This is a genomic window from uncultured Paracoccus sp. (genome assembly GCF_947487305.1).
Classification (GTDB): Bacteria; Pseudomonadota; Alphaproteobacteria; order Rhodobacterales; family Rhodobacteraceae; genus Paracoccus.
In genome coordinates, this window is sequence record NZ_CANKWH010000020.1 from 1 (window position 1) to 51383 (window position 51383).

Annotated in this window: 53 protein-coding genes and 2 tRNA genes; 31 read left to right on the plus strand and 24 right to left on the minus strand. The window is 65.6% G+C overall.

The window, feature by feature from the left end:
- Positions 1-466 precede the first annotated feature (466 nt).
- A tRNA-Ser gene (locus tag Q1A36_RS17895) sits at positions 467-556 on the minus strand.
- 133 nt (positions 557-689) lie between these two features.
- Here Q1A36_RS17895 and Q1A36_RS17900 point away from each other — a divergent pair.
- Positions 690-2081, plus strand: coding sequence for a GSCFA domain-containing protein (locus Q1A36_RS17900; protein ID WP_299846957.1), 1392 nt, complete (start codon positions 690-692; stop codon positions 2079-2081).
- Positions 2082-2112: 31 nt separating this feature from the next.
- Here the strand turns inward: Q1A36_RS17900 and Q1A36_RS17905 are convergent, their stop codons facing one another.
- The gene (locus Q1A36_RS17905) at positions 2113-2622 is read right to left on the minus strand and encodes a hypothetical protein (RefSeq protein ID WP_299846959.1); all 510 of its coding nucleotides are present in this window, start codon (positions 2620-2622) and stop codon (positions 2113-2115) included.
- Between the two features lie 140 nt (positions 2623-2762).
- Between Q1A36_RS17905 and Q1A36_RS17910 the strand changes: the two genes are divergently transcribed.
- The gene (locus tag Q1A36_RS17910) at positions 2763-3173 is read left to right on the plus strand and encodes a SufE family protein (protein ID WP_299846960.1); all 411 of its coding nucleotides are present in this window, start codon (positions 2763-2765) and stop codon (positions 3171-3173) included.
- On the opposite strand, the gene mnmA is transcribed toward Q1A36_RS17910, so the two are convergent.
- Positions 3145-4317: a tRNA 2-thiouridine(34) synthase MnmA gene (mnmA, locus tag Q1A36_RS17915; RefSeq protein ID WP_299846962.1), complete on the minus strand. Its 1173-nt coding sequence runs from the start codon at positions 4315-4317 to the stop codon at positions 3145-3147. The two genes, Q1A36_RS17910 and mnmA, sit on opposite strands and share 29 nt — an antisense overlap.
- 167 nt (positions 4318-4484) lie before the next feature.
- On the opposite strand from mnmA, the gene Q1A36_RS17920 reads away from it, so the two are divergent.
- From Q1A36_RS17920 to recG, 4 genes are all read left to right on the plus strand, one after another.
- Positions 4485-4760 carry a DUF1153 domain-containing protein gene (locus Q1A36_RS17920; RefSeq protein ID WP_299846964.1) on the plus strand — a complete coding sequence of 92 codons (276 nt, stop codon included), beginning with the start codon at positions 4485-4487 and terminating at the stop codon, positions 4758-4760.
- 97 nt (positions 4761-4857) lie between these two features.
- A complete protein-coding gene (gene ctrA, locus Q1A36_RS17925) occupies positions 4858-5568 on the plus strand; it encodes a response regulator transcription factor CtrA (protein WP_299846966.1) in 711 nt (236 codons plus the stop codon).
- A gap of 427 nt (positions 5569-5995) precedes the next feature.
- The gene (gene ligA, locus Q1A36_RS17930; protein ID WP_299846968.1) at positions 5996-8269 is read left to right on the plus strand and encodes an NAD-dependent DNA ligase LigA; all 2274 of its coding nucleotides are present in this window, start codon (positions 5996-5998) and stop codon (positions 8267-8269) included.
- Positions 8245-10362: an ATP-dependent DNA helicase RecG gene (recG, locus tag Q1A36_RS17935; protein ID WP_299846970.1), complete on the plus strand. Its 2118-nt coding sequence runs from the start codon at positions 8245-8247 to the stop codon at positions 10360-10362. The genes ligA and recG overlap by 25 nt, the downstream gene beginning before the upstream one ends.
- Positions 10363-10693: 331 nt before the next feature.
- Here the strand turns inward: recG and Q1A36_RS17940 are convergent, their stop codons facing one another.
- Positions 10694-11131, minus strand: a complete 438-nt coding sequence (locus Q1A36_RS17940; RefSeq protein WP_299846972.1) for an iron-sulfur cluster assembly scaffold protein — start codon at positions 11129-11131, stop codon at positions 10694-10696.
- Between the two features lie 66 nt (positions 11132-11197).
- Between Q1A36_RS17940 and hisI the strand changes: the two genes are divergently transcribed.
- Positions 11198-11557, plus strand: a complete 360-nt coding sequence (gene hisI, locus Q1A36_RS17945) for a phosphoribosyl-AMP cyclohydrolase (protein ID WP_299846974.1) — start codon at positions 11198-11200, stop codon at positions 11555-11557.
- An 8-nt stretch (positions 11558-11565) separates the two neighbouring features.
- Here hisI and gluQRS read toward each other — a convergent pair whose 3' ends face one another.
- The 3 genes from gluQRS to Q1A36_RS17960 form a co-directional block, all read right to left on the minus strand.
- On the minus strand, positions 11566-12411 hold the full coding sequence (gene gluQRS / locus Q1A36_RS17950; RefSeq protein ID WP_299846976.1) for a tRNA glutamyl-Q(34) synthetase GluQRS: 846 nt from the start codon (positions 12409-12411) through the stop codon (positions 11566-11568).
- Positions 12393-13730, minus strand: coding sequence for a methylenetetrahydrofolate--tRNA-(uracil(54)-C(5))-methyltransferase (FADH(2)-oxidizing) TrmFO (trmFO, locus tag Q1A36_RS17955; RefSeq protein WP_299846978.1), 1338 nt, complete (start codon positions 13728-13730; stop codon positions 12393-12395). The genes gluQRS and trmFO overlap by 19 nt, the downstream gene beginning before the upstream one ends.
- 139 nt (positions 13731-13869) lie before the next feature.
- Entirely contained in the window at positions 13870-14502 is a 633-nt protein-coding gene (locus Q1A36_RS17960) for a 50S ribosomal protein L25/general stress protein Ctc (RefSeq protein ID WP_299846980.1), read from the minus strand.
- A 100-nt stretch (positions 14503-14602) separates the two neighbouring features.
- On the opposite strand from Q1A36_RS17960, the gene Q1A36_RS17965 reads away from it, so the two are divergent.
- A complete protein-coding gene (locus Q1A36_RS17965) occupies positions 14603-15769 on the plus strand; it encodes an MFS transporter (protein ID WP_299846982.1) in 1167 nt (388 codons plus the stop codon).
- Here the strand turns inward: Q1A36_RS17965 and Q1A36_RS17970 are convergent.
- The 3 genes from Q1A36_RS17970 to Q1A36_RS17980 are packed head-to-tail and all read right to left on the minus strand — an operon-like array spanning position 15760 to position 17732.
- Positions 15760-16200: a thioesterase family protein gene (locus Q1A36_RS17970; protein ID WP_299846984.1), complete on the minus strand. Its 441-nt coding sequence runs from the start codon at positions 16198-16200 to the stop codon at positions 15760-15762. The genes Q1A36_RS17965 and Q1A36_RS17970 overlap by 10 nt on opposite strands.
- Positions 16200-17363, minus strand: coding sequence for an alpha-hydroxy acid oxidase (locus Q1A36_RS17975; RefSeq protein ID WP_299846986.1), 1164 nt, complete (start codon positions 17361-17363; stop codon positions 16200-16202). The genes Q1A36_RS17970 and Q1A36_RS17975 overlap by 1 nt, the downstream gene beginning before the upstream one ends.
- A 12-nt stretch (positions 17364-17375) precedes the next feature.
- A complete protein-coding gene (locus Q1A36_RS17980) occupies positions 17376-17732 on the minus strand; it encodes a hypothetical protein (protein ID WP_299846988.1) in 357 nt (118 codons plus the stop codon).
- Between the two features lie 62 nt (positions 17733-17794).
- Between Q1A36_RS17980 and Q1A36_RS17985 the strand changes: the two genes are divergently transcribed.
- From Q1A36_RS17985 to Q1A36_RS18015, 7 genes are all read left to right on the plus strand, one after another.
- Positions 17795-18379 carry a TetR/AcrR family transcriptional regulator gene (locus tag Q1A36_RS17985; RefSeq protein WP_299846989.1) on the plus strand — a complete coding sequence of 195 codons (585 nt, stop codon included), beginning with the start codon at positions 17795-17797 and terminating at the stop codon, positions 18377-18379.
- A 167-nt stretch (positions 18380-18546) separates the two neighbouring features.
- Positions 18547-19464, plus strand: coding sequence for a sugar kinase (locus tag Q1A36_RS17990; RefSeq protein ID WP_299846991.1), 918 nt, complete (start codon positions 18547-18549; stop codon positions 19462-19464).
- Between the two features lie 109 nt (positions 19465-19573).
- On the plus strand, positions 19574-21499 hold the full coding sequence (gene dnaG, locus Q1A36_RS17995; protein WP_299846993.1) for a DNA primase: 1926 nt from the start codon (positions 19574-19576) through the stop codon (positions 21497-21499).
- A 177-nt stretch (positions 21500-21676) separates the two neighbouring features.
- Entirely contained in the window at positions 21677-23656 is a 1980-nt protein-coding gene (gene rpoD, locus Q1A36_RS18000) for an RNA polymerase sigma factor RpoD (protein WP_299846995.1), read from the plus strand.
- The gene (locus tag Q1A36_RS18005; RefSeq protein WP_299846997.1) at positions 23646-24071 is read left to right on the plus strand and encodes a BLUF domain-containing protein; all 426 of its coding nucleotides are present in this window, start codon (positions 23646-23648) and stop codon (positions 24069-24071) included. The genes rpoD and Q1A36_RS18005 overlap by 11 nt, the downstream gene beginning before the upstream one ends.
- Positions 24072-24216: 145 nt before the next feature.
- A complete protein-coding gene (gene rmuC, locus Q1A36_RS18010; protein ID WP_299846999.1) occupies positions 24217-25764 on the plus strand; it encodes a DNA recombination protein RmuC in 1548 nt (515 codons plus the stop codon).
- A complete protein-coding gene (locus Q1A36_RS18015; protein ID WP_299847001.1) occupies positions 25761-26192 on the plus strand; it encodes a secondary thiamine-phosphate synthase enzyme YjbQ in 432 nt (143 codons plus the stop codon). The genes rmuC and Q1A36_RS18015 overlap by 4 nt, the downstream gene beginning before the upstream one ends.
- On the opposite strand, the gene Q1A36_RS18020 is transcribed toward Q1A36_RS18015, so the two are convergent.
- Entirely contained in the window at positions 26189-26392 is a 204-nt protein-coding gene (locus Q1A36_RS18020; protein WP_299847003.1) for a dodecin family protein, read from the minus strand. The genes Q1A36_RS18015 and Q1A36_RS18020 overlap by 4 nt on opposite strands.
- Positions 26393-26572: 180 nt before the next feature.
- Between Q1A36_RS18020 and nrdR the strand changes: the two genes are divergently transcribed.
- Entirely contained in the window at positions 26573-27034 is a 462-nt protein-coding gene (gene nrdR, locus Q1A36_RS18025) for a transcriptional regulator NrdR (protein ID WP_299847005.1), read from the plus strand.
- Positions 27031-28035, plus strand: a complete 1005-nt coding sequence (gene ribD / locus Q1A36_RS18030) for a bifunctional diaminohydroxyphosphoribosylaminopyrimidine deaminase/5-amino-6-(5-phosphoribosylamino)uracil reductase RibD (RefSeq protein ID WP_366141606.1) — start codon at positions 27031-27033, stop codon at positions 28033-28035. Before nrdR ends, ribD begins: the two co-directional genes overlap by 4 nt.
- Here the strand turns inward: ribD and Q1A36_RS18035 are convergent.
- From Q1A36_RS18035 to Q1A36_RS18045, 3 genes are all read right to left on the minus strand, one after another.
- Positions 28032-30026 (minus strand): capsular polysaccharide biosynthesis protein, encoded by a 1995-nt coding sequence (locus Q1A36_RS18035; RefSeq protein ID WP_299847006.1) that lies wholly within the window; start codon positions 30024-30026, stop codon positions 28032-28034. The genes ribD and Q1A36_RS18035 overlap by 4 nt on opposite strands.
- A gap of 7 nt (positions 30027-30033) precedes the next feature.
- Positions 30034-31122 (minus strand): polysaccharide biosynthesis/export family protein, encoded by a 1089-nt coding sequence (locus Q1A36_RS18040; RefSeq protein ID WP_366141607.1) that lies wholly within the window; start codon positions 31120-31122, stop codon positions 30034-30036.
- 144 nt (positions 31123-31266) lie between these two features.
- A complete protein-coding gene (locus tag Q1A36_RS18045; protein WP_299847010.1) occupies positions 31267-32598 on the minus strand; it encodes a capsule biosynthesis protein CapA in 1332 nt (443 codons plus the stop codon).
- Between the two features lie 238 nt (positions 32599-32836).
- Between Q1A36_RS18045 and Q1A36_RS18050 the strand changes: the two genes are divergently transcribed.
- From Q1A36_RS18050 to Q1A36_RS18080, 7 genes are all read left to right on the plus strand, one after another.
- On the plus strand, positions 32837-33430 hold the full coding sequence (locus Q1A36_RS18050) for a riboflavin synthase (RefSeq protein ID WP_299847012.1): 594 nt from the start codon (positions 32837-32839) through the stop codon (positions 33428-33430).
- Positions 33431-33435: 5 nt separating this feature from the next.
- The gene (locus Q1A36_RS18055; RefSeq protein WP_299847014.1) at positions 33436-34008 is read left to right on the plus strand and encodes a hypothetical protein; all 573 of its coding nucleotides are present in this window, start codon (positions 33436-33438) and stop codon (positions 34006-34008) included.
- A gap of 69 nt (positions 34009-34077) precedes the next feature.
- Complete coding sequence (ribB, locus tag Q1A36_RS18060) at positions 34078-35196, plus strand: 3,4-dihydroxy-2-butanone-4-phosphate synthase (protein ID WP_299847016.1); 1119 nt, start codon at positions 34078-34080, stop codon at positions 35194-35196.
- Between the two features lie 5 nt (positions 35197-35201).
- Positions 35202-35750 (plus strand): 6,7-dimethyl-8-ribityllumazine synthase, encoded by a 549-nt coding sequence (locus tag Q1A36_RS18065; protein WP_101751565.1) that lies wholly within the window; start codon positions 35202-35204, stop codon positions 35748-35750.
- On the plus strand, positions 35747-36220 hold the full coding sequence (nusB, locus tag Q1A36_RS18070; protein WP_299847018.1) for a transcription antitermination factor NusB: 474 nt from the start codon (positions 35747-35749) through the stop codon (positions 36218-36220). Before Q1A36_RS18065 ends, nusB begins: the two co-directional genes overlap by 4 nt.
- 514 nt (positions 36221-36734) lie before the next feature.
- Positions 36735-37637, plus strand: coding sequence for a DUF481 domain-containing protein (locus Q1A36_RS18075; RefSeq protein ID WP_299847020.1), 903 nt, complete (start codon positions 36735-36737; stop codon positions 37635-37637).
- Between the two features lie 399 nt (positions 37638-38036).
- Positions 38037-38492 carry an MmcB family DNA repair protein gene (locus Q1A36_RS18080; RefSeq protein ID WP_299847023.1) on the plus strand — a complete coding sequence of 152 codons (456 nt, stop codon included), beginning with the start codon at positions 38037-38039 and terminating at the stop codon, positions 38490-38492.
- A gap of 11 nt (positions 38493-38503) precedes the next feature.
- Here Q1A36_RS18080 and Q1A36_RS18085 read toward each other — a convergent pair whose 3' ends face one another.
- Positions 38504-38734, minus strand: coding sequence for a DUF6324 family protein (locus tag Q1A36_RS18085; protein WP_299847057.1), 231 nt, complete (start codon positions 38732-38734; stop codon positions 38504-38506).
- 103 nt (positions 38735-38837) lie between these two features.
- Between Q1A36_RS18085 and Q1A36_RS18090 the strand changes: the two genes are divergently transcribed.
- The 3 genes from Q1A36_RS18090 (at position 38838) to Q1A36_RS18100 (ending at position 40228) form a co-directional block, all read left to right on the plus strand.
- Positions 38838-38914, plus strand: a tRNA-His gene (locus Q1A36_RS18090).
- Between the two features lie 175 nt (positions 38915-39089).
- The gene (locus tag Q1A36_RS18095; protein ID WP_299847025.1) at positions 39090-39491 is read left to right on the plus strand and encodes a DUF883 domain-containing protein; all 402 of its coding nucleotides are present in this window, start codon (positions 39090-39092) and stop codon (positions 39489-39491) included.
- A 47-nt stretch (positions 39492-39538) separates the two neighbouring features.
- Positions 39539-40228, plus strand: coding sequence for a phage holin family protein (locus Q1A36_RS18100; RefSeq protein ID WP_299847027.1), 690 nt, complete (start codon positions 39539-39541; stop codon positions 40226-40228).
- Positions 40229-40275: 47 nt separating this feature from the next.
- On the opposite strand, the gene Q1A36_RS18105 is transcribed toward Q1A36_RS18100, so the two are convergent.
- The 5 genes from Q1A36_RS18105 to Q1A36_RS18125 all read right to left on the minus strand — a co-directional run bounded on the left by Q1A36_RS18105 (position 40276) and on the right by Q1A36_RS18125 (position 44521).
- A complete protein-coding gene (locus Q1A36_RS18105; protein WP_299847029.1) occupies positions 40276-40665 on the minus strand; it encodes a DUF1850 domain-containing protein in 390 nt (129 codons plus the stop codon).
- Positions 40662-42758 carry a TRAP transporter permease gene (locus Q1A36_RS18110; RefSeq protein WP_299847031.1) on the minus strand — a complete coding sequence of 699 codons (2097 nt, stop codon included), beginning with the start codon at positions 42756-42758 and terminating at the stop codon, positions 40662-40664. Before Q1A36_RS18110 ends, Q1A36_RS18105 begins: the two co-directional genes overlap by 4 nt.
- 59 nt (positions 42759-42817) lie before the next feature.
- Positions 42818-43774, minus strand: a complete 957-nt coding sequence (locus Q1A36_RS18115; RefSeq protein WP_299847033.1) for a TAXI family TRAP transporter solute-binding subunit — start codon at positions 43772-43774, stop codon at positions 42818-42820.
- Between the two features lie 128 nt (positions 43775-43902).
- A complete protein-coding gene (grxD, locus tag Q1A36_RS18120) occupies positions 43903-44265 on the minus strand; it encodes a Grx4 family monothiol glutaredoxin (protein WP_299847035.1) in 363 nt (120 codons plus the stop codon).
- Positions 44266-44278: 13 nt separating this feature from the next.
- Positions 44279-44521 carry a BolA family transcriptional regulator gene (locus tag Q1A36_RS18125; RefSeq protein ID WP_299847037.1) on the minus strand — a complete coding sequence of 81 codons (243 nt, stop codon included), beginning with the start codon at positions 44519-44521 and terminating at the stop codon, positions 44279-44281.
- Between the two features lie 576 nt (positions 44522-45097).
- Between Q1A36_RS18125 and Q1A36_RS18130 the strand changes: the two genes are divergently transcribed.
- The 3 genes from Q1A36_RS18130 (at position 45098) to Q1A36_RS18140 (ending at position 46836) form a co-directional block, all read left to right on the plus strand.
- A complete protein-coding gene (locus Q1A36_RS18130) occupies positions 45098-45652 on the plus strand; it encodes a thioredoxin family protein (protein ID WP_299847039.1) in 555 nt (184 codons plus the stop codon).
- Positions 45649-46329 carry a phosphoglycolate phosphatase gene (gene gph / locus Q1A36_RS18135; protein WP_299847041.1) on the plus strand — a complete coding sequence of 227 codons (681 nt, stop codon included), beginning with the start codon at positions 45649-45651 and terminating at the stop codon, positions 46327-46329. Before Q1A36_RS18130 ends, gph begins: the two co-directional genes overlap by 4 nt.
- Before the next feature lie 78 nt (positions 46330-46407).
- A complete protein-coding gene (locus tag Q1A36_RS18140; RefSeq protein WP_299847043.1) occupies positions 46408-46836 on the plus strand; it encodes a TIGR01244 family sulfur transferase in 429 nt (142 codons plus the stop codon).
- 43 nt (positions 46837-46879) lie between these two features.
- Here the strand turns inward: Q1A36_RS18140 and Q1A36_RS18145 are convergent, their stop codons facing one another.
- Together Q1A36_RS18145 and Q1A36_RS18150 are read right to left on the minus strand one after the other, a co-directional pair.
- Positions 46880-47224 (minus strand): ArsC/Spx/MgsR family protein, encoded by a 345-nt coding sequence (locus Q1A36_RS18145; RefSeq protein WP_299847045.1) that lies wholly within the window; start codon positions 47222-47224, stop codon positions 46880-46882.
- 155 nt (positions 47225-47379) lie between these two features.
- Entirely contained in the window at positions 47380-48684 is a 1305-nt protein-coding gene (locus tag Q1A36_RS18150; protein WP_299847047.1) for a DUF3422 domain-containing protein, read from the minus strand.
- Positions 48685-48822: 138 nt separating this feature from the next.
- On the opposite strand from Q1A36_RS18150, the gene Q1A36_RS18155 reads away from it, so the two are divergent.
- On the plus strand, positions 48823-49338 hold the full coding sequence (locus Q1A36_RS18155; RefSeq protein ID WP_299847049.1) for a L,D-transpeptidase family protein: 516 nt from the start codon (positions 48823-48825) through the stop codon (positions 49336-49338).
- 39 nt (positions 49339-49377) lie between these two features.
- On the opposite strand, the gene Q1A36_RS18160 is transcribed toward Q1A36_RS18155, so the two are convergent.
- Both Q1A36_RS18160 and Q1A36_RS18165 read right to left on the minus strand, forming a co-directional pair.
- Positions 49378-50823: an NCS1 family nucleobase:cation symporter-1 gene (locus Q1A36_RS18160; protein ID WP_299847051.1), complete on the minus strand. Its 1446-nt coding sequence runs from the start codon at positions 50821-50823 to the stop codon at positions 49378-49380.
- A gap of 242 nt (positions 50824-51065) precedes the next feature.
- On the minus strand, positions 51066-51383 hold a 318-nt coding region (locus Q1A36_RS18165), incomplete at its 5' end, for an NAD(P)(+) transhydrogenase (Re/Si-specific) subunit beta (RefSeq protein ID WP_299847053.1).

Below are 51383 nucleotides of genomic sequence, written 5' to 3' on the forward strand. Positions count from 1 at the left end.
CCAGGTTGGTGTCAGCAACCAGACCCTACCGGAACAACGCAGGTGACAACCTCAGCCAGAACCTACACCACGCCCAGCGACAGCATCTGGCTTCTTTATTCCTGCACGATCAATGGCGGCGTCCGGAGCGGTCTCAAGAACGTTCGGGGCGCATGGATCTGACCACCCTGTGACAGTCGACGTCCCACAGGACGTGGGCACTAAGGATACGCTCACCTGAGACAAGCGGAGTGGTGAACGGATGGTCCTCGCGCAAGCGTCACCCGCAAGATGCGAACCATGCTAGACAACGCAGGCTGTTAACCCCCGGACCATCGTGCCCCTTAACGCCTCGCACCAGACAAACTATAGTCCACACGCGGCGCCCGAAATCCGGCCCCGCCCGGCGGAATGCTACCCCAAATGCTACCTCGCCGGCCCGAATGTCAGAAAAACGCAACAATACCATAAGGATGAAAAGGGGTAATGGCGGAGGAGGTGGGATTCGAACCCACGGTGGACTTTCACCCACGTCGGTTTTCAAGACCGGTGCATTAAACCACTCTGCCACTCCTCCGGTTCGGGCGGATTAGCGCGTGATGGCGGCGGTGGCAATGGGCTCATGGGGCACGTTAACCAGCCTCTCGGCTTGCGCCCCCCCGCGAAAGCTGGTGAAAGTCACGGGGTCAGACGTCGTGCAGGTTGAGAAGATGGAACGCAAACACATTCTTGATGTTTCCGCCAACGAGGCCTTCGGGCTGGCGCGGCGCAATCGGCTCAGGCGTTATCCCTCGCCCGACCAGGGCGCGGAACGGCTGTATCCGCTGGCCTGGCCGCAGGCGAAGCCCAGTTTCCAGATCCTGCCCACCGATACCGTCTTCACCATCGGATCGTGCTTTGCCCGCAATGTCGAAGCGGCGCTGATCGAGAACGGGATGACCGTGCTCAGCCGCGATTTCGACCTGGGCGAGGTTGGCGAAAGCGTCGGCGAGGCGGCGAACTTCTTCAACAAGTACTCGATCCACTCGATCTACAACGAGCTGAAATGGGCGCTGGAGCGGGAGACGTTCCCCGGCGAGCAAGTGCTGTACCCCAGTGCCGGGGGCGCGCCCTATTTCGATGCGCAGCTGGGCCAGTCGCGGCTGGATTACCCGCTGGACCAGGTGCTGGCCTTCCGCCACCTCTACCTGGACGCGATGGCGCAGGTGAAGGATGCAGATGTCATCATCATCACGCTTGGCTATGTCGAGACCTGGTTTGACAACGAGCTTGGCATCTACCTGAACGTCATCCCGCCGATCGAGGTGCTACGCGCCCAGCCCGAGCGGTTCAACTTCCGCGTGCTGGGCTATGCCGAGATCCTCGAGACCCTGCACGAGCTTTACGCGCTCCTGAAAAAGCACCGCGAGAAGCCGCTGAAGATGCTGATGACGGTCTCGCCGGTGCCGCTCTTGGCGACGTTCCGCGACGTGGATGTGCTGGTCGCCAATGCCTATTCCAAATCGGTGCAGCGCGCGGTGCTGGAACAGTTCGTGACCGAGGTGCCCGAGGTCGATTACTTCCCCTCCTACGAATTCGTCACGCTGTCGAACCCGACCATCGCCTGGTCGCGGAACGACTACCGCCACGTGAATTCGGACCTTGTGGCCCGAATTATGTCGAGCGTGATCTCGACCTATTTCCCGCCCGCGCACCAGCCGCAGGCCAAGGTCGAGGCCGAGTCCAGCGGGGCAGGGGCGGCGGCCCCGGCTGCGGCCGAGGGGCTGACCCCGGCGGCGATCATGTCGACGGCCAAGCTGATGCTGAAACTCGAGGAATGGGACAAGATGGCGGCACTGTTTGCCGAGAACGCGGCGGTGACCGACACCCATCCCGACCTGCTGTTGCAGAAGGCCGCCATGCATCGGTCGCAGCGCCAGGTTCCCGAGGAATATGCCGTGCTGGAACAGGTCCATGCGCTGGCGCCCGACCGGCCCTGGCCGCTGGAGCGGATGATCCGGCTTTTGCGTCCGCTGCGCCGCCAGGAGCTGCAGGACGAGCTGATGGCGCGACACGCCGCGCGTTTCCCCGACCGCGCCGAATTCCGCGACCAGGTCGCCTGAGCCACGCGCCCCTGCGAAGGGGCGTCCCGGGTTACTTGCGCAGGGTGACGGTGTTGGTCGCGCCGGTGATCTGCACCTGCTCGATTCCAGCCAGCACGTTTGACGACAGCGTCAGCGCGACATTGATCGCATCCGTCTCGGGCCGTGCCGCCATCTGCGATTCCGGGCTGCCCGGGCGCGGCGGCAGGGCGACGAAGCGCAGCCGCAGCGTGCCATCGGGGTCGGGCGTGATCCGGCCCGAGGGGCTTGGTGCCTCGGTCACAAGTGCAGCATTCCAGTAGCCCTTGGTCGGGCCGATGCCGGTGGCGATCAGCAGCCGGCCCTCGTTCAGCACCTCCCAACGGACGCCGGTGATGGCGGGAATGCCGGGGCGGGCATCGGCATTGACGGTGGCATAGCCGCCTTCCGGCTCCAGCGTCGATGCGGTAGTGTCGCCCCCGCCCATCCAGCCAAGCGGGTTCCAGCCGCTGTCGCTGAACCGGCCGCCGCAGCCGGCCAGAACCAGCGACGCCAGCAGCAAGGGCAAAGTCACTCGTTTCATCTCACCATCCCTCGTCTCTGGCCCCGTGTGCGCCGGGTGTTCGGACAGATTGATAGGCGAAAGCGGGGGCTTGCGAAAGCCTCTTTGACCTTGCGGGGCGGGCGGGTTAACCCCACCTAGCCCCTGAAAGGATTTGCTGCATGGCCACTGCCGCCTTTGAAGAGATCGCCGAGACCTTCGATTTTCTCGATGACTGGGAAGATCGTTACCGCCACGTGATCGAGCTTGGCCGCGCCATGCCGCCGATGGATGAGGCGCTCTGCGTGCCGGCCACCAAGGTCGAGGGTTGCGCCAGCCAGGTCTGGATCATGCCGCGGGTCGAGAACGGCGTCTTCGACTTCCAGGGCGAAAGCGATGCGATGATCGTGCGCGGACTGATCGCCATCCTGCACGCGCTTTATTCCGGTGTGCCTGTGGGGCAGGTGGGCCAGATCGACGCGCAGGCCGAACTGGCCCGACTGGGGCTGGACGAGCATCTGTCCTCGCAGCGGTCGAACGGGCTGCGCGCCATGGTCGAACGGATCAGGCTGCTTTCCGCCGCTGAACAGTGATCCAGCCGCCGCCCAGCACCCGGCTGTCGCCCGAGGCGTAGAATACGCAGGCCTGACCGGGGCTGACGCCTTCCTCGGGGTCCAGCAATTCGATCTCGGCCTTGCGCCCGCCAAGGGGGCGCAGGATAGCCGGCCGCGGCGGCCGGGTCGAGCGGATGCGGACATCGCAATGGATCTCGCCCTCGAAGGCCTCGTCGCCCAGCCAGTTCACCTCGCCAACCGGCACGAATTTCGTCGCCAGCTCGGATTTGGGACCGACGATCACCCGGCGCGTCTCGGGTTCCAGCCGCAGCACGTAAAGTGGATCGCCCAGCCCCCCGATGCCCAGGCCCCGGCGCTGGCCGATGGTGTAGTGGATGACGCCGCGATGCTGGCCCAGCACATTGCCCGCCAGATCGACGATCTCGCCCGGATCGGCCGCGCCCGGGCGCAGTTTTTCGATGACCGCAGCATAGTCGCCGTTCGGCACGAAGCAGATATCCTGCGAATCGGGCTTGTCCGCGACAGCAAGGCCGAACTCGGCGGCCAGCGCGCGCGTCTCGGCCTTGCTTTCCAGATGACCCAAGGGAAAACGCAGGAAATCCAGCTGCTCCTGCGTGGTCGAGAACAGGAAATAGCTTTGATCGCGGTTCGGATCGGCGGCCATGTGCAGCTCGGCCTTGGCCGCGCCGTCCTTGCGCTGGATGTAATGGCCGGTCGCCATGCAATCGGCATCCAGCTCCCGCGCGGTTTCCAGAAGGTCACGGAACTTCACCCGCTCGTTGCAGCGGATGCAGGGTACCGGGGTCGCGCCGGACAGGTAGGCATCGGCGAATTCGTCGATCACCGATTCGCGGAATTTGTTCTCGTAATCCAGAACGTAATGCGGAAAGCCCATGCGCTCGGCCACACGCCTTGCGTCATGGATATCCTGACCTGCGCAGCAGGCGCCCTTCTTGGCCAGCGCCGCGCCGTGGTCATAGAGCTGTAACGTCACGCCGACCACGTCATAGCCCTCGCGCGCCAGTTTCGCCGCCACGACCGAGCTGTCGACGCCGCCCGACATGGCCACCACAACCCTAGTCTGGCTTGGCGGTTTGGCAAAGCCGAGGCTGTTCAATGGGGTCTCGGTCGCCGTCTCGGGCGCGTGAACTGCAGTGCTCATGGGTGTCCTGTTCGGGCCTGCCGCGGCAAAGAGCCACGGGGAATCGCTCGAAATATAGGAATATAGGTCTCAATCTCAAGCTCCTGCGGCCTGATTTTCAAGAGTTGCTAACCTCACATTAAGTCTATCGGTGCAAGGTCCGGGTCACGACAACCGAGAAAGACCGAATGTTCATCCGCAAGACTTCGCGCCCGCGCACCGTTACCCTGAAGGACGGCAGCATCCTGTCCATCGCCGATCTGCCCGCCGACCAGACCCGCTGGGTCGCCAGCCGCAAGGCCGCCGTGGTGAATGCCGTCGCTGCCGGACTGCTGAGTCGTGAGGAGGTAATCCAACGCTATCAGCTCAGCGAGGAAGAGTTCGACAGTTGGGTCCTGGCCGTGGAACGTTACGGCAAATCGGGCCTGAAGGTCACTTCATTGCAGAAGTTCAGACACTCATAGGTTGAGGATCGGCCTCAATTCCAGCTAGTAACGGTATATTAACGATTGCTCTGCATAGTCGGTATCCGCACCAAAGCTGAATTGGGACTGATCAAGAATGCGAATCCTACTTGTCGAGGACGAGCCGAGCACCGCGCGCGCGATCGAGCTGATGCTGACTGCCGCCAACTACAATGTCTTCCTCACCGATATGGGCGAAGAGGGCGTCGACCTGGCGAAACTCTATGACTATGACCTGATCCTGCTGGACCTGGACCTGCCCGACATGAACGGGATGGAGGTGCTGCGTCATATCCGCCTGTCGCGCATCGACACGCCGATCCTGATCCTGACCGGTTCGGACGATACCGAAAGCAAGCTGCGCGGCTTCGGCTTCGGCGCGGATGACTACATGACCAAGCCCTTCGTCCGGGAAGAACTGGTTGCCCGCATCCAGGCCATCATCCGCCGTTCCAAGGGTCACAGCCAGGCGGTGATCCAGACCGGCGATCTGGTGGTGAACCTCGATTCCCGTTCGGTCGCGGTGAACGGCAAGCCGGTGAACCTGACCGGCAAGGAATACCAGATCCTCGAACTGCTGAGCTTGCGCAAGGGAACGACCCTAACCAAGGAGATGTTCCTGAACCATCTCTATGGCGGGCTGGACGAGCCCGAACTGAAGATCATCGATGTCTTCATCTGCAAGCTGCGCAAGAAGCTGTCGGATGCCCTGGGCGGCGAAAACTACATCGAGACCGTCTGGGGTCGCGGCTATGTCCTGCGCGATCCGGCCCCGGGCAATGAAGAGCGGCTGGCCGTCGGGCTCTAGTCGCAGCCGACTCCCCCTCTGAGGGGACCGCCACCACCGAGGGCCGCGGCAACGCGGCCATCCTCCGACCCGGCCCTGTTTCCTTTCGGCATCCTTGCCAAAGTCATTCTGACCACCACTCACAGCCAAAGCTGATCGCGGTGCCCGGGCCGGTCCATCTGCCCGGACCCGGCTGGACAATCCGTCCCGCCCGCCGCTATCACCCATGCATCCGGTCCTTTCCTTGCTCCGGGGAAAGCGATGCCGGATGCATGTGTGTTTGCAGCGCGACAGGCTTTTCTCCGCGCGGCAGACCAGTGAAGACGCGGCCGGTGAAGACGGGGCTGGCGAAGATGGAGCCGGTGATGAAAGGGCCGTGGCTCTTGCGGCGCGCAGCGCTGTCGGTCAGCTTGGCGCGAGAAGCATGGTGACGGGGACTGCGAGACAGATGACCGATCCGAAAACTGCCCAAGCCGGCGAGAATGCCGAGATCGAATCGCTCGATTCCGACAGCGCCCGGGCCGAGATGGCCGCGCTGACGGCGGCCTTGCGGCAGGCCAACGAGGATTACCACGGCAAGGATGCGCCAACCCTCAGTGATGCCGATTACGACGCCCGCAAGCGCCGTCTGGCCGCGCTGGAGGCCGCCTTTCCCGATCTCGTGGTGGAGAACAGCCCGACGGGGCAGGTGGGGGCGGCGCCGTCGGCAGGCTTTGGCAAGATCACCCATGCCCGGCGGATGATGTCGCTGGAAAACGCCTTTGCAGCGGACGAGATCGACGATTTCGTTGCCCGTATCCGCAGCTTCCTCAGCCTTCCCGCCAACACGCCGCTGGCCTTCACCGCCGAGCCCAAGATCGATGGCTTGTCGCTGTCCCTGCGCTACGAGGATGGCCGGCTGGTGCAGGCGGCGACGCGCGGCGACGGCAGCGTCGGCGAGAACGTCACCGCCAATGCCCGCACCATCGACGATATTCCCGAAGTGCTGACCGGCAACCCACCCGCGATCCTCGAGATCCGGGGCGAGGTCTACATGTCGCACGAGGATTTCGCCCGGCTGAACGCCAGCGAGTCGGGCCGCACCTTCGCCAATCCACGCAATGCCGCCGCCGGCTCGCTGCGCCAGCTGGACCCCGCGATCACCGCCGCCCGCCCGCTGCGCTTCTTTGCCTATAGCTGGGGCGAGATGTCCGCGCCGCTGGCCGAGACCCAGATGGGCGCGGTGGAACGCATGGCCGAGATGGGTTTTCAGACCAACCCGCTGACCCGGCTCTGCGCCAGCGCCGCCGAGATGGTCGCCACCTGGCGCGAGATCGAACAGCAGCGCGCGACCTTGGGCTATGACATCGACGGCGTGGTCTACAAGGTCAACGATCTGGGCTATCAGGAGCGGCTGGGGTTCCGATCGACCACGCCGCGTTGGGCCATCGCGCATAAATTTCCCGCCGAGACCGCCTGGACGCGGCTCAACGGCATCGACATTCAGGTCGGCCGCACCGGGGCGCTGTCGCCGGTGGCGCGGCTGGAACCAGTGACGGTGGGCGGCGTGGTGGTGTCGAACGCGACGCTGCATAACGAGGATTACATCGCCGGGCGCGACAGCACCGGCGCGCCGATCCGCGAGGGCCGCGACATTCGTGCCGGTGACTGGGTCATGGTCTATCGCGCCGGCGACGTGATCCCCAAGATCGCCGATGTCGACCTGTCGCGCCGCCCGGCGGACAGCCAGCCCTATCACTTCCCCGAAACCTGCCCGGAATGCGGCTCGGACGCGCTGCGCGAGCCGGGCGATTCCGTGCGGCGTTGCAGCGGCGGCTTGATCTGTCCGGCGCAGGCGGTTGAAAAGCTGAAGCATTTCGTCAGCCGCGCCGCTTTCGACATCGAGGGGCTGGGCGCCAAGCAGGTCGAGATGTTCTTTGCCGATGACCAGCTGCCGATCCGCCAGCCAGCGGAGATTTTTACGCTGGCAGATCGTGACGCGAAGAACCTCACCAAGCTGAAGAACCGCGATGGCTTCGGCGAACGCTCGGCGCAAAAGCTCTTCGAGGCGATCGAGGAAAAGCGGCGCATCCCCCTGGCACGGCTCATCTTCGCGCTTGGCATTCGACACGTGGGCGAGGTTGCCGCCGCCACGCTGGCCCGGCATTTCGGCACTTGGGAGACGCTAAGTGCCGCGCTGACCGCTGCAGCACCCGCCGCGCATCGTCACGTTCAGGCCGACGAGGCGGTGACTGCCGAACGCGCGCTCGCCGCCGATCAGGGCCGCCGCGCCCGGCTGAAGGAGACGCGCGATCTGGTCTGGGCAACTGATCCGCCGCTGCCCGAGGGCGCGCGGGCGGCCTGGGAGGATCTGGTCAGCATCGACGGCATCGGCGAGGTCGTGGCCGGCTCACTGGTCACAACCTTCGACCAGCCACGCGAGCGCGAGGTGATCGATGCGCTGGCGAAGGAACTGACCGTGCTGCCCGCCGAAGCCGCCAGTTCCGAGGCCACCGAGATCAGCGGCAAGACGCTGGTCTTTACCGGCACGCTGGAAAAGATGACACGGGCCGAGGCCAAGGCGCGGGCCGAGGCCATGGGGGCCAAGGTGGCGGGTTCTGTCAGCGCAAAGACCGATCTGCTGATCGCCGGGCCGGGTGCGGGATCGAAGGCCACCAAGGCCGCCGCGCTTGGCGTCACCGTCATCGACGAGGATGAATGGCTGCGGATCGCGGGGCGATGACCCCGCCCAAGGGCCGCCCGCCGGTACTGTTCCCGCTGTTTGCCGCCGCCGACACCCTGCCCGGGGTCGGCCCCAAGGCGGCAACGGCGCTGGCGCAGCTGGGCATCGAACGCCCGCGCGATCTGATCCTGACCTTGCCCTCCAGCGGCGTGCGGCGGCGGCGGCTGGAACATCTCTCCGAGGCGCGGGCGCCCGAAACCATCACCGTCGCCGTGACCGTAACCCGCCACAACCCGCCAAGCGGGCGCGGGCGGCCCTGGCGGGTGGTTTGCAGCGACGGGCCGAATGACCTGACGCTGGTCTTCTTCCACCCCCGCCGCGACTGGATCGAGGGGCAATTGCCGGTCGGCCAGCGGCGCATCGTCAGCGGCAAGGTCGAGCTGTTCGACGGGATGCTGCAGATGGTCCATCCCGACCACATCCTGCGCGAGACCGAGGCGCTGCCCTCGGAATTCGAGCCGGTCTATCCTCTGAGCGCCGGACTGACGCAGCGGGTCATGGCCAAGGCCGCCGAGGCCGCGCTTGACCGTGCGCCCGACCTGCCGGACTGGATCGATCCCGAACTGGCGAAATCGCGGAACTGGCCCGGCTGGCACGAGGCCCTGGCGCAGGCGCATGACCCGCACTCACCAGCCGATCTGTCGCCCACTGCCCCGGCGCGCGAGCGGCTGGCCTATGACGAATTCTTCGCCCATCAGATGACGCTGGCTTTGCTCCGCCGCGACCGACGGCGGCAGCGCGGGCGCGAGACGGTGGGCGACGGGAAATTGCGCGACAAGGTTCTGGCGCAACTGCCCTGGCCACCGACCGGGGCGCAGGCCCGCGCCGTGGCCGAGATCGCCGGCGATATGGGAAGCCCGCAGCGGATGAACCGGCTGCTGCAAGGCGATGTCGGCGCGGGCAAGACGCTGGTCGCGATTCTGTCGGCGCTGATCGCGGTTGAGGCGGGCGGGCAGGCGGTGCTGATGGCCCCGACCGAAATCCTCGCCCGCCAGCACGCAAGGGCGCTGGAACCGCTGGCCCGCGCGGCGGGCGTGCGGCTGGCGGCGCTGACCGGGCGCGACAGGGGCGATTTGCGCGCGCAACTGCTCGAGGATCTGCGCGAGGGGCGCATCGACATTCTGGTGGGCACCCATGCGGTGTTCCAGAAGGATGTGGATTTCCACGACCTGCGCCTTGCCATCATCGACGAACAGCACCGCTTCGGCGTGGCGCAGCGGTTGGAACTGTCGGCCAAGGGCGAGATTCCGCCCGATGTGCTGGTGATGACCGCAACGCCGATCCCGCGCTCGCTGGCGATGACGCAATTCGGCGATCTGGACATCTCGGTGCTGGACGAGAAACCGCCGGGGCGTCAGCCGATCACCACGGTGATGATCTCGGACCAGCGGCTCTCTGAAGTGGTCGACCGGCTGCGCGCGGCCTTGGAGAAAGGCGCGCGGGCCTATTGGGTTTGTCCCTTGGTCGAGGAAAGCGAACTGGTCGATCTGACCGCCGCCGATGCCCGGTTTCAGGCGCTGCGCGCGGTCTTCGGCGACGAGGTGCGGCTGGTTCATGGCCAGATGCCGCCCGATCAGCGCGATGCCGCCATGGCTGATTTTTCGGCCGGACGGGCGCGGATTCTGGTGGCGACCACGGTGATCGAGGTCGGCGTAGACGTGCCCGAAGCGACGATCATGGTGATCGAGCGGGCCGAGAATTTCGGGCTGGCGCAGCTGCACCAGTTGCGCGGGCGAGTCGGTCGGGGGCAGGGCGCCTCGACCTGCGTCCTGATGTATCACCCGCCCTTGACCGAAAGCGGCCAGCAGCGGCTGGAGATCCTGCGCGAGACCGAGGACGGCTTCCGCATCGCCGAGGCCGATCTTGAGATGCGCGGTGCGGGCGACATGATCGGCACGGCGCAATCCGGCCTGCCGCGGTTCCGCATTGCCGACCTGGAACACCAGGCAGGGCTGATGGCCGTGGCGCGGCAGGATGCCCGCGCCTTCCTGGAACGCGACCCGCAGATGGAAACCCCGCGCGGGCAGGCGATCCGCACGCTTTTGTGGCTGATGGAACAGGATAAGGCGGTGCGGCTGATCGGGGTCGGCTGAGCCGTTCCGGTCCCCCGCTCTCGGATGTTCTCAGAAAGTTCTTTACTTCACTCCGACGATATGAGAACAAACAAGCAACACCACAGGAGGACGCACCATGACCCGTGAAATGTTCAGTGATGTGATCGGTCTCGCCGCGCTGTCGGTAACTGCCCTTGTTGTCCTGTGGCTTCCTGCCATCTTGCAGGGCTGACCCCGTTCCCCGATTTTCTGCCCCGCGTTGCTTGCAGCAGATGTGCTCGCCTGTGCATCTCCTCGGTTCCCCACCCGCACGCGCAACTTGACCGGCCCTGGCAGGGGCCGGTTTTTTCTTGTTGCGGGTTCAGGAAAGTCAGGCGGCGGCTTCGTCCATCGCCGCCAACGTCGCATCCCATGCCAGCAGGATCGAGGCATGGCGATTGGGATAGTCGCGGGCGGGCAGCAGCGCCTCGAGCTCGGCAAAGGGGCCATCGGGCGGGGTGCCGGCCTGTTTCAGCATCGCACAAAGCGCCTCGCGCGTGCTTGCGATCTCGTCGCGGCTGCGGCCGATGACGGCACTGCCCAGAACCGAGGCCGAGGCCTGACCCAAGGCGCAGGCCCGCACCTCCTGCGCGAAATGGGCGATGCGTCCATCCGTCACCGTCACATCCACCGTCACCGAGGACCCGCATTGCGGCGATCGGCGCATGGCGCTGCCCTGCGGCGCGGTCAGCCGCCCGGCATGGGGCATGGCAGCAGTCAGCGCCAGGATCCGGCGCGAATAAAGCTGCATCAGGTCGCTGTCGGACATGGAACCCCGGTGGAAGATCGTCGGCTTTCCTCCTAGATAGGGAGCCGGTCCGTGAAAGGAAAGCCGATGTTCGACGCCGAAAGCCTGAAGTACGACGCCAACGGGCTGATTCCCGCCATCGCGCAATCGCCCGAAGGCGAGGTGCTGATGCTGGCCTGGATGAATGCCGAGGCCGTGCGGCGCACGCTCGCGACCGGCAAGGTGACCTACTGGTCGCGCTCGCGGCAGGATTACTGGGTTAAGGGTGAGACCAGCGGCCACCACCAGCGGCTGATCGAGATGCGGGTGGATTGCGACCGCGACACGCTGCTGGTCATCGTCGATCAGGTCGGGCCGGCCTGCCACACCAACCGGCGCAGCTGCTTCTATCGCGCGGTGCGGGATGGCGACGAGGTCGAGATCATGTCGCCGATGGCGGGGGCTTAGAGCGGGACTCAGAGGCCGAGCAGCCGGCGAATGTCCTCTGGGCTCGCGCCATCTTCCCGATAGTGTCGGATGGCTCGAGCGTCGTCGCGCTTGGCCAGCCGCTTGCCGGCATCGTCGCGGATCAGGCGGTGGTGGTGGTAGAGGGGCGTCGGCAGCCCCAGCAGCTTCTGCAAGAGGACGTGGATCCATGTGGAATCGAACAGGTCCTTGCCGCGCGTGACCAGCGTGATCCCCCGCGCCGCATCATCCACCACCACGGCCAGATGATAGGATGTTCCCATGCCGCGCCGGGACAGGATCACATCGCCGATGCCGTCCAGAAACTGCGCGCGGGTCAGCACGTGATCCTCGCCGGGCAGGATTTCGCGGTCGCGGAAAGCGAGCCGGTCGACCCCCAGCGCCTCGAAGGCGCGCGCGACGTCGAGGCGGATCACGTCCTCCTCGGCGGCATCGGACATGGGGCGATGGCGGCAAGTGCCGGGATAGATCAGCCCGTCGGGGCCGGCGGGCAGCGCGCCTTCCTGCGGGGCCGACAGCGCCGCGCGAATGTCACCACGCCGGCAGCGGCAGGGATAGGTGAGCCGCGAAAGTTGGATCAGCGCGTCCTGATAGGCGGCCATCCGGTCGGACTGGCGCATCACCGGCTGTTGCCAGTCGAGGCCCAGCCAGCGCAAGTCATCGTAAATCGCCGTTTCGAACTCTGCCTTGCAGCGCTCGCGGTCGATATCCTCGATGCGCAGCAGGAACTGCCCCGGCCCAGCCTCGCGCTGCGCCACCAGCGCCGCATAGGCATGGCCGAGATGCAGCAGACCCGTGGGCGAGGGGGCGAAGCGGGTTATTGCGCCGCCAGCCATGCGCGGAAATCGTCCTTGGCGCGGCTCGTATAGGCCGGATAGCGGTCCTTGCGCCCCTTGCGGCCGCCCCGCATCTCGTCGAGCGGCGGAAAGAGGCCGAAATTCACGTTCATAGGCTGGAAGGTCTTGGCCTCGGCGCCGCCGGTGATGTGATGGATCAGCGCCCCCATCGCGGTATTGCCCGAGGGGGGCGCCAGATCCCCGCCCTTGGCCTCGGCGGCGGCCATGCGACCGGCCAGAAGCCCCATCGCCGCGCTTTCGACATAGCCCTCGACCCCCGTCACCTGCCCGGCAAAGCGCAGGTTCGGACGGGCGCGCAGGCGCATCCGGTCGTCGAGCAGCGTCGGCGAATTCAGGAAGGAATTGCGGTGGATGCCGCCGAGCCGGGCAAAGCTCGCGTTCTGCAGGCCCGGGATCATCCGGAACACCTCGGTCTGCGCGCCGTATTTCATCTTGGTCTGAAATCCGACGATATTATAGAGCGTCCCCAAGGCATTATCCCGGCGAAGCTGGACGACGGCATAGGCCTTTTCCGCGGGATTATGGGCATTGGTCAGCCCGACCGGCTTCATCGGCCCGTGGCGCAGGGTTTCGCGCCCGCGCTCGGCCATCACCTCGATCGGCAGGCAGCCATCGAAATAGCCCGCCGTCTCGCCCTCGCGGAACTCGGTCTTGTCGGCGGCCAGAAGCGCGTCGATGAAGGCCTCGTATTCGGGCTTGGTCATCGGGCAGTTGATATAGGCGCGCTGTTCGGCCTCGGTCTCGCCCTTGTCGTAACGGCTCTGTTCCCAGGCCACCGACATGTCGATGGTCTCGGCATGGACGATGGGGGCGATGGCGTCGAAAAAGGCCAGCGCCTCGGTCCCGGTCAGCCCGCGGATCGAGCCTGCCAGCGCGTCCGAGGTCAGCGGGCCGGTGGCGACGATCCAGTTGCCGTCCTCGGGCAGGTCGCGGATCTCGCCCGGCACGATCTCGACCAGCGGCTCGGCCCTCAGCGCCTCGGTCACTGCGGCGGAAAAGGCGTCGCGGTCGACGGCCAGCGCCCCGCCGGCGGGCAGGCGGTGGCGGTCGGCCATGCTCATGATCAGCCCACCCGCCGCGCGCATTTCCCAATGCAGTTGGCCGACGGCATTCATCTCGTCATCATCGGATCGAAAGCTGTTCGAGCAGACCATTTCGGCGCAATCGCCGGTCTTGTGGGCAAAGGTTTCCACCTGAGGGCGCATCTCGTGCAGCACCACGGGAACGCCGGCGCGGGCGATCTGCCAGGCGGCTTCCGAGCCGGCCAGTCCGGCGCCGATGATGTGAACGGGGTCCATGGGGCATCCTTCGATCTGCTTGCGGGTCAGGTAGCAATGCGGGTCACGCATCGCAAGCCTGCCGAAAATCAAAACGGGCGGTCCCGTGATGGGCCGCCCGTTTCCGTCCGACGGTCTCCGCAGAAGCTGCGGGAACCGATTATTCGGCGGTTGCCTCGGCTTCGTCCGAAGCCTCTTCCTCGTCATCGCCGCCCGAGCGCAGCGCCGAAGGCGCGGCGATGTTGGCGATGGCAAAGTTGCGGTCGATGGTCGGCTTCGAGCCGGCCGGCAGGGTGATGTCGTTGACATGGATGCCGTCGCCGACTTCCAGGCCACTCAGGTCGACGGTCACGTGATCGGGAATGTCTCCCGCGGTCACGATCAGTTCGATCTCGTTGCGAACCGTCACCAGCGTGCCGCCCTTGCGCAGGCCGGGGCACTTGTCCTGGTTGATGAATTCGACCGGAATGAACAGGTTCACCTTCGAGGTGCGACGCAGGCGCATGAAGTCGATATGCGTCGGCAGGTCCTTCACCACGTCCTTCTGGACGCCGCGGCAGATGACGCGAACGTCGTCCTGACCGTCGACCTTCAGGTTCCACAGCGTGGACATGAAGCGACCGGCGCGCAGCTTGGTCAGAAGCGTGTTGAAGTCGAATTGAACGGCGACCGGGTCCTTGTGGTCACCATAGACGATACCGGGCACCTTGCCGTTACGGCGAGCTTGACGGGCGGCCCCCTTGCCTGACCCCGTGCGTGCCTCGGCCACCAGATCAGGGATCTCTTTGGCCATTGCTTTATTCCTTACATTGACGTTATCGCGGCCGTCCTCCAAGGGTGCACGACCGAAGCCGGGCCTATAGCGCGGCGGCGTCTGTTTGAAAAGGTTGAAAATGGGCTTTCTGGGTGATCTTCGCGATTCGCGCGCGCCGGCCGCAGGTCTGGTCGCCATTGGCTTGTTCTGGGGTGCTTTCGCAGGCTGGCTGCCCGATATCAAGAGCCGCGCCGGGGTGTCCGATGCCGAGTTCGGCGCGCTGATGATGCTGTCGGCGGTGGGCGGGATGACGGCCATGTCGCTGGCCCCGCGCCTGCGCAACCATTTCGGCCACGGGCTGCTGCCGGCCAGCGGGCTGGCGGTGGCGGTGGTGGCCCTTTTCCCCGCATGGATCGCCTCGCGGTGGGAGCTGGGGCTGGTGCTGCTGCTTCTGGGCATGACCATGTCCTTCTGCGACATCCTCTCGAACATCCGCATCTCGGAGATTGAGGCGCGGGTCGGGCATTCGCTGATGAACCTGAACCATGCGCTGTTCTCCTTCGCGCTGGCCCTGTCGGCCGGGTTGATGGGAGTGGCGCGGCAACTGGGCGTCAGCCACACTGTCACGGTCATCGTGGTCGCGCTGGCGATCCTTGCGCTGGTGCCGCTGATGCGCCGCCGCCGGCCGCGTCAGGCCGATCACGAGGATGACGGGGCCAAGGGCGGCATCGCCGCGCCCTGGCTGATCGTGCTGCCCGGTGCCGCGATCCTGTGGCTGTGCTTCCTCGCCGAGAACGGCACCGAAAGCTGGGCCGCCATCCATATCGAGCGCACGCTGGAGGCCGAGGGCGGGCTGGGGGCCTTCGGGCCGGCCATGTTCGCCCTGTCCATGGGCATCGCGCGGATGGCCGGGCAATGGCTGGCGGTGGTGCTGGGCGAAGTGCGGCTGATCGCGGTCTCGGTCATCTTCGCCACCATCGGCGCGCTGCTTCTGGCCTTCGCGCCGGGGCTGGGGCTGGCACTGGTCGGCGCCGCTGCGCTGGGGCTGGGCGTCGCCGTCGTCGTTCCGACCGCCAACAGCCTGATCGGGCGCACCGTGCCCCACAGCCAGCGCGCCAGCGCCATCGCGCGCGCCTGGATGATCGGCTTTACCGGCTTCTTCATCGGCCCGCCGGTCATGGGTCTGGTCAGCGAGAACCTTGGCCTGCGCGTGGCCTTCGGCCTGATCGCCCTGCTGGTCGCAGCGATCCTGCCCTGTCTCTGGCTTCTGGCGCAGCGCCTGCGCCGGGTCGAAGCTCAGGCCTGAGGAACTGTCAGCCCGTTCAGCCGCACGACCGCCGCATCGGTCAGCGGCTGCGGGCGGCGGGTCTCCTCGTTCATCTGCACCAGCACGGTCGTTGCATCGGCGACGCAACGGCCATGCTGGAACAGCGCCTGCCGCAATGTCATCGAACTGCGCCCGACCGACAGCACGCCGGTTCCGATATCGACATTGCCGGGCCAAGTGACCTCGGCCAGGTAGTCAAGCTCCAGCCGAGCGATGACGAAGACCGAACCGGGCGCGTTCAGCGGTGTCTCGCCCGCCAGCAGGAAATCGACCCGGCCGGTTTCCAGCATGGTGCTGAACACGGCATTGTTCACGTGACCAAGACGGTCAGTATCAGAATAACGCAGCTTTTCAAAGGACTGCAGCGGAAAATCGGACAGGGCGGGAGGCTCGCGCCGTTCCGCCGCCATCAGCTGTAGGTCCCGCTGAAGCCCTGCGGCAGCAGGACATCATCGCGGCCGATGTTCTTCACATCCCGCTCGCCACACAGCGCCATGGTGATGTCCAGCTCCTTGTGGATCACCTCCAGCGCCTTGGTCACGCCGGCCTCGCCCATGGCGCCAAGCCCGTGGATGAAGGCCCGCCCGATCCAGGTCGCATGCGCCCCGAGTGCCAAGGCCTTCAGCACGTCCTGACCCGAGCGGATGCCGCTGTCCATGTGGATCTCGATCTTGTCGCCCACCGCCTCGACGATCTCGGGCAGCATGCGGATCGAGGACAGCGCCCCGTCCAGCTGCCGCCCGCCATGGTTCGAAACAACGATCGCATCGGCCCCGAAATCGGCAGCGATGCGGGCATCCTCGGCATCGAGAATCCCTTTCAGGATCAGCTTGCCGCCCCACATGTCGCGGATCTTGGCAACCTTGTCCCAGTCAAGCTGCGGATCGAACTGCTCGGACGTCCAGCTGGACAGGCTCGACATGTCGCCCACGCCCTTGGCATGGCCAACGATATTGCCAAAGCTGCGCCGCTTGGTGCCCAGCATCCCAAGACCCCAGCGCCAGCGGGTCGCCAGATCCATCATCACCGGCAGCGTCATCTTGGGCGGGGCGGAGAGGCCGTTCTTCAGGTCCTTGTGGCGCTGGCCGAGGATCTGAAGATCCAGCGTCAGGACCAGCGCACTGCAATTGGCCTGCTTGGCCCGCGCGATCATGTTGGCCAGAAAATCCTGATCCTTCATGACGTAAAGCTGGAACATGAAGGGTTTGGTGGTGTTCGCCGCCACATCCTCGATCGAGCAGATCGACATGGTCGAGAGGCAGAAGGGGACGCCGAATCTCTCGGCTGCCTTGGCCGCGAGGATCTCGCCATCGGCATGCTGCATCCCGGTCATCCCAACCGGCGCAAGACCCACGGGCATCTTCACCGGCAAGCCGACCATGGTGCTTTCGGTGGTGCGGTTGGTCATGTCCACCGCCACCTTCTGACGCAGGCGGATATCGGCGAAATCCGTGGTGTTCTCGCGGAAGGTCTGCTCGGTATAGCTGCCCGATTCCGCGTAATCGTAGAACATCCGGGGCGTGCGGGCGCGGTGCAGGCGCTTGAGGTCCTCGATACAGGTGATCACGGGCATGGAAATCGATCCTTAACGGGCGGGTTGTGGGCAATCGGGCGCGGTGCTGCCGGCGGGGCAGGCTGCGTCGCCTTCAGTGGTCTGGTTGCGCAACGCCTCGGCCCTGCGGCGCAGATCGGCGGCGCGGGCGCTCAGCGCCGCGTCATCCACCGGGTCGGGAATGGCATCCGCCGCATTGCGGGTGGCGGCACCCTGTCCCTCGACCGCATCGCGCACCGGCGCATCGCTGGTCGCGGCGGGTCCGGCATGGTCGGGCAAGGTGGGTTCGGCCAGGATCTGCTGGGTCGGCAACAGGCGCGGATAGCCCTCCGATCCATCGGTACAACCGGCCAGAAGGCCAAGCGAGATCATGGTAAGGGCGCGCAACATGGCGGCACCTTACGCTGGCCGTCGGGGGTTCACAACGGGGCCGCGCCGCAGCATTAAGGGGCATGGCACGTACACAAGGTTCCCGCGCAGAGATTACCGGACCGCTGATCCGCGAGGCGGCGCTGCGTCTGTTCGCGCGGCACGGCTATGCTGCGGTCTCGATGCGACAAATCGCCCGCGAGGTCGGCGTGCAGGCTGGCGCGCTTTACGCCTATACGCCCGACAAGCAGGCGCTGCTCTACGACCTGATGCAGTCGCATATGGCGCGGCTGCTGGACAGTTGGCGGGACGATCCCGCCGCCCCGCCGCTGGCGCGGCTGGAGCGCTTCGTGCGCTTCCACATCGCCGACAGCCTCGATCACAGCGATGCGGTTTTCCTGTCCTATATGGAACTGCGCAACCTGACCGAAGAAAACTATCGTAAAGTCAGCACGATGCGGCGTAAATATGAGGCTCTGCTTGAGCTGATCCTGCGCGACGGGCAGGCCTCGGGCGCGATGCGGGTCGAGGACAGCCGGCTCAGCGCCATGGCGCTGATCGGGATGCTGACGGCGGTGACGAACTGGTACCGCGCCGGTGGCCGGCTGGACCGCGAGCGGATCGGCGATGTCTATTGGGGACTGGCCAAGGGGTCGGTGGGGGCCTGAACGCGCTGTGCAACGGCAGCGCGCGGGGCTGTTGCATCCGTGCCGAGTTTGGGCGCAAACAATCCAGCAAATGCTGCGATTTGGGGCTGTGATCTGCGTGCACAGCCTGTACACAGCAGCGGCACAATCCGTCCACCGGGCGGAGGCGAATGAGGGGGACTGAAGGAATGGGCGTCGATATCCTGTGTCTGGGCGAGCCGATGATGGAGTTCAACCAGCAGCCCGATGGCAGCTATCGTGCCGGCCATGGCGGCGATACCGCGAACTGCGCCGTGGCCGCGGCGCGGCAGGGCGCGCGAGCGGGGATGCTGACGCATCTGGGCAAGGACAGCTTTGGCGATTCGTTCCTGCGGCTCTGGGAGACCGAGGGCGTCGATACCTCGACCGTGCGGCAGGTGGCCGAGGCCCATACCGGCATCTATTTCGTCACCCATGGCCCGGCGGGGCATGAATTCAGCTATCTGCGCGCCGGTTCGGCGGCCAGCCGGATGCGGCCTGCCGATCTGCCGCAGGACGCGCTGACTGGGGCGAAAATCCTGCATGTCTCGGGCATCAGTCAGGCGATCTCGACCAGCGCGGCGGATGCGGTCTTTGCGGCCATGGCGGCGGTGAAGGCGGCGGGCGGCATGGTCTCCTATGACAGCAACCTGCGGCTGAAGCTTTGGCCGCTGACGCGGGCGCGGGCGGTGATCCATGCCGGCATGGCGGAATGCGATATTGCGCTGCCCGGCATGGACGATGCCGAGCAACTGACCGGGCTCAGCGATCCCGATGCCATCGCCGATTTCTATCTCGGTCTCGGGGCGAAGATCGTGGCGCTGACGCTGGGGGCGCAGGGCTCGCTGGTTGCCACGCCGGACCGGCGCGAGCGGGTGGCCGGGCGCAAGGTCAAGGCGGTGGATGCAACCGGGGCCGGCGATACCTATGACGGCGCCTTCCTTGCCCGGATCGCGGCGGGGGATGATCCCTTCGCAGCCGCGCGCTATGCCAATGCGGCGGCGGCGCTGGCCACGCAGAATTACGGCGCCATCGAGCCGATGCCCCGGCGTGAGGCGGTCGAGGCGTTTCTGGCCAGCGCCGACTGAGCCGCAGCCAGCGGCTTCGCAGACCCTGCAGCGGGGGCGGAGAGATCCGCCGCCGCGTGCCCGATTTGCCCCCCTTGTCTGCACCCCTTCGCGTCCCGATAATTAGGCCATGAGTCTGCCTCCCGGTTTTCTAGACGAGCTGCGCAACCGCGTGCCGATCTCCCGTGTCATCGGGCGGCGCGTGGTTTGGGATCAGCGCAAGTCCAATCAGGCGCGCGGCGACTGGTGGGCGCCGTGCCCCTTCCATCAGGAGAAATCCGCCAGCTTCCATTGCGATGACCAGAAGGGGTTCTATTATTGCTTCGGCTGCCAGGCCAAAGGCGATGCGCTGACCTTCCTGCGCGAGCTTGACGGGCTCGACTTCATGGATGCGGTCAAGGTGCTGGCGAACGAGGCCGGGCTGGCCGTGCCCGAGGCCGATCCACGCGCCCGTGAACGCACCGATCACCGCACGAAGCTGTTCGAAGTGACCGAAGCGGCGAATCGCTGGTACCGGATGCAGTTGCAGACCGCACAGGCCGCCGAGGCGCGGGACTACCTGGCGCGGCGCGGGCTGGATGCAGCAGCGATCGAGCGCTTCGAGATCGGCTTTGCGCCCGACCAGCGGACCGCGCTGACCGCGCATCTGCGCGAGAAGGGCATCCCCGAGGCGCTGATCGTCGAATCCGGCATGTCGATCCAGCCCGAGGGCGGGCGCCCACCCTATGACCGCTTCCGGGGGCGCATCATGTTCCCGATCCGCGACATGCGCGACAAGCTGGTGGGCTTTGGCGGGCGGGCGCTGGCGGCGGATGCGCAGGCCAAATACCTCAACAGCACCCAGAACCCGTTGTTCGACAAGGGCCGCAACCTCTATAACGGCGGGCCGGCGCGCTCGGCCGTTGCGAAGGGCGCGCCGCTGTTGGTGGCCGAGGGCTATATGGACGTGATCGCGCTGGACCGCGCGGGTTTTCACGGCGCGGTGGCGCCGCTTGGCACGGCGATCACCGAGGACCAGTTGCAGATGCTGTGGCGGATCACGCCCGAGCCGGTCATCATGCTGGACGGCGACAAGGCCGGGCAGGCTGCGGCCATGCGGCTGATCGATCTGGCGCTGCCGATGACCGGGCCGGGGCAGGCGCTGCGCTTTGCCGTGCTGCCGCCGGGGCAGGATCCTGACGATCTGATCCGGGCGCAGGGACCGGGGGCGATGACCGAGGTTCTGGCGCAGGCCCGGCCACTGGTCGATCTCTTGTGGCAGCGCGAGACCGAGGGCAAGGTCTTCGACAGCCCGGAACGGCGGGCGGCGCTGGATCAGGCGCTGCGTCAGGCCATCGCCCGGATCGCCGACGAATCGACCCGCGCCCATTACGCCGCCGTCATCCGCGACAAGCGGTCCGAGCTTTTCGGGGCCGCCCGCGCCGCCAAGGGCGACCGGGCCGGGCAGGGCGGCCGCAAGGGCGGTGGCTGGCAGGGCGACCGCAAGGGCCGTTCGGGCTCGGAGCCGGCGCTTGCCCAGACCCGCGCCTCGGTCTTTGTCAGCCGCGATGCCGGCGAGGCCATTCTGGAGGGCGAGATCCTCCTGCGCTGCGGCATGGCCCCGGCGCTGGTCGAGCGGATCGAGGCGCGGCTGGAGCGGATGATGCCCGCCGATCCCGACCGCGCCGCGCTGCTGCATGACCTTCTGGCCGGCAGCCGCAGCGAGGCCGGGGCTCGCGCCCTTGACAGCCTCAGGGCCGACGCCCATCTGGGCCTGATCCCGGCGATGGTTGACCCCGAGGATCTGGAGAAATCCGAGGCGATCCTGAACCATACGCTGGATCGGCTGGATGCAAGGCGGGCGGCGCGGACCGAACTGGTGCGGGCCGAGGCCGAGATCACCGGCGAGGCCGATGAGGGCCTGACCTGGCGGGTCACGCAGATTACCCGTGCGAGGCAGCGCGCCGAGCACCCCGAAATGGAGGATAGCTCGGATCTGGGCGAGGATCGTGACGAGTTGTCGGCACAGCTTAACGCCTTCGTCGCCGCCGAGATCTGGCGCAAGGGCCGCAAATAGGCCGGACCCGCCACCGCGATTGCCGATTCGCCCGCTGATTCGGCGGTATGATTCGGGATCAACGAATCATTAACCCTTGCGCCCTTTGATTCGGGTGTTTCGGGCCTTATATACACCAATTGACCGACTCGTGATTCGCCGAGCACGAATCACTGCGCCTCGAGAAGGAGCCCCTGGATGGCCGCCAAGGACGACGACGACCAGAAGAACGACAAGGACGACAACGCCCATACGCTGGACATGAGCCAGGCGGCGGTGAAGAAGATGATCGCCGATGCGCGGGAGCGCGGCTTCATCACCTATGATCAGCTGAACACCGTGCTGCCGCCCGAGCAGGTCAGTTCCGAGCAGATCGAGGATGTCATGTCGATGCTGTCCGAGATGGGCATCAACGTGATCGAGGACGAGGACGAGGCCGAGGAGGCCGAGGCTTCCGGCGGCGAGGTGGCGACTACCAGCACCACCGGGCGCGAGGTCGCGCTGGCCAGCGCCTCGACCGAGAAGCTGGACCGCACCGATGACCCGGTGCGCATGTATCTGCGCGAGATGGGCTCGGTCGAACTTCTGAGCCGCGAGGGCGAGATCGCCATCGCCAAGCGCATCGAGGCCGGCCGCAACACCATGATCGCGGGCCTCTGCGAAAGCCCGCTGACCTTCAAGGCCATCACCATGTGGCGGCAGGAACTTCTGGACGAAGACATCCTGCTGCGCGACGTGATCGACCTCGAGACCACCTTCGGCCAGTCGCTGGACGGCGAGGCCGAGGGCGAGGAGGACGAGGAAGAGCTGACCGAACAGCCCGCCGCCGAGAAGGAATCCGAGCAGGAGCTGGATGCCGATGGGCGCCCGCTGGCCTCGGACGAGGATGACGAGGATGACGGTGCCAACCTGTCGCTGGCGGCGATGGAGGCAGCGCTGAAGCCCAAGGTTCTGGAAACCCTCGGCGCAATTGCCCGCGACTACGAGCAGCTGGCCAATATGCAGGACCAGCGCATGTCCTCGACCCTGAACGAGGACAAGAGCTTCTCGTCCGTGGACGAGAGTGCCTACCAGAAACTGCGCGGCGAGATCGTGTTGCTGGTGAACGAGTTGCACCTGCACAACAACCGCATCGAGGCGCTGGTCGATCAGCTTTACGGCATCAACCGCCGCATCGTGACCATCGACTCGGGCATGGTGAAGCTGGCCGATGCCGCGCGGATCAACCGGCGCGAGTTCATCGACGCCTATCGCGGTTCGGAACTGGACCCGGCCTGGGTCGACCGGATGATGGGCCAGTCGGGCCGTGGCTGGCAGGCGCTGTTCGACCGCTCGCGCGATCAGGTGGAACGGCTGCGCGGCGACATGGCCGAGGTCGGCCAATATGTCGGCGTCGACATCGAGGAATTCCGCCGCATCGTGAACCAGGTCCAGCGCGGCGAGAAAGAGGCGCGTCAGGCCAAGAAGGAAATGGTCGAGGCGAACCTGCGTCTGGTCATCTCGATCGCCAAAAAATACACGAACCGTGGACTGCAATTCCTTGATCTCATTCAGGAAGGCAATATCGGCCTTATGAAGGCGGTGGACAAGTTCGAGTATCGCCGGGGCTACAAGTTCTCAACCTATGCGACCTGGTGGATCCGGCAGGCGATCACCCGCTCGATCGCCGATCAGGCCCGCACCATCCGCATCCCGGTCCACATGATCGAGACGATCAACAAGCTGGTCCGCACTGGCCGGCAGATGCTGCACGAGATCGGCCGCGAGCCGACGCCGGAAGAACTGGCCGAAAAGCTGCAGATGCCGCTGGAAAAGGTTCGCAAGGTGATGAAGATCGCCAAGGAGCCGATCAGCCTCGAGACGCCCATCGGCGACGAGGAAGACAGCCAGCTTGGCGATTTCATCGAGGACAAGAACGCCGTCCTGCCGCTGGATTCGGCCATCCAGGAGAACCTGAAGGAAACCACCACCCGGGTTCTGGCCAGCCTCACCCCGCGCGAGGAGCGGGTTCTGCGGATGCGGTTCGGCATCGGCATGAATACCGATCACACGCTGGAAGAGGTCGGGCAGCAGTTCAGCGTCACCCGCGAACGCATCCGGCAGATCGAGGCCAAGGCCTTGAGAAAGCTGAAACATCCCTCGCGCAGCAGAAAGCTGAGATCCTTCCTTGACCAGTGACACCGGACCCGAAGACGGGCTGACGCATTTTCTCTATCGCAGCAATGCCCGGCCCGGCTTCACCACCGAGGATCTGCGGACCATCGTGGCCGAGGCCCGCAGCCGTAACAGCAGTTGCGGCGTCACGGGGTGTCTTCATTACGAGGATGGGCTGTTCTTTCAATGGCTTGAAGGTCCGAAGATCGCGCTGGACATGATCATCGCGTTGATCCGCAAGGATCCCCGCCACGAGGACATGACCGATCTCTCCTATGGCCCGCTGACGGTCCGGCGCTTTGCCGACTGGTCGATGCGCGCGACCGACCGGCATCGCGCCTCGCTGCTCGACTGGTTCGCCTCGAACCAGGTCTCGACCATCGACCGAATTGCCTATGCGGGCAGCGTCTCGGCCTTCCTGGTGGCGATCAGCGTCTGATCCCGGAGGGGTGAAGCGATCAGGCCCGGTCGCGCAGGCGGCCGGGCTTTTTTGTGGGTTTCGTTAATCGTGACCGCAACATCTGGTTGCGCTGCGGGCGAGAAACAGGCACAAAAAGAGAACAAGACAGATGGCAGGAGAGCAGATGCCCCAGGAATGGCGCGCACGGATGGCGATGTGGCTGGCCGACACTGCCCTGCTGCAGCTGTGGCTGGCGGTGGCTGTGGTTGCATTGGCGCTGCTGCTGCTCGTCCATGTCCTGTCGCGGCGTCGGCTGGCGGCGGCCCGTGCTGACGGTGACTGGCTGCGCGGCGAAAACCGCAGGATGGAAGAGGACCTGTCGCGTCAGGCCGCCACGATTGCCCGGCTGGAACCCGAATTGAGGGCCGAGGCGCAGGCGGCACGAGAGCAGAGCCTGCGGGCCGGGCAGCTGGATGTGCGGCTCGAGGCGCGCGAGGGGCGGCTGGCGGAACTCAATGAGGAACGGGACGGGCTGACCGATGCGCTGCATCAGGCCCGCCAGCAGACCGCGCGGCTGGAGAATGACTTGGGACAGCTGCGGCTGGCAGCTGAAAAGGACCGCGAGACAGCGGCGCGCGAGATTGCGACTTTGCGTGAACTGCGCGAGGAAATGTCAGGCAATTTCAAATTGATGGCGCAGGAAACCCTGCGCGTTCAAGGCGCCGACATGCAGAAGGTCCAGGGTGAACAGCTGAATGCCCTGCTAACCCCCTTCCGCGATCAGGTGCATCGCTTCCAGACTGAATTGCAGGCCAGAAACAAGGTGTTGGACGAAGAAGGTGCGAGGTTGCGCGAACAGATCGAGGGTCTGCACCGCCGCTCCGAGGAAATCAGCCGCGAGGCGGTGGAACTGACCCGCGCGCTGAAGGGCGAGAAGCAGCGTCAGGGCGCCTGGGGCGAGATGATCCTGCAGCGGATCCTCGAGGAATCGGGGTTGCAGGAGGGCACGCATTACCAGGTGCAAAGCAGCTTCCGCGACGAGGGCGGTGCCTTGTGGCGGCCCGACGTGGTCGTGCGAATGCCCCGCGGCAAGGCGCTGGTCATCGACAGCAAGGTTTCGCTGAATGCCTATGAGCAATCGGTGAATGCCACCGAACCCGCCGATCGCGAGGCCGCGCTGAAACGCCATGTCGCCGCCATCCGCGCCCATGTCACCGCGCTGTCGGACAAGGGCTATGACGCGATGGACGATGCCTCGGTGGATTACGTGCTGATGTTCATCCCCATCGAAGGCGCCTTCTCCGAGGCGCTGCGGGTCGATCCCGATCTGGCCAGCTTTGCACTGGACCGCCGCATCGGCCTGGCCACGCCCACCACGCTGATGCTGACCCTGCGCACGGTCGAACATATCTGGATGGTCGAACGGCGCGAGACAAACGCGCTGGAAATCGCCCGCCGCGCCGGGGCGATCTATGACAAGGTGGCCGGTTTCGTCGACAGCATGGAGGCGGTCGGCAAGTCACTGGACGCGGCCGGCAATGCACACCGGCAGGCGATGGACCGCCTCTCGCGCGGCAAGGGCAATGTCATCAGCCATGTCGAGAAACTTCGCGTGCTTGGCGCGCGGGCGCAGAAGCGCATCGGTCTCGACCATGACGGCGAGCCGGATGAGGAACTCGGCGTCAGCGAATTGCCCGCGCCCGAGGACCTGCCGCGCGACGCGGCGGAATGAACAGCACCTTCACCCTGCGCACCCATGGCCCGGCCTGCCACGATTTTACAAGGCAGGTCTCCAACTGGCTGGCAGAGATCGGCGCAGGCGAGGGGCTGGTGACGCTGATGGTTCGGCACACCTCGGCCAGCCTGCTGATCCAGGAAAATGCCGATCCCGATGTGCAGGTCGATCTCCTGGGCTGGCTCGACCGGATCGCGCCGCCGGGTGATCATCCCTCGATGGGCTGGCTGCGCCATACGCTTGAAGGCCCCGACGACATGCCGGCACATCTGAAGGCCGCCGTGCTGCCGGTCAGCCTGCAGATCCCGGTGGTCGAGGGACGGATGCGGCTCGGCACCTGGCAGGGAATCTATCTGGTCTTACATCGGACAGCGCCGCAGAGCCGGCAGGTCGCGGCGCTGTTTCTGCCGATGACGGGTGCTTAGTCGTCGAGGACGAACGTGACCATCATGTTGACCCGGAAGCGGCTGATATTGCCGCCTTCGCAATCGACCGACTGCTCCTTGACCCAGGCACCCTTGACGTTGCGCAGGGTATCATTGGCCCGCTGCAGCCCCTGACGGATCGCATCCTCGAAGCCCTTTTCCGAGGTGGCGGAAATCTCGGTCACACGTGCAATGCTCATAACAATCCTCCTTGCATGTGCCGACCCAACGCCCGCCGGCCACATCGGGTTCAGCCCGGCGCGCGGCTTTCGCGCCACAGAATACCTCGGCTGCATCTTGTAGGCTGTGGATAAGGCTACCCAAGCCCTGCGGGCGGTCCTATAGTGGCTGCGGATCGCGACCGAGGGGGACATACCGGAATGCGCTGCCCGTTTTGTGGAAACAACGACACGCAGGTCAAGGATTCCCGTCCCGCCGAGGACAATGTCGCCATCCGCCGCCGCCGGCTCTGTCCGGCCTGCGGGGGGCGCTTTACCACCTACGAGCGGGTGCAGCTGCGCGATCTGGTCGTGGTCAAGAGCAACGGCAAGCGCGAGGATTTCGACCGCGACAAGATGGCCCGCTCGATCCGGATCGCCATGCAGAAGCGCCCGGTCGAGCCCGAGCGCATCGAGCAGATGATCTCGGGCATCGTGCGGCGGCTGGAAAGCACCGGCGAGACCGACATTTCCTCGAAGGACATCGGCGAGATCGTGATGGAGACGCTGTCGCGCATCGACAATGTCGCTTTCGTCCGTTTCGCCAGCGTTTACATGAACTTCCAGAACGCCGGCGATTTCGACCAGTTTGTGGCCAAGCTGCGGCCCAACACCGAAGAGTGAGCCGGGCCGAAGACGCGCGCCACATGGCCCATGCGCTGCGCCTCGCGCGGCGCGGCCTGGGCAATGTCTGGCCGAACCCGGCTGTCGGCTGCGTGCTGATCCGGAATGGCCACGTGGTCGGGCGCGGCTGGACCCAGCCCGGCGGACGTCCCCATGCCGAGCGCGTGGCGCTGGATCAGGCCGGTGCGGCGGCCCGCGGTGCGACCGTCTATGTGACGCTGGAACCCTGCGCCCATCACGGCCGCACGCCGCCCTGCGCCGAGGCGCTGGTGTCGGCGGGAGTCGCACGCGTCGTCAGTGCCATGACCGATCCCGATCCGCGCGTGGCCGGGCGCGGCCATGCGATCCTGCGCGCGGGCGGCGTCGAGGTGGTCGAGGGGGTGCGCGAAGCCGAGGCGCGGGCGCTGCAAGCCGGGTTCCTGTCGCGGGTCGAGCGCGGGCGGCCCTGGCTGGTGCTGAAGCTGGCCGCCAGTTTCGATGGCCGCATTGCCACGGCGACGGGCGAAAGCCAGTGGATCACCGGCCCGGCGGCGCGTGCCCATGTCCACGGGCTGCGGCTGACGAGTGACGCGGTGATGGTCGGTGGCGGCACCGCACGCGCCGACCGCCCCTCGCTGAACGTGCGCGGATTTGGCGCGGTGCGACAGCCGGTGCGCGTGGTGGTCTCGTCCGGCACGCTGGACGATCTGCCGCCTGAGGGGCCGGATTTCGGGCCGCTCTGGCAGGTCTCGGGCGATCCTGCCGAGCTAATGGCCGATCTTGGCGCGCGCGGGTTGACCCGGGTGTTCTGCGAAGGCGGCGGGGTTCTGGCGGCCTCGCTGCTCAGGGCCGGGCTGGTCGATGAGCTGATCGGCTACACCGCCGGGGTGGTGCTGGGGTCCGAGGGGCTGGCTTCGGTCGGGCCGTTGGATCTCGCGGCGCTGGCCGATGCGCCGCGCTTTCGGCTGGTCGAAAGCCGACGTATCGGCGCGGACCTGTTCCACCGCTGGCTCAGGGATTAACGCCGCCAGAGCCAGGCATGACCGGACAGCGCGCCCTGCGCCTTGGCCAGAAGACGCAGCGCAGGGCCGCCGCGCGGGGCGTCGGGGTCGGCGAGACGCACCAGCGCGGTTTCCGGCGGGCAGGGCAGCCCGCTGACCGGGTCGAGATAGCGCGGATAGGCGATCAGCATGGCATGGGCCAGCGCGGCGAGGCTGGGACGGGCCTGCCGGCGGTCAGGGATCTCCCCCAGATCGCGGGTCAGGCCCCAGCCGGCATAGAAGGGTGCGCCGAGGGTCGTCACCGGCACCCCGCGCAACAGCGCCTCAAACCCCAGCGTCGAGGTGATGGTCCAGACCTCGTCCACCTGGTCGAGCAGCGCGACCGGGTCGGCCTTGCGGGCGACGTGATCGGCAAGGCGCGCGAGATCGGCTTCGGCGATCAGACCCGGGCGCAAGCCGGCCTCGACATCGGGATGTGGCTTGTAGATGAGCCGGGCATCCGGGTTCTCGGCGCGGGCGCGTTCCAGCAGCGCAAGGTTGGTGCGTTCGGCCCCGGCGCCAAGTCGGATCGAGGCGTCATCCTCGACCTGACCGGGCACGAGGATCAACCGGCCCGGACCGTCTGGCAACTGCGCGGACGCCCCGGCCAGATTGTATTTCGACAGCCGCGCGGCACGGATGGCCGCGACCAGCGCCAGCGCCCGCGCCTCGCCGCCCGGCGGCGGGCCTTCGGCGATCAGCCGTTCCAGCCGGCTTTCGCGCGTGGGGTCGTAATAGATGCCAAGATCATCGGCCACCAGCGACAGTGGCGGCGTCAGTTCGGCGCCAAGCCCGCGCGAGCGCAGGAAGCCATCCTCGACCCGGATCGCCTGCGGCACTTCGGCGGCGCGGTTGGCCCAGGCCAGCGTGACCTCGGGACCGGGGGTCTTGGTGAAGCGGACACCCGACCCATTGCCAAAGGCGCGGGCGATGAAGGGGCGTTTCCAGAGCCGCATCCCATAGGCGAGATGGCCGGCGCAGTCCTGCCGGAAGGCGCGGGCCTCGGCCTCGATCTGGTTCAGCGCGCCGTTGAAATCGGTGAGCCGGTCAAGGCAGGGATCATACCATGTAGGGGCGAGCAGGTGGCTGGCGGCGAACAGCGCCTCGCGGCTGGCGCTGCCGCGCGGTGCGGCTGTTTCGTCGTGGCTCAGCCCCCAGCCGGCATAGAAGGGCGCGCCGAAAATCCGTGGGCGGTGGCCAGCCAGCAGCGCCTCGTAGCCAAGCTGGCTGCTGAGGACATAGACGGCATCGGCATTCTCGACCAGTTTCCAGGGCGAGACCGGGCTATCGCTGAAGGCATCGCCGGGTCGCAGGTCGTCGCGGGTGAAATGGCCGGGCCGCAGCCCGGAAGCGGTTTCGGGATGGCTGCGGATCAGCACCGGCTTGCCCGGATTCTCGTCGCGCGCTGCCGTCAGCATCCGCAGGAACTCGGCGCGCCCGGCGCCCAGCAGCGAGGCATCGCCCCGGGTCTGGTCGATCACCAGCACATAGCCGGGGCGGGGCAGGGGGGGACCCTGCAGATGGGCGTTGTATTTCGACAGGTCGGCGGCGCGAAGGCGGGCGATGGCCTCGGCGGCCTCGGTCGCATGCGCCGCGCCCTCGGCCACCAGCGAGGTGATGAGCGACGGACGCGACGGGTCGAAATGCAGCCCCAGCGGATCGATCAGCAAGCCGACCGGGCCACGCAGGCCAAGCGGTGTCTTGTTGCGGCCCGGCAGGACCGAGCGCAGGAAGGCGTCCTCGACGGTGACAATCGGTGCACCCCGGCGCGCGGCGACGGCGCGGCCGCGCCATGCGGTGGGCGAAGCGCCCCAGACGCCGACCGGCTCACCGGGACCGGGCAGGCCGGTGCGGACCTGCCAGCCAGCCAGTGCCAGGATGCGCTTCAGGCGGGGGCGCAGCCAGAAGCCGCCGTTGTAAACAAAAAGCCGCCGGGCGATTGGCCCGGCGGCATCTTGGCCGGTCGATGGCATCGGGGATTTATTCGCCGATGCTGGACAGGCTGTCGGCGGTCGACGCGCCGCCTGTGATGGCCGAAAGCGTCTTCTGCCACTGCACATAGGGTGCCTCGGTGACATAGACGGTATCGCCGTCGCGGATCAGGAAGTCGCGGGCGAGGAACAGCCCGTTCGGACGGGTCAGGTCCAGCACATAGGCCATGCGCTGTGTGCCATAGACCGGCTGCCCCAGCACCTGGCTGGCGACCGATTCCGGCTCGTCGCGCAGGACGAAGACCCCGGTCGGATCGGCGAGGCTCGAGCTGAGGCCGCCGACCATGGCAATGGCCTCGACGGCGTTGATCGTCTCGTTGCCAAGCGGCACCCGGGTCTGGCCGCCAAGCGCGCCAAGGGCGGTGAAGCTGCGCTGGTCCTCTTCGACCAGAACGATGTCGCCGGGACGCAATGCGATGTCATTGGAGGGCGAGGACCAAAGCTCGGTCATGCTGACCTTCCCCGCCTCGTTGCCACGCTTGACAGTCACCACAGCAACCTCAGGTTCGATCGACACACCGCCGGCACGCGCCAGCATCGCCGAGAGCGTGCGGGTCGGCCGCTCGATCGGATAGACGCCCTGCGACATGACCTTGCCGATGACCGAGACGGTCGCGCCGTCGCCGGCCACGCGGGTCACGGTGACTTGCGGGTCGGGGGTCTGGGACGAGAGCCGGTCGGTGATGGTCTGGCGCAGCCGGTCGGGGGTGCTGCCTGCGGCACGGATGGTGCCGGCATAGGGCACGAAGATATTGCCCGAACTGTCGACCTGGATCTGCTGCAGCTCGGTCGAGCTGGCGCCGAGCGAGGCCAGAAGCCCGTCATCGACGTTTTCCCAGACCGCGATGCCCAGCACGTCCCCCGAGCGGATCTCGTCGGCGCCAACGGCGCTGGCGGCCTGGAAGGCCCTGGAGAACCCGTAGGATGGCGCGAAATTCGCCGTGCGGGTCACGTGGTTATTGACATAAATGATATGCGCATCGCCGCCCCGTTCGACCGAGCCGGCGTAAATTTCGCTTTTGCTGGGACCAGAGCGGGGCAAACCGCAGGCGGCAAGGGCGCAGACTGCAGCCATCATGGCCAGTCGCAGCATGCCACCGCGGCCCATTCTCGGAACTGTCACCTCGAGATTCTCCTGTAGTCAGTTGATTCCCCTCTTGGTGGGGGACGCTTGCCGTGAAGACTAGCGACAGTCTCCCGGCATTGCCATCGTTTTAGCCTATCAGACCAGTTGATCCGCAAGCTGTTGTCGATGTGCCGCACAGCCGTCAGCCAGCGCCTCATAGGGGTCCGCCGGGGCCAGCATCATGTCGACGATGTGGCGCAGTGCCGGGGCGCGGGATCTCGCTGCATAGAAGCCGCCCGGGATCTGGCTGGTGTGCAGCAGGTAGGACCGGTAGGTGCGATAGGCCCGGCTGCTGGGCGGCTGCGGGTTCTTGATGAACTCGCCGAGCGACTGGGGCGAAACCAGCTCGGGCTTGTCATAGACGCCGCGGCCCATGACCTTGACCGGCAGTCCGCGCCACAGCGCCTGCTGCGCGGCGGTCGAATTCACCGTGATCGCGGCGCGGGCCTGGCTGAGCAATTGCGCCAGCTTGCCGCCGCGCAGGTAATGCACCCGGTCGCTGATGCCCAGTTCGGCCGCCTTGGCAAAGATGTTGCGACGGTTGCGCGAGCGGCCATCCTCGAGCGGATGGGCCTTGAAGACCATGTGGTGATGCTGCGCCGCGCTGCGGGCAAACTCGGTCAGGCACTCGTCGGTGAATTCCTTCATCCGGTCATAGGAAGAATGGGCGCGGAAGCTGGAGTCATGCTCCAGCTGCATCAGCACCAGATGATAGGGGAAGCCGCCGCGGCGGATCCGGCGCGACTCGATCCAGCTCTGGATCATGAACAGCGGGCTGAGCAGCAGCTTGCGCAGCTGCAGATGGAATTCCTCCATCACGCTGATCTCGCGGTGGCTGCGATAGCCGGGGTATTTGCGGTTCGCCACCAGCACCAGGAAATGGTAGAAGGCGCCGTAGAACTTGTGCTGGTTCACGTCGCCCCAGCGCGCCGGTGGGCGCAGGGTCTCGTCATCGGCGTCTTTCAGCGCGTCCTGCATCTCGGGCAGGTCGATCTGCATCAGACGCGAATGGCCGTTGGAACCGCCCCGCTCGTAAGTGACCCAGTAGGGGCGCAGATAGCCCTCTTCGACCACGTGCAGCGTCAGGCCGTGCAGGCGCGCCGCAGCGCGGGCGGCGGCATGGGCCGGGCGCACATCGCCGTAAAGCACGATGTCGGTGATGCCGCGTTCGGCGATGATGCGTTCGAGATGCTCGGGCCAGGTCTGGATCGGGCCGGCATGGCGGATATAGCGCGCCTTGTCGGACCAGAAGAATTCGTCACCGGCATTGAAACCTGCGCGCCAGACGGTCGCCCCGGCGGCGCGCAGCTGTTTTCCCAGCCTGTCGAAGAAGGGACCATGCGGCCCCTGCAACAGCAGGAATGTCCGTGGTTCGTCCGGTCCGCGCCGGCCAACGGAGAAGATCGATTCTATGTGTTTCTGATACATCTGCCCTGTGGAACCAAACTGGAAAACCAAAAAAGGACCGGAGGGCAGGCGGGCATAAACGCCGATCCGGGATACAGGGCTTAAGTTGCATGGAAGCGATTTCAAATCCAGTGGTTCCGTCGCAAAACTGTCTAAAATGACAGGTCTGATGTGCAGATTTGCGGTGAGTGCAGGTGCTTGAACGCCTTGGAGCAATCGCCTACCTCGTTTTCAGCAATACGAAGGCAGGGGCTTGGACATGTTCACGGGAATCATCACGGATATCGGGGAAGTTCGCGCGGTCGAGCAGCGCGGCGACCTGCGGGCGCGGATCGGCTGTTCCTATGACATGGCCGGGGTCGATATCGGCGCTTCGATCGCCTGCGAGGGGGTGTGTCTCACCGTGGTTGCGAAGGGAAGTGACTGGTTCGATGTCGATATTTCGGCCGAGACCATCGGCAAGACCAACATCGGCACCCGAGACTGGCAGCCCGGCCACCGGCTGAACCTCGAACGCGCGCTGCGCGTGGGCGACGAGCTGGGCGGGCATATCGTCAGCGGCCATGTCGATGGCGTGGCCACGATCGAGGAAATGCATGACGAGGGCGATTCCGTCCGCTTCACCTTTGCCGCGCCGCCGTCGTTGGCGCGCTTCATCGCCTCCAAGGGGTCGGTGGCACTGAACGGCACCTCGCTGACCGTCAACGAGGTCGAGGGCAACCGCTTCGGCGTGAACATCATCCCGCATACGCAGGAGGTCACAACCTGGGGCGATGCGGCGGTCGGCGATGCGGTCAATCTCGAGATCGACACGCTGGCCCGCTATGTCGCGCGGCTGGCCGAGGCGGGGTGAGGGCGATGGTCGCAGGGATCGGGCACAATCGCGGGCCGGAGGTCGAGGGCGCAAGCTGGCGCGCGACCTGCTGGCGCCGCGCAAGGGCCGAGCTTCTGGGGCCGCGTCTGCCGGTCGAGGTGGTGCGAACCCGGGTGGCGCGGGCGCGGGCGCTGGGGCTTGATTACAAGACCTATGCCGGCGTCCGGGCCACGACCGGGCGCGATCTGGTGGCATTCCTGTTCTCCTCGAACGGGCTTTCGGTCTTCCGCGACAGCCAGTCGCCCGACCCGCTGCGGGCGGCGCGGATTGCCGGACTGGCGGCCGACCGGCATCTGGGTGCGGCACCGGGACTGGACCCGGCGACGCTTGGCGCAAGGATCGGCGCGATCTCAGCCCGGCCGTTGATGCCCTTCGGCAGCAGCTGGACCGAGATGCGCGACGAAATGAAGGCCTGGCTGAAGGCCGAGGGCCTGCCCGGCGACGGCGTGCTGATGATCGGCGAGACGGAACACGAGCGCGAGATGATGGCCGCCGGCGGGTTGGCCGGTTTTCTCAGCGGCCAGGATTACTTTGAAGGCAATCGCAGAAGCCTTTGACGCGGCGCAAGCTCTGGCCCTTTGCCGGGCCTTGGGCTAGACCGCAGGGCAGCAGCGTAGGGGCGAACCATGCAGTATGAAAAACCCGGCCCGGTCGAGCGTGACTGGTCTGACGCCATTTCCGGTGTGGAAGAGATCATCGATGACGCCCGGAACGGTCGGATGTTCATCCTGGTCGATCACGAGGACCGCGAGAACGAGGGTGATCTGGTGATCCCGGCGCAGATGGCAACGCCGAACGCGATCAACTTCATGGCGACGCATGGGCGCGGGCTGATCTGTCTGGCGCTGCCGGGCGATCGCATCGACGCGCTTGGCCTGACGCTGATGAGCCCCAAGAACTCGTCGCGCCACGAGACCGCCTTCACCATGTCGATCGAGGCGCGCGAGGGCGTGACCACCGGCATTTCCGCCCATGACCGGGCGCGGACCGTCGCCGTGGCCATCGACCCGACCAAGGGCGCGGGCGACATCGCCACGCCGGGCCACGTCTTCCCGCTGCGCGCCCGCGAGGGTGGCGTCCTGGTGCGTGCCGGCCATACCGAGGCCGCCGTGGACATCTCGCGCCTGGCCGGGCTGAACCCCTCGGGCGTGATCTGCGAGATCATGAACGACGATGGCAGCATGGCGCGCCTGCCCGATCTGGTCGCCTTTGCCCAGAGGCACGGGCTGAAGATCGGCACCATCAGCGACCTGATCGCCTATCGCCGCCGCCACGACAACCTGATCGCCGAGCGAGCGCAGAAGGCCGTCCATTCGGTCCATGGCGGCGACTGGATGATGCGCATCTTCGCCGACGAGACTCGCGGCGCCGAACATATCGTGCTGACCAAGGGCGATCTCTCGACACCCGAGCCGGTGCTGGTCAGGATGCACTCGCTCGAGCCGCTGCATGACGTGCTGGGCATCGGCCGCGAAAGCGCCGGCACGCTTGGCGCGGCGATGGAAGAAATCGGCCGCGAGGGCCGGGGCGTGGTGGTGCTGATCCGCGATCTGAACAACACCATCACCGTGCCGGGCGAGGCCAGCCCCAACACTCTGCGGCAATACGGACTTGGGGCGCAGATCCTGTCGGCGCTTGGCCTCTGCGAGCTGATCCTCTTGTCGAACTCGGCACCGACCCGGGTGGTGGGGCTTGACGCCTATGGGCTTTCGATCCATTCCACCCGCCCGATCCCGAAGGACTGACCGCCATGGCCTCGAATACCGAACATCACCAGCTTGACCTGCCAAGCTTCGACGCCCCCGTGCGGCTGCTGATCGTGGTGGCACCCTATTACAAGGCGATTGCCGAGGGGATGATCGCCGGCGCGCGCGCCACCGCCGAGGCGGCGGGTGCCACGGTTGACCTGATCGAGGTGCCGGGCGCGCTGGAGATCCCGACCGCCATCGGCATGGCCGGGCGGCTGGCGAATTACGACGGCTTCGTGGCGCTTGGCTGCGTGGTCCGGGGCGAGACGACGCATTACGACACGGTCTGCAACGACAGTTCGCGCGGGCTGACGCTGCTGGGTCTTCAGGGGCTGGCCATCGGCAATGGCATCCTGACGGTCGAGAACATGGCGCAGGCCGAGGTGCGGGCTGACCCCAACGGCCAGAACAAGGGCGGCGGGGCAGCGGCAGCGGCACTGCACCTGATCGCGCTCAGCCGCAAATGGGGCGGCGGTGCAAAGCCGGGTGGCAAGCGCGATCATGATGTGATCCGCCTGGCCGGCGAACTGGAAGGATCGGGCCGGGCATGAGCAGCGCGCGATCAGACGAGAAGCGCGCGCTGAGTGCAGCCGCGCGCCTCTATGCCGTCCAGGCCCTGTTCCAGATGGAGGCGTCGGGCCAGTCGGCCGACCGGGTGCAGCGCGAGTTCCGCGATTTCCGCATCGGTGCCGAGGACGAGGGCGGGTTGCAGCCCGAAGCCGACGAGACCCTGTTCCGCCGCATCACCGATGACGCGGTGACCTGGCAGTCGCGGATCGACCAGTCGACCGACCGGGCGCTGGTGGCGAAATGGCCGATCGACCGCATCGACCCGGTGCTGCGGGCGCTGTTCCGCGCCGCGGGGGCCGAGTTGGTGACGCCCAAGACCCCGCCGCGCGTGGTCATCGTCGAATATGTGAAACTGGCCGAGGCCTTCTTCCCGGAAGGCCGCGAGCCGAAATTCGTGAATGCGGTGCTGGATCACATGGCCCATTCGCTGCGCCCGGAGGCGTTTGGCTGAGGCCATGTCTTGAAGCCTGCCGGCGGACGCAGCTGCGCCCGCCGGGGCTATCCCGACCCCCGAAAACCTGTCAGTCCTTGAGTCGTCGGCCGGATCATGGCCAACGGCTGCCTTCGCTTACGGCAAATGTCGGGACTGAAGCGTGTTTTTTCCGCAACAGGTTGACCCGGCCGGCACGGCGGGGATCCTGCCGCAATTTTCGGCAAACCGGACAGTCTTTTTAAGCGATCCGCCAATTAGTGATACATCCTGGCGTTGCAGTTCCCCGCAAGTGCCTGAACTTGCTTACCAACGCGTTAACCAGTTTTGGTTCCGTCACAATTGCTCACGCTGCCGTGTCGGCAAATCATCGCTTGTTGCGGAAATGCCAGATAACACGGGAAATTCCGACGCGATTCATCGAATTCAGACAGGCTTCAAACCGAACCGCAAGAGGTCCAGTTGTAACCCCGCAGAGATGCTCGGACGTCCCGATGACGTCACGATCACAGAAACGGTTCATGAGGACTGAAAGATGAAAAACGTAGCACTCCTGGCCGGCGCCTCCGCGATCTTCGCGGCCCTGTCGGTCCCCGCTTTTGCCCAGACCGAGATTGCTGCCGGTGCCAACGCGACCGGCGTGTCGGCTGTGGATGACCAGATCACCGATATCGAAGATGCCGTTACCGACGATTTCGAGCGCAGCCAGGACAGCGAGCGCTTTGGCCCCGAGGATCGCCGCCAGGGTCTGTTCGGCTCGATGGCGCTGACCTATGCTGGTTCGTCGGGCAACTCGGACGCTCAGGACCTGGGCATCGCGGGTCGCGTTTCCTACAACCAAGGGCCCTTCGCTCAGTCGGTTGGCCTGGCCATCGAGTTCAGCGAGAATGACGACGGCAACAAGGACAAGGAAGAAGTCAGCGGCATCTACGATGCGCAGTACTACTTCAACGACCGCTTCTATGCCTTCGCCCTGGGCCGCTTCACCATCGACAGCCTGGTTGACGGCGAAGCCGACTATCCGGGTGACGAAGACGTTGCCGAAGAACTGACCGACCTGCGTCGCGATGGCTTCCTCGGCTTCGGTCCGGGCTACCGCGTCATCAACACCGATAGCACCGCTTGGCGCGTGCAGGCCGGCGTTGGCGTGCGTTACACCCAGACCGGCCAGCAGTATGTCGACGACGAGTCGGATACCGAAACCGGCTACATCCTGTCGTCGCGCTTCTACCACCGGTTCAACGAGAACATCTTCGTGACCAACGACACCGACTACCTGACCTCGGACGCCAATGACGTGGCAACCAACCAGTTCGGGGTGAATTTCCAGATGTCGGAACAACTGGCCACCAAAGTGAGTTACACCACCGAGTACCAATCGGATCGCGACATCCGCACGGACAATACGCTGGGTGTGTCGCTCGTCTATGGCTTCTGATCCACGATCCCTCGGATCATAAGTCTCTCTGCGAAAGGCGGGTCTTCGGGCCCGCCTTTCTGCATTCGGGGCCGACGCACCGAACATGAAAAAGCCGCCCGTGGCACGTGGCCGGGGCGGCTTTGTCAGGTGGCGGGAACCGCAGCAACCGCGGCAGCGTCAGATTTCCCGAAAGCCTGATAGTTCAGGTGGGCGCCGGGTAACCAGACCAGGGTCAGGACAGAGCCAGCCCCCTCGGAAAATTTATAGGCCAGTGGAAAAAAGGCCACTCGCGCGAAGAGCAGAAGCCCGCCACCGCGAAAAGTAGGCCCGGGCCGGGATTGTTTCAAGCGGGGGATGGGTATTTGGACGAGAAAGAAGCGGCTTGCCGGATGTTTCCGTTTCGTTCATGCTGGCGCGATGGATGAACAGCTTCCCCCGATGGCCGGCCAGCGGCTGGCGCGCGGCGTGGCGCGATTGCTGCGCAGCCTTGACCACGCGGTGCTGGCCGAGTTCGTGCCGGCGCGCGGGCTCAGGGTCGATCTGATGAGCCTTGGCCCCAAAGGCGAGATCTGGATCGTCGAGTGCAAGAGCAGCCGCGCCGATTTCGCCAGCGACCGCAAGTGGCAGGGCTATCTGGAATGGAGCGACCGCTATTTCTGGGCGGTGGACGGGGATTTCCCGCAGGAGCTGCTGCCCGAGGAGACCGGTCTGATCCTCGCCGATCCCTTCGGTGCCGAGATCCAGCGCATGGCGCCGCTGACGCCGCTGGCCGGAGCGCGGCGCAACCGGCTGATCCGCGATTTCGGCCGGGCCGCCGCGCTGCGGCTGCACGGGATCCTTGATCCGGCCAGCCTGGCTGACGGGGCAATTTAGGCGGGCAGGGCTCAGCGGCGCTGTTTGCCCTTGCCACCCTTGCCGCCGCCCGGCTTGTCGCCCATGCCGCGCACGGCCTCGGCCGCAGCCAGCAGTTCCTCGGCGATCTCGGTGGCCTCGTCCGCGTCGAAATCCAGCGGCAGGTCGACACCCTCGGCCTCGATATAGATGCGAACCATGCCGCGATCGGTCGGGCCGATCTGCAGATTGGCGGCGATGTTGCTTTCGCTGTTGATGCCCATGGTCATTTTTCCCTTTTTTCGGTCGCCATCCATAACGCGAGGTGAAATTCCCGGCAAGTCGGGCTTGCATCGGCCGCGGGGCGGCGTTACAGAACCGCCCTGTGCCGCCTTAGCTCAGTTGGTTAGAGCGCTAGATTGTGGATCTAGAGGTCCCCCGTTCGAGCCGGGGAGGCGGTACCATCTTCCAGACATCGATAATCTCGCGAGAACAAGCGCTTGCCCTGCGCTTGCCCGGCTGCGCAGTGGTGTCCTGCCGGGTGCGTTAAACAAATATTTCCCCGGCCGCAGGGAACAATGGCCGCGTCCTGTTGGTTGATTGGCGAAACGACATTCAGCCGCAGAAAGGACCTGTGACATGTCCAGCCACAACTATTCCACTGAGGACGCCAAGCGCGACGTGAAAGCCGCCGCCGAGGAAACCGCATCGGAACTGCGCCAGGGCGCACGCCGCGTTGCCGATCAGGCGCGCGAAACCCTCGACAACGTGACGCGCTCGGATTCGGTCGAGCGCGTGAAGGAAAAGGGTGCCGAACTGGCCGGTGCCGCGCGCGATGCGGGCCGTGAATATGCCGACATCGCCCGGCAGGAGGCCGATCGTCTTTACAGTGCAGGCAAGAAGCGCGCCGACGAGGTCGCCCATTACGCCGAGGATTATTATGACGAGGTCTCGGACCTGGTGCGCCGCAAGCCGGCCCAGGCCCTTGGCATCGCCGCCGGTGTCGGTTTCCTGATCGGCCTGATCCTGGCGCGCCGCTGAGGCGCGGACTCCCCCGCAGCGATACCTGACATCGGAGACGATCCCGAATGTTCGACTATGCACGCAACATGAAGCTGGCGGTGCAGGATACCCTGCGCCGCTCGGCCCTGAAGGCGGCTGCCGGCGGGGTGATGGTGATCGGGCTCGGCTTCCTTCTGGCCGCGCTCTGGTCCTATCTGGCGACCGGGCTTGGCTGGGGGGCGATGAATGCCTCGCTGGCCATTGGCGGGGGCTTCCTGTTGATCGGGGTGATCCTGCTGATGGTGGGCGGCCGCGTGACCCATGAGGCGCCCACCACCGATGATCTGAAGCGCGAGGTCGAGGCGCGGCTGACGCTGGCGGCGGATGCCGCGGCGCTGCGTGCGCGCAGCGAGGCGATGCGGATTGTCGATGGTGCGACCGACCGGGCGAATGCCCTTCTGGATCGCGCCACCGGCACGGCCAACCGTTTTGTCAGCGACACCGGCGAGACCGTGCGCGACACCGCCCGCAAGGTCGGGCTGTCGGCCGAGAATGTCGAAGCTGCCAAGGAAACCGTGCAGGAAGGCGCGCGGCAGGCCAAGGCAGCGGCGAATTCGAACGCCGGCAGCATGGCCAAGCTGGTCGGAGCCTTTGCCATCGGCCTGACATTGGCCTCGAAACTGGGCGAGCGTCGCCGACGCGACGACGCCTTTGACGACGGGGCCTATGACGATTTTGACGATTATTATGACGACGAAGATCCCTCCGTCCGATAAATTTACCTGGTGAGAGGGCTGTCCGCGAGGGCAGCCCTTTTGCCGTTTCAGCCACCGGTCTGATCCTCGGGGCAGGGCTTCAGCGTGATCGGCTGGCCCGCCGCATTCCCCAATTCGGTGCAGTCTTCCGGTTCCCCCGCAGGATCGCAAAGCCGCCAGCCGCCCCCCGTGGCGCCACTGGCGGCAAGCGTCAGCTGCGCTTGCGGCGGCAGATCCGGGGTCCAGACCCACCAGCCGTCTTTCAGCACCGCGCCGGGGCCGGGCTCCATCCCGGCGCCCGATCCCTTCACCGCCGCGCCGGTCAGGACCAGCGCATCGCCCTGCACCTGCCAGTCCTCGCGCCAGGTCGTGCGCTCGACCGAATGGGTCCAGTCGAGCACGAAGCGATCTCCGGTAAGCGTCAGCACCAGCGCGCCCGCCATCAGACAGGCGCTCATGCCGGGACGGGCCGGTCGCGGCGCATCCAGATCAGCCCGGCAAACAGCGCCGCCAGCACAAATCCGATCTCGTCGGTCATCGGCACCGCCGCGATCAGCGTGAAGGCCCCGGCAGCGGCCAGCAGCCGCATCCAGACGGGCAGGGGCTTGCCCAGCCAGCCGATCACCGCCGTGCCCCAAAGGCCGATGGAGAGGACGCATTTCAGCACGATATAGCCGACCGCCGGCAGGTAGCCGATCGCCTGCGACAGGGGCCCGCCATCCTGCAGCATCAGCGCCGGGGTATAGACCGCCATGTAGGGGATGACGAAGCCGGCAGCGGCGACCTTGACCGCCTCGAAGCTGATTTTCAGGCCGCTTTCCTTGGCGATGGGGGCTGCGGCAAAGCAGGCCAGCGCGACGGGGGGCGTCAGGTCGGCGAGGATGCCGAAATAGAAGACGAACATATGCGACACGATCAGCGGCACACCCAGGTCCAAGAGTGCCGGGGCGGCGATGGTCAAGGTGATGATGTAGTTCGGGATGGTCGGGATGCCCATGCCCAAGACGATGCAGGTCAGCATGGTCAGGATCAGCGACAGCAGCAGGCTGTTTTCACCGACGCTGACGATGTACATGCCGAAGGTATTGGCCGCCCCGGTCAGGGTCATGGTGCCGATGATGATACCCACCAGCGCACAGGCGACGCCGACGGGCAGGGCGGTCTTGGCGCCCTCGGCCAGGCTGTCGATGACCTGCGCGATGGTCTCGCGCCCGCCCTTGCTGATCGCGTTCCACGCCAGCAGCGCGGCGATGCCGATCCACAGGGACATGTTGCCGAACTCGAGGAAACTGGCCGCGACCAGCGCCAGCCCGATCCAGAAGATATAGCGCAGCACGCCTTGGGGCAGGCCAAGCGCGGCCGAGGCACCGAGGATCAGGAACATGGTCAGCGCAAGGCCCACGGTGCCCGCGAAAAGCGGCGTGTAGCCCGAGAAGAGCAGATAGACCAGCACCGCCAGCGGCAGGATCAGATACCAGCCCTCGCGCACCGCCGCCCAGGCCGAGGGCAGGTCTTCCCTGGCCATGCCGCGCAGGTTGCGGCGTCCGGCCTCGAGATGGACCATCCAGAAGGCGCTGGCGAAATAGAGGATCGCCGGGATGATCGCGGCGCGGACGATCTCGATATATTCGACCCCCAGCGTCTCGGCCATGATGAAGGCCACGGCCCCCATGACCGGCGGCATGATCTGCCCGCCCATCGAGGCGGTGGCCTCGACCCCGCCGGCGAAGGCGGGCCGGTAGCCGAAGCTTTTCATCAGCGGGATGGTGAATTGCCCGGTGGTGACGACATTGGCCACGCCCGAGCCCGAGATGGTGCCCATCAGCCCCGAAGAGACGACCGACACCTTGGCCGCGCCGCCCATCTTGTGGCCGACGATCCCGAGGCTGACATCGGTAAAGAGCTTGATCATCCCGGCCTTTTCAAGGAAGGCGCCGAAGAGGATGAAGAGGAAGATATAGGTCGCGCTGACGTAAAGCGGCGTGCCATAGATGCCCTCGGTGCCATAGGCCATCTGCTCGATCACCTGCGCGAAATCATAGCCGCGGGTCTGCATCGGGCCGGGGAAATACTGCCCGAAGAGGGCATAGATCAGGAAGGCCCCGGCGACGAGGGGCAGGGCGGCTCCCATCACCACCCAGGCGGCTGCAAAGGTCGTCACCAGCGCGATCACCCCGATGATGACATCCATCTGGTTCAGCGCGCCGGAACGCAGCATCAGCGGCACATATTCGATCCATTGATAGCCCGCGACCAGAACGCCCAGACCCGCCATCAGCCAGGCGAGGATCTTCCAAGGCCCGGTCCGGTGGCGCAGCGCCGCCAGAAGCGGAAAGCACAGAAGCATCAGGAAGCCCAGGTGCAGCGCCCGCTGGACCTGGCTCGAGAGCGTGACGATATGGGCGGCGATGGCGATCTGGTAGAGCGAGAAGGCCACCGCGATCCAGAACAGAAGCTTGCCCTCGAAACCGGGCGGAAAGCTGTCGGAGAGCGGGTCGTGAAGTCCCAGATCGGGATCGCCGGCCGGGGCCGGATGCGTGGGTTCGGTCATGGATATGGTCCGCATGAAGGAAAAGGGCCGGGGGGTTCCCCGGCCCGCATCGTTTCGGCTTACTCGGCCTTCACGCCGACCTCGTCATAGTATTTCTGCGCGCCCGGATGCACCGGCACCGGCATCCCCTGCAGCGCGTTCTGCACGTCGACCTCGGCGGTGGCGGCATGGGCGGCCTTCAGCGTGTCGAGGTTTTCATACATCAGCTTGGTCATCTGATAGGCCAGATCGTCGCTGACATCGCTGTTGGTGATCAGATAGTTGATGACGGCGACCGTCGGCACGTCCTCGGCCTGACCCTCATAGGTATTGGCGGGGATGTTCTGGGCGATATAAGGCGCGCCCAGTTTCTCGGCCACATCGGCCGGAACCGAGACCACCGAGATCGGGATCGAGGTCGAAAGGTCCTTCAGCGAGGCGACACCCAGACCTGCGGATTGCAGCGTGGCGTCCAGCTGGCGGTTCTTCATCAACTCGACCGATTCCGCGAAGGGCAGGTATTCGACCTTGCCCAAATCCTCGTAGCTCATCCCGGCGGCCTCGAGGATGGCGCGGGCATTGAGTTCTGTGCCTGATTTCGGCGCACCCACGGAAAGCGCCTTGCCCTTTAGATCCTCCAGCGTCTTGATACCGCTGTCGGCGCTGGCAACGATCTGGATATAGTTCGGATAGATCGCGGAAATGCCGCGCAGCTTGTCCAGCGGGGCAGGGAAGCCGGCATCGGCATCGCCCTCAGCCGCGAGTTTCACGGAATCGCCAAGCGCAAAGCCGATCTCGCCCTTGTTCTGCTGCAGCAGGTTCAGGTTCTCGACGCTGGCCTTGGTCGACTGGACCTGCACCTTGGCACCCTCGATGCCCTGCGAATAGATTTGCGACAGCGCGCCGCCCACCGGGTAATAGACGCCCGAGGTGCCGCCGGTCAGGATATTGATGAATTGCTGCGCCGAGCCGGGAACCGGCAGCGCCGCCAAGACAAACCCGGCCGCCAGACCGGCAAATTTGGTGCGAATGGTCATGTTTCTGTTCTCCCTGTCTGATTATCGGGTCAGGTTAGGGGGAAGTGAACGCTTGGTCAAAAAGAAATCCCGGCCTTTCGACCGGGATTTTTATTGTTCATAAGTTTCAGTGACTTGCCGAAGCAATATCAGGCGTTGGCTTCGCGGATCTTGGCAGCAGCCTCCTTGGAATAGACGACGCCTTTCTGGTCGAAAAGCTGGTCCAGCTCGCCCGACAGCGTCATCTCGGTGACGATGTCACAGCCACCCACGAACTCGCCCTTGACGTAGAGCTGCGGGATGGTCGGCCAATCCGAGAATTCCTTGATGCCCTGGCGGATGCCGTCATCGGCCAGCACGTTCACGTCCTGGAACTCGACGCCCATGTAGTTCAGCACACCAGCCACGCGGCTGGAAAACCCGCATTGCGGCATTTCCTTGGTGCCCTTCATGAACAGCACAACATCGCTGCTGTCGATGGCTTTCTGGATATCGGCTTTCACGTCGCTCATCTTGGGGATTCCTTCAATCCGGTGCCTTGGTGGTCAGCGCGAGGGCGTGCAGTTCGCCGGCCGGACCATCCATCTTGCCTTGCAGCGCCGCATAGACAGCGCGCTGCTGCTGAACGCGGTTCAGACCCCGGAAGCTTTCGTCGATCACCTCGGCCGAGTAATGGTTTCCATCGCCGGCGAGATCGGTGATCTCGATCCGCGCGTCGGGAAACGCCGCGCGGATCAGGGCTTCGATCTGGTGGGCTTCCATCGCCATGTGGGGTCCTTTCGCAGTTGCCATCAGATGTAGGGGAAGCCCCATGCACCTGCAAGGGGAGGCAAAGCGCAGCGGACGTTACACTGGTATCTGCAATAGTGATAATCCGTATTATGGAACACTGTGCTTACGCACGAGCTTGCCCCCACGAGGGTGACTTGGCTAATTGCCGGCGCGGTTGAGACAGGTGCACAGAGAATGCGTGCGACCCCGTTGCACGCATGGTGTGGAATAGCCAGCCTTCCAACACGCTTATCCGTAAAGAAGATACCGCCACAAGCTTGAGACGAGACTCTGCCGCAACCTGATCCGCGTGGCGATCGCATCTGTCAGGTTCGTCGCGGCTGGTGTGGGTCGGCCAGATCCGGCGGCGCCGATGCCACTGGCCAAGCCGGGTTCCCAGGAACAGGAGCCGGCCTGACTCCGTTCACCAAATCTTAATAATATAGCAATATCAATTATTTATATTGACATACGCGAATCAATAGGCGAGAAAGGCGATGGCAGACCCCACCGCAAGACCTTGCAATGCCCGCGCCGGACGCGAATAAACTCCGCCGGGAAAAGGAGATTTGCATGGCTGTCACACCCCCCGTCTGCGATTTCGGCGCGCCGATCCGGGATTTCACGCTTCCCGGCACCGATGGGCGCGACCACAGCCTGGCCGAGATCAGCGGGCCGAACGGCACGCTGGTCATGTTCATCTGCAACCATTGCCCCTATGTGCAGGCGGTGATGGACCGCATCACCCGCGACGCGCGCGATCTGCAGGCGGCGGGCATCGGCGTCGTCGCCATCTCGGCCAATGATGTGGGTGACTATCCGCAGGACGGGCCGGACCAGATGGTGCTTGAGGCGGAAAAGCACGGGTTCAGCTTTCCCTATCTCTACGACGAAAGCCAGGCGGTCGCGCGGGACTACGGTGCCGAATGCACGCCGGATTTCTTCGGCTACAATGCCGCCGGCGAATTGCAGTATCGCGGCCGGCTGGATGCCTCGGGCCGCAATCCGGGCCCGCCCGATGCAAAGCGCGAGCTTTACGAGGCGATGCTGCAGATCGCCGAGACCGGGCAGGGTCCGCGCGACCAGGTGCCGTCAATGGGCTGCTCGATCAAGTGGAAGTCGCAATGACCGTCTGTTACGCCCCCTGCCCCGTGGTCTTCGATCTCGACGGCACGCTGATCGACAGCGCGCCCGATATCCATGCCGCCGTGAATGCGGTCCTGCGCGATGTCGATGTGCCGCCGCTGACGCTGGATCAGATCCGCGGCTTCATCGGCGGCGGGGTCGAGCTGCTGTGGCACCGGATCATCGTCGCCACGCATCTGCCCGAGACCGAACAGCGCCCGCTGATGGCCGCCTTCATGGCGCGCTACAGCCGCAGCACCGCATTGACGCGGCTCTATCCGGGCGTGATCGAGGCGCTTGGGGTTCTGGCCGATCGCGGCCATCCGCTGGGTCTTTGCACGAACAAGCCGATGCAGCCGACCCGCGCCGTGCTGGCGCATTTCGGCATCGAAGACCTGTTCGCCACGATCATCGCCGGCGACTCGCTGCCTGAACGCAAGCCGCATCCCGCGCCCCTGCGGGCGGCGCTGGCGGCGCTTGGCGCCGAACCCGACGCACCGAAGGGGATTTTCGTCGGCGACAGCGAGATCGATGCCGAGACCGCCGAAGCCGTGCCGGTGCCGCTGATGCTCTTCACCCATGGCTATCGCAAGACCCCGGTCGAGCAACTGCCGCATTTCGCGGCCTTCGATCATTTCGACGCATTGCCGGCACTGGTCGAGCAGGCGGTCACGCAATAGCGACGCCAACGCGCTTGACCTTCGCCCCGCATTTGCGTCAATGCGGGGCGACCGGAATTGGCCAGAAAGAGAAGCACCATGGACCTGCGTCAGCTCATTCCCGATCTCGCCGTCTCGGGCCAGATCACCCCGCAGGATGTCGCGGCCCTGGCCGAGGCCGGGTTCAAGGTGCTGATCAACAACCGACCCGACGAGGAGATCGGCCCCGAGGAAGACAGCGTGGTGATGGCCGAGGCCGCCCGCGCCGCCGGGATGAGCTATCATTACATCCCCTTCGTGCCGAGCCAGATCACCCCCGAGATGATCACCGGCTTTGCCGAGGCGATGGCCGAGCGCGGGCCGCATTTCGCCTATTGCCGCAGCGGCAATCGCAGCACGGTGCTGTGGGCGCTGACCCAGGCCAGCAAGCGCCCGCATGACGAGATCCTGCAGATCGCCGCCAATGCGGGCTATGACCTGTCGGGCATCCGGCCGATGCTGGCGAGCCTCGCCAGCCGGCGCGGCTGAGTTCAGGACTGCGAGATCGGGGCAGGCACCCTGCCCCGCCGGATTACGCCTGAACCCCCAGCGCGCGCTTTACATTCGCGGTCCAGCCCAGCAGCCGCAGATCGCCGGTCTCGATCGCCGGGCGCTTCATCACGCTGGGTTTCTCGCCCATCATCGTGACTGCGTCGGCGCCGCGCTCGGCCTCGGACATGCCACGCCAGGTCAGGCTGGCGCGGTTGATGATCTTCTCGCCCCATTCAGCCGCCAGACGCTCGCGCAGCGCCCTGTCCAGCGGGTCCTTCTGCACGTCGCGAAAGTCCACGGTCCAGCCGGCACCCTCAAGCTCGGATTGCGCTTTTTGGCAGGTGGAACAATGTCCAAGCCCATACATCGTCAGTGATTTCGACATGTCAGAACCTCAGATGAAGGGGATAAGCGGCACGCCGCAGGCGGCCAATGCAAGGACGGCGGAAAGGGCGAGGACGAGTTTCATGGCTGCTCCTGTTCGGGTTTTGCCGTCATATGGGACGCCCGCAGGCCTGCGCACAAGTCACAAATCCGGCGTCAGTGCTCGCCGCCCTCGTCGCCTTCCAGCCGTTTTCGCACCCGCTGCAGCCCCCACCAGACCGCCAGCACCGCAAGCGGTGTGAGCAGCGCCAGAAGCACACCCTTCTCGATCCCCAGGCCCTCGGCCACCGGCGCCAGCGCGTAGGAGATCAGCCCGACCGCGTAATAGCTGATCGCCACCACCGACAGGCCCTCGACCGTGTGTTGCAGCCGCAGTTGCAGCGCCGCGCGGCGGTCCATGCTTTCCAGCACCTGCTGGTTCTGCGCCGAGCGCTGCACATCCACGCGCGTCCGCAGCAATTCGCCCGCCCGGTCGGCGCGTTCCAGCATGGTCTTCAGCCGCGCCTCGGTCGAGGCGACGGTGCGCATGGCGGGCTGATAGCGCCGGGCCATGAACTCGGTCAGCGTCTGCCGGCCCATGAACCGGCTTTCGCGCAGCACCGCCACGCGGTCCATGACGATTGCCTCATAGGCCTTGGTCGCACCAAAGCGGAAATGCGATTGCGTCGCCTCGGTTTCCAGCCGGGCCGAGACCGACAGCAATTCCTGCAACACGTCATCGGCGGGTCGGTTCTCGTCCGCCATGCCGGCGACGATGGACGACAGCTGCGGGTCCAGCGTGTTCAGCCGCCCCGACAGCGCCCTTGCCCGTGGCAGACCCATCATCGACATTGCGCGATAGGTCTCGAGTTCCAGGATGCGCTGGACGATCCGCCCGATCCGGCCCTCGGTCGCGCCCTCGCGAATGAAGACGGCAAAGCGCATCCAGCCGGCCGCATCGATGCGGAAATCGCTGGCGACCAGCGCGGCTTCCTCCAGCACCCAGCCCGCAGCCAGGCTGTCGGTGACGAACCAGCCCTCCAGCGTGTCCAGCACCTCGGCCGGGTCCTCGGGCAGGGGCAGGATCTGGATCATCACCGCCGCCACCCGCTTGCCCGGCGCGGCAGCCTGCCATTCCTCGGGAAAGACTGCGCCGGCGGAAGGGTCGAAGGGACGCGGCGGCAGGCCGGGCGTATAGGCGGTGTAGGTGACGAACTCGGTATGGCGTTCCCACCGCAGCTTGTGGCGGCCGATCTGCCCGGCATAGTGATTGGCGGTCCGGTCCGGGCGCTGCCCGCCATGCCGCGTGACCAGCTCGTCCAGGTGCGCATCGTCGCGGGAGCGGTCACGCGTGGCCGCCTGATCGGGTTCCTTGAAGGCCACGAACACCACGGTCGAGGGCGCACCAAGCCGGGGCGATGGCCGGGCGTGCAGCTCGTTCACGAGGCCGTAGCGAAGCGGGTGGTCGTCGGCTGGTGTCATGGCGGCATCATGGGCCGGGGGTTTCGGCGCCGCAAGCGGCAGATTTTGGGCTGGCTCGTGTTTTCGTGAATGCGCTGGCGATTGCACCGCGCCCTCACAGTTGCCAGAATGTCAGTAACAACAATTCACGGGACAGCGATGCGCACCACAGCCCTTCTCAAGACTGCCGCCGTCGGCATGATCGCCCTGCTGGCGGCCTGCGGGGCGCCCTCGAAGTTCAAGACCTATAGCGGTCCGCCGGTCACGCAGATTGTCGTCGACAAGAGCGAGCGCAAGATGTGGCTCATCAGCGGTTCGACCGCGATCAAGCAATATGACATCGGGCTGGGCAACGAACCCGTCGGTGACAAATTTGTCGAGGGCGACGGCAAGACCCCCGAGGGCAATTACTTAATCGACCGCCGCAATCCGAACAGCAAGTATCACCTGTCGATCGGCGTCTCCTATCCCAGCCCGCAGGACGTAGTCGAGGCTGCCGCCTTCGGCTTGCCGCCCGGCGGGGATATCTTCATCCATGGCCGTGGCCCCGAAGGCAATGCCAAGGTCGGCTCGAACTGGGACTGGACCGCCGGCTGCATCACCATCAGCGATGACGAGATCGAGGATGTCTATGCCATGGTCCGCGACGGCACGCCGATCCAGATCAACCCCTGAAGCCAGGGGGGCAAGGCCAGCGCCCTGCCCCGCCGATTCTCAGCGCCGCGCCAGCGCGATGTGGATCACCCCGCCAAGCGCCGCGCCGATCAGCCAGCCAAAGCCGGTCAGCCCGGCCAGCGCGGGAAGCCAGACCGTCGCGATCGAGAAGACCGCCGCCACGCCCACCGCGATGATGGCGTTGCGGTTCCAGCCATCCTGATAGAAATAACGCCCGCTTGGCTGGTCCGAGAAGAGCTGCGGCAGGTCCAGCTGGCGCTTCTGCACGATGTAATAGTCCGCGATCAGGATGCCATAAAGCGGCGCCAGGATCGCGCCGAGCGTGTCGACGAACTTGGCGATGCCGATCTGCGAGATCACCGAGACCCACAGCGCGCCGATGATGAAGGCAATGGCGGCAGTGATCAGGCCGCCGGTCCTGGCGCTGATCTTCGAGGGCGAGAGATTGCAGATGTCATAGGCGGCAGGGATGAAGTTCGCGACCAGATTGATCCCCACCGTCGCCGCGAAGAAGGTGACGGCGGCGATCAGCGTCAGGGTCAGGCTGTCCACCCGCGCGATGATCTGCGTCGGATCGGTCAGCCGCTCGCCATACAGCACCACGGTCCCGGCGGTGATGAAGAGCGCGATGAAGGAAAAGAACGCCATCGACACCGGCAGACCCCAGAAATTCCCGCGTCGCATCTGTTCTTCGGTCTTCACGAAGCGCGAGAAATCCCCGAAATTGATCACCACGGCGGCGAAATAGGCGACCATGGTGCCGACCACGGCGATGAAGCCGGTCAGCGTCGAATAGCCGCTTTCCTCGCCGCCCTGAAAGATCGTGCCCATGGCCGGCCACAGCGCATTGCCCGCCCGCCACCAGATCGCCAGCGCCAGAAGGATCATCACTACGTAGACGAAGGGTCCCGCCCAGTTCAGGAAGCGGCCCACCCAGTCGATGCCCTTCAGGAACATGCCGACCTGGAAGACGGTGACGATGACATAGGCGATCCAGTCGATCCCGCCGAGGCCCAGCAGGCTGAAGCTGGCCACGCCCGGCTCGACCCCGAAGATGCCGCGCAGCGCCAGCGCCACCGCCGTCGAGGCGAAATAGGTCTGCACTCCGAACCAGAAGATCGCCACCGTGCCCCGCACCAATGCCGGGAAGCGCGCGCCGCGCACCCCCATCGAGGCCCGCGCCATCACCGCATAGGGCACGCCGTAGCGCACCGAGGGCCGGCCCGAGAGGTTCACCAGCCACATGACGATCAGCCCCGACAGCACGATGGCCGCGAAGGTCAGCCAGCCGTTCAGCCCGTAGCTGAGGAACAGCGAGGCCGCCAGTGTATAGCCGAAGAGGCTCTGGATATCGTTGTTCCAGACGTTGAAGATCTCGAAGGCGCCCCAGCTTCGCTTCCCCGGCGGGATCGGCGCCAGATCCTCGTTGTAAAGCGACGGATCGCCGCCGGTGATCTGCAGGTTGTCGGTGGATGTCATGGCCATGTCGCAGGGTCCCCGCTGGAGCATCATGACACGGCACTGTCAGCGATGCGACAAGATGACGCAAGGTAAACCGAGGCGGCATTGCGCGCTAACATGTTGATGCTGAATTTTGTTTCCCGGGGAAATGGCGCTGCTTGGTTCCTGTGCAGCCGGGCGCCATCTGCCGCCCAGCACGCCTGACCGCCCCAAGCAAAAGGCCGGGGCATTGCTGCCCCGGCCCGGTCTTTTCGTCCTGTCTCTGCTCAGTCGATGAGCGGCAAGAGCTTGTTCACCGAGTCCTTGGCATCGCCGTAGAACATGCGGGTGTTGTCCTTGAAGAACAGCGGGTTCTCGATGCCGGAATAGCCGGTGCCCTGGCCGCGCTTGCTGACGAAGACCTGCTTGGCCTTCCACACTTCCAGAACCGGCATGCCGGCGATCGGGCTGTTCGGGTCGTCCTGTGCGGCGGGGTTCACGATGTCGTTGCTGCCAATGATGATGACCACGTCGGTCGAGGGGAAGTCCTCGTTGATCTCGTCCATCTCCAGCACGATGTCGTAAGGCACCTTGGCCTCGGCCAG

Coding starts and splice junctions, on each gene's coding strand:
- Q1A36_RS18100 (WP_299847027.1), top strand. CDS start 39,539: ATGTTCGACTATGCACGCAACATGAAGCTGGCGGTGCAGGATACCCTG.
- Q1A36_RS18055 (WP_299847014.1), top strand. CDS start 33,436: ATGGTCGCAGGGATCGGGCACAATCGCGGGCCGGAGGTCGAGGGCGCA.
- Q1A36_RS18085 (WP_299847057.1), bottom strand. CDS start 38,734: ATGGGCATCAACAGCGAAAGCAACATCGCCGCCAATCTGCAGATCGGC.
- ligA (WP_299846968.1), top strand. CDS start 5,996: ATGACCGATCCGAAAACTGCCCAAGCCGGCGAGAATGCCGAGATCGAA.
- Q1A36_RS18050 (WP_299847012.1), top strand. CDS start 32,837: ATGTTCACGGGAATCATCACGGATATCGGGGAAGTTCGCGCGGTCGAG.
- Q1A36_RS17965 (WP_299846982.1), top strand. CDS start 14,603: ATGGGCTTTCTGGGTGATCTTCGCGATTCGCGCGCGCCGGCCGCAGGT.
- Q1A36_RS18065 (WP_101751565.1), top strand. CDS start 35,202: ATGGCCTCGAATACCGAACATCACCAGCTTGACCTGCCAAGCTTCGAC.
- Q1A36_RS18155 (WP_299847049.1), top strand. CDS start 48,823: ATGCGCACCACAGCCCTTCTCAAGACTGCCGCCGTCGGCATGATCGCC.
- Q1A36_RS17920 (WP_299846964.1), top strand. CDS start 4,485: ATGTTCATCCGCAAGACTTCGCGCCCGCGCACCGTTACCCTGAAGGAC.
- gph (WP_299847041.1), top strand. CDS start 45,649: ATGACCGTCTGTTACGCCCCCTGCCCCGTGGTCTTCGATCTCGACGGC.
- Q1A36_RS18160 (WP_299847051.1), bottom strand. CDS start 50,823: ATGGCCATGACATCCACCGACAACCTGCAGATCACCGGCGGCGATCCG.
- Q1A36_RS17975 (WP_299846986.1), bottom strand. CDS start 17,363: ATGCCCGTGATCACCTGTATCGAGGACCTCAAGCGCCTGCACCGCGCC.
- Q1A36_RS17960 (WP_299846980.1), bottom strand. CDS start 14,502: ATGGCCAAAGAGATCCCTGATCTGGTGGCCGAGGCACGCACGGGGTCA.
- Q1A36_RS17910 (WP_299846960.1), top strand. CDS start 2,763: ATGGCCACTGCCGCCTTTGAAGAGATCGCCGAGACCTTCGATTTTCTC.
- Q1A36_RS17905 (WP_299846959.1), bottom strand. CDS start 2,622: ATGAAACGAGTGACTTTGCCCTTGCTGCTGGCGTCGCTGGTTCTGGCC.
- Q1A36_RS17970 (WP_299846984.1), bottom strand. CDS start 16,200: ATGGCGGCGGAACGGCGCGAGCCTCCCGCCCTGTCCGATTTTCCGCTG.
- Q1A36_RS18110 (WP_299847031.1), bottom strand. CDS start 42,758: ATGACCGAACCCACGCATCCGGCCCCGGCCGGCGATCCCGATCTGGGA.
- recG (WP_299846970.1), top strand. CDS start 8,245: ATGGCTGCGGATCGCGGGGCGATGACCCCGCCCAAGGGCCGCCCGCCG.
- Q1A36_RS18125 (WP_299847037.1), bottom strand. CDS start 44,521: ATGGCGATGGAAGCCCACCAGATCGAAGCCCTGATCCGCGCGGCGTTT.
- Q1A36_RS18080 (WP_299847023.1), top strand. CDS start 38,037: ATGGATGAACAGCTTCCCCCGATGGCCGGCCAGCGGCTGGCGCGCGGC.
- Q1A36_RS18140 (WP_299847043.1), top strand. CDS start 46,408: ATGGACCTGCGTCAGCTCATTCCCGATCTCGCCGTCTCGGGCCAGATC.
- Q1A36_RS17980 (WP_299846988.1), bottom strand. CDS start 17,732: ATGTTGCGCGCCCTTACCATGATCTCGCTTGGCCTTCTGGCCGGTTGT.
- nusB (WP_299847018.1), top strand. CDS start 35,747: ATGAGCAGCGCGCGATCAGACGAGAAGCGCGCGCTGAGTGCAGCCGCG.
- Q1A36_RS18105 (WP_299847029.1), bottom strand. CDS start 40,665: ATGAGCGCCTGTCTGATGGCGGGCGCGCTGGTGCTGACGCTTACCGGA.
- gluQRS (WP_299846976.1), bottom strand. CDS start 12,411: ATGGCTGGCGGCGCAATAACCCGCTTCGCCCCCTCGCCCACGGGTCTG.
- rpoD (WP_299846995.1), top strand. CDS start 21,677: ATGGCCGCCAAGGACGACGACGACCAGAAGAACGACAAGGACGACAAC.
- grxD (WP_299847035.1), bottom strand. CDS start 44,265: ATGAGCGACGTGAAAGCCGATATCCAGAAAGCCATCGACAGCAGCGAT.
- Q1A36_RS18150 (WP_299847047.1), bottom strand. CDS start 48,684: ATGACACCAGCCGACGACCACCCGCTTCGCTACGGCCTCGTGAACGAG.
- Q1A36_RS18015 (WP_299847001.1), top strand. CDS start 25,761: ATGAACAGCACCTTCACCCTGCGCACCCATGGCCCGGCCTGCCACGAT.
- Q1A36_RS17985 (WP_299846989.1), top strand. CDS start 17,795: ATGGCACGTACACAAGGTTCCCGCGCAGAGATTACCGGACCGCTGATC.
- Q1A36_RS18035 (WP_299847006.1), bottom strand. CDS start 30,026: ATGCCATCGACCGGCCAAGATGCCGCCGGGCCAATCGCCCGGCGGCTT.
- dnaG (WP_299846993.1), top strand. CDS start 19,574: ATGAGTCTGCCTCCCGGTTTTCTAGACGAGCTGCGCAACCGCGTGCCG.
- trmFO (WP_299846978.1), bottom strand. CDS start 13,730: ATGGACCCCGTTCACATCATCGGCGCCGGACTGGCCGGCTCGGAAGCC.
- Q1A36_RS18045 (WP_299847010.1), bottom strand. CDS start 32,598: ATGTATCAGAAACACATAGAATCGATCTTCTCCGTTGGCCGGCGCGGA.
- Q1A36_RS18040 (WP_366141607.1), bottom strand. CDS start 31,122: ATGATGGCTGCAGTCTGCGCCCTTGCCGCCTGCGGTTTGCCCCGCTCT.
- Q1A36_RS17900 (WP_299846957.1), top strand. CDS start 690: ATGGAACGCAAACACATTCTTGATGTTTCCGCCAACGAGGCCTTCGGG.
- hisI (WP_299846974.1), top strand. CDS start 11,198: ATGTTCGACGCCGAAAGCCTGAAGTACGACGCCAACGGGCTGATTCCC.
- Q1A36_RS17940 (WP_299846972.1), bottom strand. CDS start 11,131: ATGTCCGACAGCGACCTGATGCAGCTTTATTCGCGCCGGATCCTGGCG.
- nrdR (WP_299847005.1), top strand. CDS start 26,573: ATGCGCTGCCCGTTTTGTGGAAACAACGACACGCAGGTCAAGGATTCC.
- Q1A36_RS17990 (WP_299846991.1), top strand. CDS start 18,547: ATGGGCGTCGATATCCTGTGTCTGGGCGAGCCGATGATGGAGTTCAAC.
- Q1A36_RS18145 (WP_299847045.1), bottom strand. CDS start 47,224: ATGTCGAAATCACTGACGATGTATGGGCTTGGACATTGTTCCACCTGC.
- Q1A36_RS18095 (WP_299847025.1), top strand. CDS start 39,090: ATGTCCAGCCACAACTATTCCACTGAGGACGCCAAGCGCGACGTGAAA.
- ribB (WP_299847016.1), top strand. CDS start 34,078: ATGCAGTATGAAAAACCCGGCCCGGTCGAGCGTGACTGGTCTGACGCC.
- Q1A36_RS18020 (WP_299847003.1), bottom strand. CDS start 26,392: ATGAGCATTGCACGTGTGACCGAGATTTCCGCCACCTCGGAAAAGGGC.
- ctrA (WP_299846966.1), top strand. CDS start 4,858: ATGCGAATCCTACTTGTCGAGGACGAGCCGAGCACCGCGCGCGCGATC.
- Q1A36_RS18115 (WP_299847033.1), bottom strand. CDS start 43,774: ATGACCATTCGCACCAAATTTGCCGGTCTGGCGGCCGGGTTTGTCTTG.
- Q1A36_RS18075 (WP_299847020.1), top strand. CDS start 36,735: ATGAAAAACGTAGCACTCCTGGCCGGCGCCTCCGCGATCTTCGCGGCC.
- mnmA (WP_299846962.1), bottom strand. CDS start 4,317: ATGAGCACTGCAGTTCACGCGCCCGAGACGGCGACCGAGACCCCATTG.
- Q1A36_RS18130 (WP_299847039.1), top strand. CDS start 45,098: ATGGCTGTCACACCCCCCGTCTGCGATTTCGGCGCGCCGATCCGGGAT.
- rmuC (WP_299846999.1), top strand. CDS start 24,217: ATGCCCCAGGAATGGCGCGCACGGATGGCGATGTGGCTGGCCGACACT.